Here is a 57,267-nt window from a genome sequence, read left to right as displayed (position 1 = left end):
GGTTTGATCGGCGTGGACGTACACCCGCCAACCGCCGCCAGCACCAGCACGATTCCCGTGACAAATCGCATCGCAGCCCCATCGTCGGCATTCACGTCCGCCAATGCGGCAAACTACTGGTTCGCGCGGGCCGGCCCGTTCGGCGTCCGCCCCGAATCGACGCCGGAACCCGCCGCACCGGGGGACGACACCGAGCACCCGCCAGGTGAAGGTGCTGCTGCACTCGAGCGAGCCGCTGGTGTTCGCTGACCGGAAGCTCATCGCTCGGCACGAGCGACTGATCGCCAAGGACTCCTGTCAAGGGGCGTCCTGCGACGGATGGGACCATGCAGTCCGCAGCTGAGCCACCGAGGCCAGGGGCGGGGCCCCTATCCGAAAAGCGCGATCTTCGGGACGCGGCCCGGATAGTTGCAGGCCATGTTCCTTGGTTCAATCTAAGGCGCACCCAGGAGCCCGATGAGCGGGATGGCCGTTCCTGGTTACGACTGATGACGTTTCCGCGACGGGCCATGCGATCTGGGTGCGGAACGCGGTAACTCCACGATCCCGAAGTACGAGTAAGGAAAATATGAAGCCTGTCAAAAAGGCGATGATCAGCACGACAATGCTTGGCACGGTCCTCTGTCTCACGTCCGTCCTGGGGGTCCCAGCTGCTCAGGCTGAAGTATGGCGTTGCGAGCCATACGTCGATACCACCCGCAACGTGGGACAAACCACCTGCTACGAAGGCTACGGCAACTATCGCGTAGTGGTCGAATGCAACTCGGCTCACTGGCCGTACACAAGAAACATCGACGGCCCGGTGGTGTACAAAAGCACAGAACAGCAGTTCGGGCCGACTTCCTCGGTCTATGGGCAGCCAAATGGCTGCCATGTCGTTGACGCGTGGACCGTCGCCCTTTGACCTCAGCCCTCCGTGGGCCCAGCAGGAGCTGGTCCGCAGAGTCGCGAATCGGGCGCTCCGTCAGCGTGATCTGAGCGGCGACAAGGGAGCGCAGCTGCTCCGGACATAGGGCCAGGCGGTCGGCAAGGGGTCCTCAGGCAGGACGAAGGGCGGGGACCGTACGGTTCCCGCCCTTCGTTTCCGGAGGTCAGGCCACGGCCGCTTCCGGTGTCGCAGCGTCCCGGCCGGCTCGCGGTCGAGCGGCTGGGGCGGGGCGTTGAAGACGGTCTCGCCCAGGCGGCCCTCCGAGCGGGCCACCAGGACCGGGACGACGAGCCGGCCTCCAGGACTGGCAGGAGTCGTTGATCGAGTGATCGGTATTCGTCGGGCTGCTCGTTCAGTTGATCACTGGGGGGAGCTTGCAGGACGAGTTGGCGGAGCGCTGAGGCTCTGGCCGTTCCGGTGGCGAAGCCGGCGAGTCGGAGGTGCTCGCGGATGGTGCCGGCATGGGCGGGCTGGTCGGCCCGTCGCCGGAGAATAGCCAGCGCGTCCGGGTCGGTCGCGGTGTTGAGGTGAGGCCGGTCGTCGGCCAGCTCTCGAAGCAGGCTGGCGAAGGGTTCGGGCACGGGAGCGGGCGGGTCTCCGAGCTTAAGGAGTAGTGCGTCCTGGTCCTGGATGAGGTCATCGACGGTGAGCCGGACGAGGCGGGTGACGGCAGGCCGGGTTCGCTCGCGAACGGCACGTGCGAGTGCCGATGCCAGGTGGGGCGATCGCTGGCGATCCTATATTCCAGCGCGCGGCCGAACTCGCCGGGGGATGTCGACTGCGGTCGTCGCGGGCATTCGGCTGTACGTAGAGAGGAGTGAACGCAAGGTGGATGGGTTCAAGCAGGTCGAGGTGGAGGTCGACGACGGCCCTCTCGTCGCGACAAAGCGGTTTCAAGGGCGGCGCCTGTTCAGGCTTGAGCACAAAGACGGCTTGCGGGTCGTCACGTACGAGGTTTACGAGACCGCACGGCATCAGTTCGCTGTGTACTCCCGCGACGATCCAGACTGGTCGAAGCTGTCCGCACCGGGGGAAGACCCGATCTGGACGGATCCGGCCACCTGGGCGCCCGAGCAGTACAGCACCCGGAACCGCACACTGCAGGTGTTCCCAGATATCGAGTCAATGGAGAACGAGCTTCCATCGGATGTCATCGATCTGGTTCGGCGCGCCGTCACACAGCCGCTCGTCGAGGATCTGGATATCTAGCATTTTGCGCGCCTGAGGGTGCCCACTTCCGCGCGAGCAGTCGATCTCTTGCCGCTGCCGACACAGACCGGAAGCGATAGGGAGAAGATGCTGTGAATGGCGGTGGAGTCCGTCGTGGAACGACCCGATGGCGAACGATGTCTTCGGCCTTAAGAGCGGGGACTTCAGAAAACGATGGCCAGCAGACTAATTACGGCTCCAGGCGCTGTCGGTGAAGGCTGCGAGGGCGCGGGGCCTCGACCTCGGCGAAGAGTTCCAGACCACGCGGGCTGAACCACTGGCGCAGCCGGTCCGTCGTCGACTGCCCCGGGGACCGGGCGCCCAGCAACGCCATCGCGGCCTCTCGTTCCACCGGTTGCGAGACCGGCAACGGTGAGTCGCCGTCATCGTGGCGCGGGTCGTGGTCGGCAGTGATGCGGGCGGAGGTCTCCTTGCCCAAGGGGGACGTAGCGGCCGAGGCCGGCCAGGTGCTGGTGACGGGACCTGGCCCGCGACTCGGGCGCGGTGCGCCCAGCGGCGGCCAGGTAGGGTCAGCGCCGAGTGGCGCGGTTGGTGCGGCGTCCAGCCGTCGCCGGGTGTGCCGCCGCGGGTCGCCCGCACGGCGACCATGCCCGTACCCAGCCGGTCAACATGATGGTCAGCGCATGTCGCTACCGGCTGCTCGGCTGTTCCTCCAGGCCGGAAGCACAAGAGATGATCAACGTGATGAGGTCGCGCATCGGGGTCAGGAGGTCCGGGTAGGCCTTGGCGTTGAGGCCGTACAGGCGCAGGGCGCCGTTGCGCCGTACCGTCAGCAGATCCGCATCGCGCAAGATCTTGAGATGGTGGGAGGTGGCGGGCTGGGACAGCTCCAGGTGCGCGGCGATGTCACCGACGCTGCGTGGGGCCGCGGACTCCAAGAGGAAGACGACGATCTCCTGCCTGCGCTCATCCCCCAGGGCGGTGAACAGCGGCCGGGCCCGCGCGAACAGCGCGAGGACGTCCTGGGCCTCGATCGAGCCGCTCATGCGGGCAATGAGTCACGCAGAGCGGACAGATGGCCGACCGGCAGCGTCCTGGCGGCGCCTTCGGCGATCCAGCCGTCCAGCATCAGCCGCGTCTGCGCGCTCACCTTCGTGAAATGGGTCTCCAGGTAGCTGCGCAGGTTGAAGGGGAGCAGCCATGGCAGCACGCGCAACGCCAAGCCCACGGCCCAGGACGGGACGGAGACGGGAGCGCGCAGCCCGTGCTGAGCGGAGACCACGGCGACGGCCTCCCGGACGGACGCGGTGGCGCCCCGCAACCGTGCGCTCGACGCGGGCAGTCTCCAGCCGGAGGACTCCAACTCGGCGATGTAGGGGATCATGCGGGCGGCGGCGAGCTCTCCCGCACCGGCCCGCGTCACCCGCTTGGCCCGCACGCCACCGGCCTGAAGTGCGGCGACGACCTGCGGGGCGCGCGCTCCGGTGACGCCCGCCGCCGCACCGGGTGGCACCCAGTACGCCACCCCCGGCGCGGGGACCTCTCGCTCCAGCGGCGCCTGGTAGGCGAGCAGCGTCGGGGCCACCTGGACGATCTGCTCCTGTGGCCAGACCCGGGCGAGGGTGCTCAGATCGCCCGGGTCCTGGCCGATGGTGACCACCGTCGCCGCTCCGGCCGCGGCGCGCAGCGCACGCGTCCACTCGCCCCGCAACGCGGGCGAATCCACGCAGAGCCACACCATGTCCCACTGTTCGCGGCGCGGCTCACTGATCACCTCGTACGGCACAATCCGCTCGCTCACTGGCGCTCGCCCCCGCCTGAGCCGGTACAGCGAAGCCCCTTCCCAGCTCTCCCGGCCCGGCCTCACCAGATAGCTGACCCGGGCCCCGGCCGCGGCCAGCCACAACCCGAAGACCTGCCCCAGCGCCCCGGCCCCGACAATCAGCACCTTTGACATCGCTGCTCCATATATCTAAATATTTGGATATGTAGAACATTATCATCGCAGAAGTCCCCAGCTTCCGCAGCGACCAGCGTGCCACCGTGCTCCCGGCCTGCGTGAGCGCGGCCGCATCGGCTCGTCCACCAGCTACCGCATCATCGCCATCAGCTGCGGCAGGCTCGGGGCCGACGTCGTCATCGCCGTGACCACCGGCGCCGACAGTCTGGCCGCCTGCGAGGAGTCACGCCCCGACCGCAGGTCCGGCGCGCTCTACGCCGACCTGTCCACGAGCGCGCCTGCGACAAGCTGCGCATCGCCGAGCTGGTGGCGTCGGCGGGCGCGGGGCGATGGTGGCTCGTCAGTCGGTGGCCTCCAGCGCCTTGGCGACGCTGCGCAGGTGCTGCTGCATGGCCGTCTGCGCCGCCTCGGGGTCGCGGGCGACGATGGCGGCCACGATCAGCTCATGCTGCGGCAACGACAGCGCCGCCCGCCCCGGCTGCCGGGCCAGACGGAACTTGTGCCGGATCACCTGCGCCCCCAGCCGTTCGATGATCGACGCCGAGGTCTGGTGGGCAGCGATCTCGCGGACCTTGGCGTGCAGCGCCGCGTTGAGCTCGGAATATCGGTCGAGGTCGTTGCGCTCCACGGCGGCCCGCATCTCGGCGACGATCTCCCGCAGCCGCCCGGCCTGCTCCGGGGTGACGTGCTCGGCGGCCTTGGCGGCGGACAGGCCCTCCAGCACCATCCGGACCTCCGTGATCTCGATGGCCTCCGCCTTGGAGATCGCCCGTACGCGGGCGCCCTTGTTGCGTAGGATCTCGACCAGCCCCTCCGAGGCCAGCTCCCTGAAGGTCTCGCGCACGGCCGCGCGGGTGGCCCCGAACTGCTCGCACACGTCGGCCTCGACCAGCCGCTGGTTGGGCACGAAGTCCCCGCCGAGCACGGCCGCTCTGAGCCGGTCGGTCAGCGTCTCCTCCAGCGGGGACTCAGGGGTCACGGAATCCTCCCGTAGTTGAGCTTCGTTGACAATATTATCGACAATTATCTCAGGAGCCCTGAACCGCGCAGACCTTGGGCTTTGATCGTTTAGACCCGATCTGTCGGTGAGCTCCGGTAAGTTCCCGGATCATTGATCAGCCGGTCGCGAAGGCGCGGGCATTCCCGCCTGCGCCCGTGAGCCGGCCGGGCCGGGAGGGATCGAGGTCGTGGACGCGGACAGAGCCGCGTGGGAGCAGCACAGCGTGGTACGGGTGGTGCCGCCTGTCGAGCCGAGGAAACTGGCGAAGGTTCCCTTCGTCGAGCTGGCCGACGGGCGGTTGCAGGGGGTCGTGTCGAGCGGATCCGACATCGAACGGGTCTACGTCTCGTCCATTACCGCCGGCACCCACGCTTTGAGCTGCAGCACCAACAACAACCGGCCGTGCGGCGCGCTGCACGGCTACGCCTGCAAGCACATCCACCAGCTGGCCGACGAGGCGGTCCTGCAGTACGGGCTGGACCGGGTCGCCCGTTACCTGGGGGTGGAGGTGCCGGAGGGTCAGTCCCTGATGTCCTTCATCAAGGGGCCGGTCGAGCGCACCCCGGCCGCCGTGGTGTTCAGCAGGTTCCTGCGCCACCTGGCCTACCTGGAGGTGCCCGACAGCACGGAGCCGCTGGCCGAGCTGCACTGGTTCCCCGCGACGAAGGCGGTGCGCTGATGCTCGACGTACAGCTCGGAGAGCTGCAGGGCGACGCCCCGGCCGGGGCCGGCGAGGCGCTCGACCTGGTGACGGGGTTCGACGACGCGCTCACCCACGGGTTCGCCCGGCTCGGCGAGGAGGCGTCCGGGGCGCTGGCCGCCCTGGCGGGCGCGCTGGCCGGCAGCCCGCTCGGCGACCGGCTGGCCGAGGCGGCGGAGAAGGTGAGCGCCGGGTCGGTCGGCGACGAGCACCTGGCGGCGCTGGCCGGCGGGCGGGCCGCGCTGCTCGGCGCGGTGCACGACGCGCTGCTCGCCCGGTTCGACACGGCGCTGGGCCGCACTCGCGCGGCCTGGGAGCCCGCCGGAGACGCGGGCGACCCGGCGGGCGTGCTGGCCGCGTGCCGGGGCTGGCTGCGCGAGCTGGCGATCACCGGCTGGCGCGGCGTCGACCACGACGTGGTCTCCTCCGCCGATCCGGCGATCGAGGCGCTGCTGGCCACGCCCGGATTGCGCGGGTTGGCGGTGCTGCTCGACGGTCTGGCGGCGGAGCTGCGGGCGTCCTGCCCGGTGGGCACGATGGACCGGCTGCCCGTGCGCAGGTGGGCCGACCTGTGGACGCGCGCCCTGCTGCTGTCCCAGAAGGGCGCGTGGCACGGCGCCGCCGAGCCGGTCTCGGGGCGGCTGCTGATCCTCGGCGCCGACGTTCACGAGCACGCCACCGTGGTGCGGGTGCAGGTCCACGGCATCCTCGAGCCCGCGGGCGGCGCTCCTTCCCGGCTGGTACGCACGAGCGTGGCCGCCGCGAAGGTGGACACGATCTCCGGCCCGTCCGTGTGGCGGCTGATGGGCGACCACCCCGTGCTCATGGGCGCGCTGGCCGGGCACCTCAGCCTGGACCTCACCGACATGCCGCTGCTGCCGGGCGGCGACCTGGTGTGGCACGACGGCAAGGCGAGCGCCGGCGCGGCGGCCGACCCGTTCGCGACCGCGCGGGTCCAGCTCGCCGAGGCCGTGGCCCCGGCGACCCCGCCGCTCGACCGCCATCCCGTACGCATCGCGGAGCCCGTCTTCCTGGAGGGCTACACGATCCGCGACGAGACGCTCGACCTGGGCGGCAGCTCGCTCCCGGTGACCCTCGACCGGCTGCCGGCCTGCGGGCCGCTCACGCCCGAGCTGGTGTCGGCCTCCTCCGCCTGCATCGGCCTGATGCGCTGGGACGGCGGGCAGTGGCTCCTGCAGCCGCTCGCCGTGCAGGCCACGGTCAAGAAGAAGGGCGTCACCGCGCACAACGGCGACTGGGCCATGGGACCCACCGACCCCAAGGTGGTCAAGGCCGAGGCCAAGGCCGGCGACGTGGTCGCCGTGCTGCGCGAGCGAGCAGGGCGGTTGCTGAGGAAATGACCGATTCCCCCACCGCATCGGACGAGACCCGGCGCCAGGTGCTCTACTGGCGCCTGCTGTCCCGGCTGTTCAGCCCCGACGAGCAGCCCACCCTGGAGCGGGCGAGCGTGGCCATCGTCGACGACCTCGGCCTCCCGCCCGCGCTGCTGGACCCCGGCGTCTCGGTCGACAACCTCGTACAGCGCTTCCCCGACCTGGCCGCCGAGTTCGAGGGCCTGATGGTGGAGCGGGACCACGAGGAGGGCGACGAGGTCCGCCGCGCGGCCCTGGTCTCCAAGGTGCTGCTCAACGTGTTCGCCACCGGCTCGGGCAACGTCTCGGCGGCTCAGCTGGAGGCGTGGAAGAAGGACACGGCCTGGTTCGAGCGCGGCATGGGCTGCGAGGCGGGCGGGCTGCGCCACAGCCCGGGCAACGAAGAGCTGGCCGCGTTGCTCGCCGGGCTGGAGGGCGACCTGGTCAAGCGCATGCACCTGCGCGAGGTGCTGGCCGACCCGGTGCTGTCCAAGCAGCTCACGCCCAGCATGTCGCTCATCGAGCAGTTGCTGCGCGACAAGTCCAACCTGTCGGGCGTCTCGCTGGCCAACGCCAAGGCGCTGATCCGCCGGTACGTGGACGAAGTCGCCGAGGTGCTGCGCACCCAGGTGGAGCAGACCAGCGCGGGCGTCATCGACCGTTCGGTGCCGCCGAAGCGGGTCTTCCGCAACCTCGACGTCGAGCGCACCATCTGGAAGAACCTCACGAACTGGAGCCCGGAGGACGAGCGGCTCTACGTCGACCGGCTCTTCTACAAGCAGACAGCCCGCCGCACCACCCCGGCCCGCCTGATCGTGGTCGTCGACCAGTCGGGCTCGATGGTGGACTCGATGGTCAACTGCACCATCCTGGCCTCGATCTTCGCCGGGCTGCCCAAGGTCGACGTGCACCTCATCGCGTACGACACCCGGGCACTCGACCTGACTCCGTGGGTGCACGACCCGTTCGAGGTGCTGCTGCGCACCAAGCTCGGCGGCGGCAACGACGGCCCGGTCGCGATGGCCATGGCCCGTCCGAAGATCGCCGATCCGCGCAACACCGTGATGGTGTGGATCTCCGACTTCTACGAGTTCGACCGTTCGCAGCCGCTCTACGACGGCATCGAGGCGGTCTACCGCTCGGGGGTGAAGTTCATCCCCGTCGGTTCGGTCAACAGCTCGGGCCAGCAGAGCGTGGACCCGTGGTTCCGCAAGAAATTCAAGGATCTGGGCACTCCGGTGATCTCAGGCCACATCCGCAAGCTCGTCTTCGAGCTCAAGAACTTCCTCGCTTAGGAGATTTCACCCATGAGTGACGACATGCTGCGCGCCCCCGCAGAGGTGAAGTACGCGGAGGAGCTCGACTGGCTGGAGTCGATCGACGACGGCCCCAAGCCGTTCTCGTGGCGGCTGAGCCCCCGCATGATCAGGCTGTTCATCCTCGGCTCCGAGCGCTCCGACGGGCTCGACCGGGAGATCTCCCAGAAGTGGTTCGGCGACCGCAGCTTCGTCGAGCGCAGCATCGTGACCCTGGCCTCCGACCGGGGCCTGCTGCTGATCGGCGACCCGGGCACCGGCAAGAGCTGGCTGGCCGAGCTGCTGTCCGCGGCCATCTGCCGCAACTCCACCCTCGTGGTCCAGGGCACGGCGGGCACGACGGAAGACCACATCAAATACTCCTGGAACGTCTCCATGGTCATCGCCAAGGGCCAGTCCCGCGACTCGATGATCCCCTCGCCGATCATGACGGCGATGGAGACGGGCGTGATCGGCCGCTTCGAGGAGCTGACCCGCTCGACCAGCGACGTGCAGGACGCGCTGATCTCGATCCTGTCGGAGAAGTACGTCTCCATCCCCGAGCTCGACGACGACAACATCGTCTTCGCCCAGCCCGGCTTCTCCATCATCGCCACCGCCAACAGCCGTGACCGGGGCGTCAACGACCTGTCCTCGGCCCTCAAGCGCCGCTTCAACTTCGTCCGCATCCCCGTCGTGACGAACAAGAAGAGCGAGGCGGAGATCGTCCGCTTCCGCACCGAGGAGTTGCTGCGCCGGCACAAGATCGAGCTCGACCTGCCGCCGACGCTGCTGGACATCCTGCTGCAGAGCTTCGCCGACCTGCGCTCGGCCGCCGCGTCGGCCACCAGCGACGACGAGAAGCTGGAGTCGGCGCTGTCCACGGCCGAGCAGATCGGCGTGCTGGAGGACGCCATCCTGCACAGCAACTTCTTCGGCGACCGCGTGCTGCGCGCGCAGACCCTCGCCGGCTCGCTGGTCAGCTCGCTGGCCCGGCGCAGCCCCGAGGACCTCGCGATCCTCAACAAGTACTGGCACGGCGTCGTCGAGCCCCGCAGCAAGAAGGACGGCGGGGAGTGGCCGGAGTTCCTCGAGGGCGGCCGCGAGGCCATCGCCACCCTCTCATGACCGGCCAGACGAGCCCGTTCGGCGCGCTCCGCGAGCAGCTCCTCGACGCCGCCGGCGCGTTCGCCGGCAGTCCCGTGGCCGTGTCGGACATCCTGTCCGGCCTGGTGGACGACGTGGACCGGGCGCTGCGCGAGGAGCTGGAGATCTTCCCGGTCTGCCACCACTCGCCGGCCTCGGCGCTGGCGATGGTGCGCAGGCTGCGCGAGAAGCAGCCGAAGGTCATCTACCTGGAGCTCTGCGAGGACCTGCGGCCGCTGCTGACCGAGCTGCGCAACTGCCGGCTGCCGGTGGCGGTGCAGGCGTTCGCGACCGACATCGACGGCTTCCCGCCGTCGTGGGCGCCGCTCAGCGTGGTGGCGCCCATCACGGAGGCGTCCGCCGAGTACCAGGCCATCTCGTACGCGCTGGAGACCCCGGGCGTCGAGCTGGTGCTGGTCGACCGCTCGACGGACCACGTCTTCCAGTGGGCGCCGAAGGAGGAGCCCGGCAAGAAGGAGCACGCCGAAGAGGCCGGCCTGCACGGCGACGCGGTGGGCGTCGAGCTCGGCGACCTGCGCCCGCGCTTCGCCGAGCTGGAGGAGCACCTGCTGCACCACGGCAAGGTGCGCCACTGGTCCGAGTGGTGGGACCAGTACGTCGAGCAGCCGCTGTCGGGTGCCGACTACGACACCTACCGCCAGGTCATGGTGCTGATCGGCAGCCTGTTCCGCCGCCTCGACCGCGACGGCGGCCGGCGGACCGTGGACGAGGACCGCGAGCGCTACATGTGGACCAGGATGCGCGAGCACCTGGCCACCTCGGGCGCCGACCCGGCCGACTGCCTGTACGTGTGCGGCGCCTTCCACGCCGCCAGCCACGTCGAGCAGTTCGGGCTGAAGTCCACGGCGACGTTCGAGATCACCCCGCGAACCAGCACGAAATGGGTGTACGGCCTCATCCCGTCCAGCCACTCGGCCATCGAGGCGCAGTTCGGGCTGGCCTCCGGCTCCGTGTCGATCGCGGCGGCGACCTGGGACAAGGCGCTGACCCGCGGCAAGCTGACCCCGTTCCAGCTGGCCGGGCAGAAGGGCGCGCGCAAACGCGCGGCCAAGCTGCCCGCGCCCGTCCCCCAGGGCGAGGTGGCCGACCAGCTGACCGGGTTCCTGTCGAAGCCGCCCGCGCTGGACGAGCTGGACGAGGCCGAGCTGCTCGGCTGGAGCGTGGAGATCGTCCGGCTGGCCCGCCGCAACGGCTACCTGGCCAGCACCGCCGACGCCATCGCCGTGTTCGAGACCTCGATCCTGCTCGCCGGCATGCGCAACCGGGCCAGGCCCACCCCGTACGACTTCCAGGACGCGGCCGTCACCTGCATCGAGAAGGACGTCGTGCCGGGCCGCCGCGACGTGCGGCGGCTGTGCGAGATCATGCTCGGGGGCGACCGCGTCGGCGAGGTCGGCTACGACGCCCTGCCGCCGCTGGCCCGCGACGTGTACGACCGGCTCGCGCCGCTCAAGCTCGACCTGGAGAAGCGCACGATCCAGCGGGCGCTGCTCGACCTCAACGCCAACCCCGAGCTGGTGCCCTGCTCCGACCTGCTGTGGATGCTGCGGTACCTGCTGCCGTCGGACGCCGTCCGCCCCATCATGGGCGAGCGCGGGCTGGGGGAGCGCTCGATCCAGGAGAGCTGGGACCTGGCGTTCGGCAAGCACCAGCGCTCGATCATCGAGCTGGGCTACGAGGGCGTCACCATCGAGCAGGTGATGGAGCAGCGGCTGCGCCGTTCGGTGTGGGACCCCAAGGCCACGGCGGCCGTCGCGCTGGCGGCCGTCGAGGACGCGGTGCTCTTCCTCGGCAGCCGCCGCTTCGCCGACGAGCTGGGGCAGCGGGCCGTGGAGCTGCTGGCGTCCGAGCGCAGCGTGGACGACGCGCCCGAGGTGCTGCGCAGGATCCGGCGGCTGATGTCCTACTACCGCGCCCACGAGCCGGAGCTGCCGGCCTGGTGCGAGGAGTTCGCGACCTCCGGCTACGCGCATTACTGCACCCTCCTGCCGACGGCCTTCGTGTCCGACGACACGGGGGCGCGGCAGGTGGCGGCCATGCTGGGGTTCCTGTTCTCGATGGAGAGCCTCGCGCTCTCGCTGGGCTGCGACCGGGCCCAGCTGGAGCTGGCCGTGCAGCAGTCGCATCCGGAGGCGCCGGACAAGGTGGCGCTGCTGTGGGCGGCGCGGACCCAGCTCGGGCTGCTGCCGCTGGCCGAGCTGCGGGCGCGGTGCGACGAACTGCTGGCCAACCCGCTGGTCGTCCCGTCGTTCCCGCTCTACATCCTGGGGTTCGTCCAGGCCATGGAGCCCGTCCCGACCCTGTCGGGCTTCGTGGTGGAGGTGATCTCGAAGGCGTTCGGTCAGCTGCCCGACCGGGTGCTGCTGCCGTGGCTGCCGAAGCTGATCACGACGCTGCGGGACCAGGCGGGCGAGCTGATGCCGGTGCTCGTACGCGAGGCCGGGCGCACGTTCCCCGGCACGCTGGGCGCCGTGGACGGCTGGGTGCCGCCGTGGACGGCGCGTCCCGCCGCCGTGGCGACCGCAGTGCCGGTCGCGTCGGGGCCGGTGGCCGAGCTGCTCCTGGGGCATCCGGCCGCGTGTGACGCGGTGGCGGGGCTGCTCGGCTGCGAGGGCTCGTGGCAGGCCCCGGCACCGGGCCGCGGGGAGGTCGCCGCGCTCCTGGCCGGCCACCCGGAGCCCGCTCTGGCGCTGGCGGGCCTGCTCGCCTGACGTCGCGGGCGGCTCCGTCCGGTACGGGGCCGCCCGCGCTCTCCGGGAGATGAATCACCGGGAAACAGCGCATGACGTTTCTCTGACCGGGGCAAATATGTCCATTTATGTCGCCCTCCGGGGTCATCCACGAGGGCCTTCCGAATCGTAGTATCCGGTGCTGAAGCTCCTGCGCGATTCGAAGAGGGAAGCAGTGTCGCGTCCGCAATCGGGGGATCACCTCGGTCAGATCGCCGCCTACCGCCTCGTCCGGTTCCTCGGCGAGGGCGGGCAGGGCGTGGTCTACGTGGGCCTGAGCCCGTCGGGCGACGAGGTCGCGATCAAGGTGCTGCACGCCCGGCTCTCGGACGATCCCGAGGCGCGGCGGCGCTTCTTCCGGCAGGTGGACCTCGCCCGCCGGGTCGCCCCCTTCTGCACCGCGCGGGTGCTGGACATGGGCATGCAGGCCGACCGGCCGTACATCGTGAGCGAGTACGTACGCGGCGAGTCCCTCGAACGCGCCGTCAGGCAGGACGGCCCCCGCACCGGCGGCGGGCTGGAACGGCTCGCGGTCGCGACGGCGACGGCGCTGGCCGCCATCCACCGCGCCGGAGTCGTCCACCGCGACCTGAAGCCGGGCAACGTCATCCTCGGGCCCGAGGGCCCCGTGGTCATCGACTTCGGCATCTCGCGGGCCCTCGACCACGCTGTCACGCAGACCGGGGTGTTCGGCACGCCCGGGTACATGGCGCCCGAGCAGGTGAGCGGCGGGGAGGTGGGGCCGGCGGCCGACGTGTTCAGCTGGGCGGCCACGATGGTGTTCGCCGCGACGGGGCGGCGGGCGTTCGCCGGGGAGTCGGTGGCGGCGGTGCTGCACGCGCTCCTGTACGACCCGCCCAACCTGTCCGGAGTGCCCGCGTCGCTCCGGTCGCTGGTGACCACGTGCCTGGACAAGAACCCCGCGCGGCGGCTCACGGCGGACGACCTGGTCCGCGCCCTGACCGGCGACGACACCCTGACCATGCCCGACGCCTCGCCGCCTGACTTCGAGGACGCGCCGCCCCGCCGGGTGCCCCGCCGCGCGGTGCTGGCCGTCGGAGTGGCCGCCGCGGCGGCGGCCGTGGCCGTGGCGATGTGGCCGCGCGAGCGGGATCCGGTACGCCCGGCCGCGCCCGCCCTCCGGTTCGGCGCGGAGCTCGGCAAGCCCCTGACCGGCCACACCAACGACGTACGGGCGGTGTCCCTGGGCACCCTCGACGGCGTCCCCGTCACCCTGACCGGCTCGGACGACGAGACCGCCCGCCTGTGGAACCTCCGCACCTCCCAGCAGATCGGGCGGCCGCTCGCCGGTCACACCGAATGGGTCAGATCGGTCGTCCTCGACCAGCTCGACGGCGCGCCGATCGCCGTCACCGCGAGCGACGACGACACCGCCCGCGTCTGGGACCTCCCCGCCGGCGCGTCCCGCGTCCTGGCCGGTCACAAGGGCGACGTCAAGTGCGTGGCGACCGGCCGGATCGGCGGCCGGCACGTCGCCGTCACCGCCTCCACCGACGGCACCGCCCGCGTCTGGGACCTGCGTACGGCCAAGGAGTACGGCGACCCGCTGACCGGCCACGAGAGCGGGGTGTGGGCGGTCACCGTCGGCCAGGCCGCCGGCACGACCGTGGCCGTCACCACCGGCGACGACGGGACCGTGCGCGTCTGGGACCTGGCCTCCAGGAAGCAGCTCGGCCGGTCGCTGACCGGCCACTCCGGCTGGGTGCGGTCGGTGGCGCTGGGCTTCCTGAACGGCACGCCCGTGGTGGTCACCGGCGGCGAGGACATGACCGCCCGGGTCTGGGACCTGATCGCCTGGAAGCAGCTCGGCACCCCGCTCACCGGCCACACCGGCGTCGTCTGGTCGGTGGCGATGGGCAACCTCGACGGCACGCCCGTGGCGGTCACGGGCAGCGAGGACAGAACGGTACGCGTGTGGGACCTGAACACCAGGAGACCGCTCGGCAGCCCGTTCACCGGGCACTCCGACTGCGTCTGGTCGGTGGCGGTGGGCCTGCTCGACGGCCGTCCGGTCGCCGTCAGCGGCAGCCGCGACCAGACCGCCCGCACCTGGAACCTCGCCCCGGTCCGCTGACCGGCCGGACCCCCGCAGCCCGCGCGGGCCGGCAGCCCGGCCGGCCCACGCGGTGTCCCTGCTGCCGGTGACGCATCCCTTCTGGTCGGCGCCTAAGCGCGATCACCGCTCACACCCGGAGATACGCGGAGGATGCGAGAAGAGTTCACGCTTGGCCGGAGGAATCGATCAGTGCAGGTCAGGCGGGGCGGCGTTGAAGACGAGGCGCGGCGGGTGGCCGCCGAACAGCTGGCTGACGGTGACGAACCGGTAGCCGCGCCGGGCCAGCTTCCGCAGCACGCGCGGGATGGCCCGCACGGTCGTCGGGTGGATGTCGTGGAACAGGATGACGCTGCCGGGCCGCACCGACCTGAGCGCCCGGCGGGCCACCGTGGCGCTGCTGCGGTAGCGCCAGTCCAGGGTGTCCACGCTCCACAGCACCATCGGGCGGCCGGTCTGGCGGCGCACGGTGGCGTTGATCGCTCCGTACGGCGGGCGGACGAGGCCGGGCACGATGCCCGTGATCGCCCTGATCGCCTGGTCGGTGCGGCCCAGCTGGGAGCGCACCCGGGCGGGCGACAGTCTCGTCAGGTCGGGGTGCGACCAGGTGTGGTTGCCGATCTCGTGCCCGGCCGCGACGGTGCGGCGCAGGACTCTGGGGTACGTCACGACGTTGCTGCCCACGACGAAGAACGTGGCCTGGGCGTGGTAGGCGGCCAGGTAGGCCAGCAGCGTGTCGGTGTAGGGGCCGGGGCCGTCGTCGAACGTGAGCGCCACGCACTTGACGCGGCGGCAGTCCACGCGGGGCCGCGGCCGCGGCCGGACCTCGGCCCTGTCGTCGGGAGCGGCCAGCGCCACCACGCCCTGAGCTCCGGCCGCCGCCGCGCCCCACGCCCCGGATACCGCCGCGCTCGACGCGGCGTTCGACACCGCGCTCGTCGCCGCGGCCGGTCGTGGAGCCGCGTGGGCGGCCTGGGACGGCGCCGCCAGTGTGCTCGCGCCGCAGGTCATCGCCACCAGCACCGCCGTGGCGACCGTCCTGGCCGTCCCACGCCTGGCCCCGCCCAGGAAGGGCGGGCGTGACCTCGCACCGATGTCCATCGATCCCCCTCGCGCACCGCCCCCGGCGCGTCTCCCCATAGTGACGACCCCGGCGGGGATCGTTCCACTGAGTACGACAACCGCCGCCCACTCCTGGTTCGCCGGAGACCGCTTTCCAGATGACAGATGACGAAACCCGGCGGTGACCGACCCTATGGGCTTGACAGGGGGGTGGGGCTGGTCTTGTCTCTACCCATCGGGGGTCTGGAGGGAGTCCGGCATGCCTGCGATCCGACGGTCCGTCCTTGCCCTGCTCGTCTCCGCCGCGCTGGTCGCCGTACCGCTCGATCCCGTTCTGGCCGCCGCCCCCGCGCCGGGCGCGCCCGGCACGCCGTCGCACTTCGGCCTGGCCCGCAAGGACTGCGTGGGCACGGCCACCGGCAGGACGTCCAAGGTCTGGTACACCGTCGCGGGCGGCGTCCTGTCCGACGTGTACGAGCCCACGATCGACAACACGAACGTCGAGACCATGCAGTTCGTCGTGACCGACGGCAAGTCGTTCACCGAACTGCAGGCCCGCGACACCACGTACCAGGTGAGCACCGACCGCTCCGGCATGACCTGCACCGTCACCTCGGCGAGCAGGAGCGGCCGCTACCGCCTGACCACCACCTACGTCACCGACCCCGACCGCGACGCCGTGGTGGTGCGCACCCGGCTCCAGCCCGCCGGCCTGCGGCTGTACGTCCGGCTGGACGCGAGCGTCAACGGCAACGGCGGCGGCGGGCAGCCCAACGGCGGCCCCGACACCGGCGTGGTCGACGGCCCCACCGGCGCCCCCGTGATCTCCGACGAGAACATCGAGACCTCCGCCCCCGCCCGCGACTACGCCGTGCCCACCCACCTGGCGCTGCGGGCCGAGCGGCGGCTGCCGCAGGCGAGCGTCGGCTACACGGGCACGCCCGGCGACGGCGCCGCCCAGCTCGACGCCGCCCGCGAGCTCACCCCCTTCACCGAGGCCCCCGCCGGCAACGTGGTCGCCACCGCCAGGCTGCCGATCGACGGGAGGGGCGAGGTGACGTTCGCGCTCGGGTTCGGGCGGACCAGGGCCGCGGCGCTGCGGACCGCGGGCGAGGCCGCCGCCCGGCCGTTCGAGAGCACCCGAGCCCGGTACGAGTCCGGCTGGGCCGCCTACGACGCGCGCCTGCGCAGGCCGCCGAGCGAGCACGCCGACCTCTACCGGCTGTCCGCGAACGTGCTCAAGGCCAGTGAGGACAAGACGTTCCCCGGCGCGGTCGTGGCGTCACCGGCCAGCCCATGGGGGCAGGCGGTGGGCGCGGGCGAGCTGGTCGGCGGCAAGGCGGTCTACTTCGGCTCCTACCGCGAGGTGTTCGCCCGCGACCTGTACGAGGCGTTCACCGGCTTCCTCGCCGCCGGCGACGTGGCCACGGCCCGCGACACCGCCCGCTTCCTGCTGGAACGCCAGCAACTGCCCGACGGCCGGATGCCGCGCAACTCGCTGCTGAACGGCAAACCGGCGCCCGACTCCGGCGGCGACCAGCTCGACGAGACCGCTTACCCGATCCTGATGGCCTACCAGTCGGGGCTCAGCGGGATGTGGGAGCGCGTGCGGGCGGCGGCGGACTTCCTGGTGGCGCACGGGCCCGCGTTCGGCGTGGAGCGGTGGGAGGAGCAGTCGGGCCACTCGCCGTCCACGATCGCGGCCGAGATCGCCGGGCTCGTCGCGGCGGGGGAGCTGGCCGCCCTGGCCGGCGACCAGGCCAGGGCCCGGATCTATCGGGGCACGGCCGACCACTTCGCCCGCTCGGTCAAGTCGTGGACGGTCACGACCACCGGCCCGTACGCGCCGCGCTACTTCCTGCGACTGTCACGCGGCGGAGACCCGAACGCGGCCGCGTCGTACAACCTGGGCAACGGCGGCCCCACCGAGGATCAGCGGAGGGTGGTGGACGCGGGCTTCCTCGAGCTCACCCGGCTCGGCATCCTGCCCGCCGACGACCCCGACGTGCTGGCCGGCCTGCCGGTGGTGGACCGCGTGCTCAGGCGTACGACGGCGAACGGCTCCGGCTGGTACCGCTACGGCTCCGACACCGCGGGCACCGAGGACGGCTACGGCGACTGCCATGAGCCCGACCCCACCTCGTGCGCGCCGTCGGGCCGCCCCTGGCCCACCGGCAACACGGGCTCCGGCCACCTCTGGCCGGTGCTCGCGGGCGAGCGGGCCGAGCAGGCGTTGCAGACCCACGACTCCGGGACGGCGGCCACGCTGCTGGCGGCCATGCGGGCCATGTCGTCGGGCACCGGGCTGATCCCCGAGCAGGCGTGGGAGAACCCGGACCTGGCCGCCTCGCCGTACGGCACCGACCCGGCCACCGCCTCGATCGGGTTCCGCGACGGCGGCCCGGCGGGCTCGGCGTCCCCTTTGACCTGGGCCCAGGCCCAGGTCGTCCGGCTCGTCCTGTCGCTCGGCTCCACCCGCCCCGTCGAGCAGCCGGACGTCGTACGGCTCCGCTACGCCGCCCGCGGCCTGCCCCAGGCGGCCCCGCTGACCGTCACCGCCCCCGCGGACGGCACGGCGGTCGCGGGTACGTCGGCGACCGTGGAGGGCAGCACATCACCGGGGGCGCGGGTGGAGGTCGCGGCCACGCCCGTCGACACCGGCGCGCCCACCCGGGTCGTCTCCGTACGCGCCGGGCCGGACGGCGGCTTCACCGCCCAGGCGCCGGTGTCGTTCGGCGAGGTCGTGCTCACCGTGACGGCCACCGCTCCCGATGGCCGCACCGCTTACGCCCGGCGCACGGTCGTCGGGGACATCGTGGGCGCCACGACCGTGCTCGACGTGGCCGACCCGGAGGGCGACGACAACGGGCCCGGCACGTACGCGTACCCGACCGCCGGGGACTTCCACGCCGGGGCGTTCGACCTGCGCAGGTTCCAGGTGATCACGGACGCGACGACCGTCTACCTGCGGGCCGAGCTGCGCGACCTCACCCCGACGTTCGGCAACCAGCTGGGCGCCCAGCTGCTCGACGTCTACGCGCAGGACCCGGCCGTGGCCACGCGGTCGGGCGACGCGGCGTTCCCGCAGCGCAACTACCGCCTGGGGGACGCCTGGTCGCAGCGGGTGGAGGTGCAGGGCTTCGCCGCCCCGGTCTGGGTGACGGCCGCGGGCACGGCTCAGGCGGGCGCGGCCGTGCGCTCGTCCGGGACGACGCGGACCGTCACGGTCGCCCTGCCCAAGGCCGCCTTCGGGACGCCCGGCCCCGGGTGGCGCTTCGCCGTGGTGCTCACCGGGCAGGACGGCTTCAGCGCCGACCAGGCCAGGGGGTTCGCGGGGACGCCGCAGTCGTACCAGTTCGGGGTCTGCGCCGAGGGTGGCGCCGGGCCGCTGTGCTCGGTGGACCCCGGCACGGTGCCCAAGGCCCTCGACGTGCTCGTCCCGCCGGGGCGGTCCCAGACGGACGTGCTCAACCCGCTCCCCGGCCCGGTCACGATCCCCGCCGTCGCCGTCCCGTGACGAACCCGCGGCGCCACCGCCCTCACGAACGGCGCCTGCGGCTGTCCCGAGGGCGAGCGAGCCTCGTCAGCGGGACCAGGAGCGCTGGACCGCGTCGTGGACGCGGCGGCGGGCCGGGGGAGGCACGTCGCCGTCGGCCGCCACCGGGAGCGCGGGCCGCGCGGGCGGCACGAGCACCGCGGACTCCTCGTCCGTGACCGGCCGTTCGATCTCGGTGAACGCGCCGTCCGCGCCGCGCACGATCACGCCGGTCTCCACCCCGTGCGCCACCGTGTGCCGGTCGCGCGCCAGCAGCCCGAGGCAGATCCGGCGGGCGATCACGAACCCCAGCACCGGCCCCGCGACCACCAGGACCCGGAAGATCCACGTCGTCGCGTACAGCGAGATGTGGAAGGTCGAGGAGAGCACGTCGTTGCCGCCGGCCAGCCAGAGCACGCCGTAGTAGACGATCCCCGCGACCCCGAGGCCCACCCGGGCCGGCGCCTCGCGCGGCCGGTCCAGCAGGTGGTGGATCGCGTGGTCCCGGGTGATCCACCGCTCCACGAACGGGTACACCGCCAGCGCGGTGAACAGCAGGCCGGGCGCCCCCAGGGCCGGGATCAGCACGCTCATGGTCACCGTGTGCCCGAAGACCGTGAACTCCCATGGCGGCATGACCCGCAGCGCGCCTTCGAGGAAGCCCATGTACCAGTCGGGCTGCGAGCCCGCGCTGACCGTGCTGGGCGCGTACGGGCCGTACAGCCAGATGGGGTTGATCTGGAACACCGTGGCCAGCGCCGCCACCACCGCGAGCACCCACAGGAAGAACACCGTCGTCTTGGCCAGGAACGCCGGGAAGAACGGCGCGCCCCGCACCACCCCGTCGTTCAGCCCCTTGGCCCTGAACTGGGTGTGCGTCTGCCGCCACGTGAGCACCACCGCGTGCAGCGGCAGGAGCACGAGCAGCAGCCCGGGGATCAGCAGCACGTGCAGGCTGAACAGCCGGGAGATGATGTCCGCGCCGGGGAACTCGCCGCCGAACAGGAACATCGCCAGGTACGTGCCCACCAGCGGCACCGAGATCGTGACCCCGTGCAGGATGCGCAGCCCCGCGCCGGACAGCAGGTCGTCGGGGAGCGAATATCCGAACAGCCCGTTGAGCATCACCAGCCCGAACAGGGCCACGCCGATCAGCCAGTTCAGGTCGCGCGGCTTGCGGAAGGCGCCGGTGAAGAAGTTGCGCAGCAGGTGGATGACGATGGCGCCCAGGAAGACGAGCGTGGCCCAGTGGTGCATCTGCCGCATCAGCAGGCCGCCGCGCACCTCGAAGCTGATGTCCAGCGTGGAGGCGTACGCCTGGCTCATCTGGACCCCGCGCAGCGGCACGTAGGCGCCGTCGTAGACGACCTCCTCCATGGTCGGCTTGAAGAAGAACGTGAGGAAGACGCCCGTGAGCAGGACGATCACGAACGCGTACAGCGCGATCTCGCCCAGCAGGAACGTCCAGTGATCGGGAAAGACCTTCCGCATCGCCTTCTTCAGGAACCCGGCCCCGCCGATCCGATCGTCGAGCGCCTGGGCCAGTGAGCTGGCCTTCATAGTCACCCCGCCTATGACTGGATGGGTACGTCACAGACAAGACGGAATAGGACTGGAAAATGTGACAGTCAGGCGAAACGTTCTACGGTGACCGGAATCAGGCCCTGCTCGCGGATCGCCTGCCGGTGGTGGTCCAGCAGCGCCCCGAGCACGCCCGCCGGGCCGCTCCCGAGGCGTACGGTCACGTCCACGCACCACGCGATGCCCGCGCCGATCCTGCGCAGCTCCCACGCGAAGCCGTCGCCCGACGCCCGGCCCGCCACGCGCGGGTCGTCGGCGGGCTCCAGGCGCAGGGCCGCGCGGGCGTTCGCCAGCCCGTCCGCGTCGAAGTCGCCCGCGAACAGGATGCGGTAGCGGTGCGCGTCCGGCGACGAGCCCAGGTCGAGCGGGGCGGTCGTGGGCAGGGGCTGGCGCTGCCGGAAGAGCCCGCGCAGCCGCTCCTCCCCGGGCAGCTCACCCCCGCCGAGCCGCGCGTACGCCTGCGCCGCCGCGCGCCGGCCCATCGGGGTCACCAGCGCGCGGAGCCGGGCGTCGGAGCGCAGCTCGCGGCTCAGGTCGGGGGAGGCGGACCACCTGCCGGCCTCCGGGCTCCACACGGCGCTGTCGATGCCGGCGGCGGTGTAGTCCTGGTGGAGGGCGAACTCCTCCACGAGGATCCCGTCGGGGCCGGAGATCAGGTAGTAGTCCATCCGCCCCATGATTCTCCGGGGCGGAAGGCACGGCAATCTCACACGCGGCGGCCCTCCCCTTCACGACGAAGCCCCTGGGCCGGGGTGCCGCATGTCCGCAGTCGTTCGGGGCAGAACTGGACCGGGCTATAGAAATACCGTCTAGTGTGAAATGTCCCTATTTGTCAGGTTGTGGGAGGCATTAGCGATGCGGAACGCCCGGACCGTACTCGTCGGCACCTTCGCCACGGCCCTGCTCCTGGCCGCCGGCTGCACCTCGGGCGGAGGCTCGGGCGGCGGCCCCGGCGAGCCCGGCAAGTCGCAGGAGCAAGGACCGGTGGCCAAGCTGTCGATCACCCCCGCGAACGGCACGGAGAAGGTGGCCCCGGACGCCGGGGTCAGCGTCAAGGCCACCGACGGCAAGGTCACCAAGCTGACCGTCGCCGACGCCAAGGGGCGTGAGGTCCGCGGGACCCTCGGCGCGGACGGGATGTGGCACCCCAGGTGGCCGTTGCGGCCCTCGACCGCGTACACGGTGAGCGCGCAGGCGACCGGCACGGACGGCAAGCCCGTAACGGCGCAGGCCACGTTCACCACGCTCAAGCCGAAGCGGGTGCTGGAGAGCGGCATGTCCCCGCTGGACGGCGAGAAGGTCGGCGTCGGCATGCCCGTCCAGCTCCTGCTGTCGCAGCCCGTGACCGCCGAGAAGGACCGGGTCGCGGTCGAGAAGTCGCTGGTGGTGCGGATGTCGAAGCCGGTCGAGGGCGCGTGGAGCTGGGTGAGCGACCGCGAGGTCCAGTTCAGGCCGCGCGAGTACTGGCCGGTCGGCGAGAAGGTCACGGTGGTCGCGCACCTGGCCGGGCTGCGGGCGGGCCGGGACCTGTGGGGCACCAGGGATCGCAGCCTGACGTTCACCGTCGGCGACGAGCACATCACCGAGGTCAGCAACGCCACCCACCAGGCGGTCGTGCGGGAGAACGGCGAGGTCGTCAAGACCATCCCGGTCAGCCTGGGCAAGCCCGGGGACGACAGCTGGTCGGGCGTCATGATCGCCCAGGAGAAGGCCGCGTCGACCGTCATGGACTCGGCCACCATCGGCAAGCCGGGCGAATATCGCATCACCACCAAGTGGAACGTCCGGATGACCTACAGCGGCACGTTCTTCCACGCCGCCCCCTGGTCGACCGGCGCGCAGGGCAACAGCAACGTCAGCCACGGCTGCGTGAACGCCAGCCCGGCCAACGCCCGCTGGTTCTACGAGTTCACGCAGCGCGGGGACATCATCGAGGTCAAGGGGACGTCGCGGAAACTGCGCTTTGGCAACGGCCCGACGCCGTGGGCGAAGTCGTGGGACGACTGGCTGGCGGGCAGCGCCCTGGGCAAGCCGGTCAACGGCTAGTCGTCCTGGATCACCCGGTTACGTCACCATCCGGGCCGGGCATGGTCTGGGAGGCACACCGGAATTGTCCTCGCCGTCGAGAGAAAGGCGTTGTGAAGCTGCGTGCTGAATGACGGAATCGGACGGGGGATGGCCCGGCTGCCCGCCGTGGCCCTCTGGCTGCTGGTCTGGCTCTTGAACGCCTACGAGTTCCTGCTGACGATCTAGGCGCTCGTTCCCGGGACCACCAGGCCGGACTCGTACGCGACGACGACCAACTGCGCCCTGTCGCGCACGCCGAGCTTGGTCATCGACCTGCTCACGTGGGTCTTGGCGGTGGCGCCGCTGATCACCAGGTGCTCGGCGATCTCCTCGTTGGACATGCCCCGGGCCACCAGGGTCACGATCTCGCGTTCGCGGTCGGTCAGGCGTTCGAGGCCGGGCGCGGGAATGGGGCGGGGAGGGGTGCTGACGTACTCCTCGATGAGGCGGCGGGTCACCGAGGGCGACAGGAGCGCGTCGCCGCGGGCGGCCACCCGCACCGACTGGAGCAGGTCGCCGGGCTCGATGTCCTTGAGCAGGAAGCCGCTGGCCCCGGCCCGGAGCGCGGCGAAGACGTACTCGTCGAGCGCGTAGTTCGTGAGGATCACCACGCGGACGCCGTCGAGGTCGGGGGCGGCGCCTATCCTGCGGGTGGTCTGGATGCCGTCGAGCAGCGGCATGCGCACGTCGAGCAGGGCCACGTCCGGGAGCAGGCGTCTGGCCAGCTCCACGGCCTCCACGCCGTTGGCCGCCTCGCCGACCACGGTGATGTCGTCGGTGAGCTCCAGCAGCGCCCGGAACCCCGCGCGGATCAGCGGCTGGTCGTCCGCCAGCAGAACCCTGATCACCGCGGGACCTGCACCGTCGGCCTCGTTGGACGCCGTCATGCCGGGATCCGGACGGGCAGTTCGGCGCGGACCGCAAAGCCGCCGTTCTCGTGGGGGCCCGCGGTGAGCGAGCCGCCGATGGCGACCGCGCGCTCGCGCATCCCGATCAACCCCATCCCCGGCCCGGCGGTGCCCGCCTCGCCGTCGTTCTCCACCCGCAGCACGATCCTCGACGGATCGTATTCGACCGCGACCGTGACCGTGGCGGCGCCCGCGTGGCGCAGCACGTTGGTCAGCGCCTCCTGCGCGATGCGGTACGCGGCCCGGTCCACCTCGGGCGGCAGCGCGTACGGCGTCCCGGCCACGGTGTGCGCCACCCGCAGCCCCGCACCCTCGGCCCTGGAGACCAGGCGCGGCAACTTGGACAGCCCCGCCTCCTCCGGCTCGCTCTGGCGCAGCACGCCCAGCGTGGCCCGCAGCTCGCGCATCGCCTCGTGCCCCGACTCCTTGATCGCGACCAGCGACTCCCTGACCCGCGCCGGGTCGCGCTCCAGTAACTGCATGGCCACCGCCACCTGCACGTTGACCACGGAGATGCTGTGGGTGAGCGAGTCGTGCAGCTCCTGCGCGATCCACAGCCGCTCCTCGCCGGCCCGGCGCAGCGCCGCCTCCTCGCGGGTGCGCTCGGCCTCCTCGGCGCGCTGCTCCACCGCCCGCAGGTACGCGCGGCCCTGCCCGGTCAGCCGGCCGATCACCACCATGGCCACCAGCCACCCGCTCAGCAGCCCCATCCAGCTGCCCGGGGGCGGATCGTCCGCGCCGATCGCCATGAGCCCGTACATCCCCGCGGCCAGCGCCAGCGACAGCCAGATAGCCGCCTTGCGGCGGCCGAGCGAGGCCAGCGTGTAGATCGAGGCCAGCGCGGGCGCGGAGGCGAAGACGCCCGGATAGTGCAGCGCGTAGTAGATCACCCCGGCGGCCGCCGCGACCACGCCCGCCGCCAGCGGCGCCGCGCGCCGGAAGGCCAGCGTCAGCGACGCGACCACGATCAGCGTCAGGCCCATCGGGTCGAGGGGACGCTCCAGCGGGCCGGTCCACGAGAGGTTCGCGTACGTCCCTGCCGTGATCGCCGCCAGGGCGCCCGCCGCGACGAGGGCGTCCGTTCTCCGGCTGTCCATGCTCACAAGGTAGGCGACCGGGCCCGGGCCGGTCGTCGCCCCACGGTTGTATGTTCGCGGCCCTGGTGCAGGCCCGGTGTCATCCCACGGTCGTACGTTCGAGGCCCCGGACGGGCGGCGTACCCCACGGGGCGTATGCCCGGAAGCCCTCCTGCGTGGGACGCGGCTCCGGGGGGCCTGCCTGGAGCATTCCGTGCATGACCGCATCACCCTCCCCTCCGCCCGGCTGGATCGTCTGGTCGCTGCGGGTGCTCGCCACCGGGCACCTGGCCGGAGTGCTCGGGCAGGCCGCGCTGGCCGGGCTCTTCGTCACCGGCGACGTCGATCTGCTGACCTGGCACCAGAACAACGCCGGGTTCACGCACGGCCTGCTCTACCTGCAACTGGTGGCCGCCGTCCTGCTGTGGCGGCCGGGAAGGGGGCCGGGATGGCCCGCGCCGGCCAGCCTGGGGCTCGTGGCGCTGGAGACGGCGCAGGTGGCGCTGGGGCAGTGGCGGGCGCTGGGGCTGCACTTCCCGATCGGCATGGCGATCTTCGGGCTGTCCGCCGTCTTCACCGTCTGGACCTGGCGGTCCTACCGCCGCGGCGCCGGCGCGGACCGCCCGAGCGCCGCATGAGCGCCCTGACCAGGCGGGGGTTCCTCGGGGTGCTGGGCGGGGCCGCGCTGGCCGCCGCCGGATGCGCCGAGATCTCCGGAGAGCTGCTGCGCAGCCGGCTGACCCTGCCCCGGCCGTTCACCGTGCCGCTCCCGATCCCCGAGGTCGCCCGCCCGGTACGCCCCGGCCGCTACGAGGTGACGCAGCGGGCCGCCAGGATCGAGATCATCCCCGGCACCACCACCGAGGTCCTGGGCTACGGCGGGACCTTCCCAGGCCCCACGTTCGACCTGCGGCGCGGCAGCCGCGTCACGGTCGCCGTGCGCAACGAGCTGAGCGTGCCCACCTCCACCCACCTGCACGGCGGCGTCACCCCGCCCGGCTCCGACGGCTACCCGACCGACCTCGTGGCGCCCGGAGGCGGGGCGAAGGACTACGACTACCCGCTGGAGCAGCGGGCCGCCACGCTCTGGTACCACGACCACCGGATGGACTTCACCGGGCCGCAGGTGTGGCGGGGGCTGGCCGGGATGGCGCTGGTGCGCGACGAGGAGGAGGACGCGCTGCCGCTGCCGAGAGGGGAGCGGGAGCTGCCGTTGATGATCTGCGATCGGGCGTTCGACGAGGACGGTTCCTTCCGGTACCCGAGCCCGCCCGAGAGCGGTCACCCCGGTCACATGGGCGGCCACATGGCCGCGGTCGACGGCGACTACATGGAAGGCGTCGAGGGGGACGTGATCCTCGTCAACGGGGCGCCCTGGCCGGTGGCCGAGGTGACGGCCACCCGCTACCGGCTGCGGCTGCTCAACGCCTCGAACGCCCGCCGCCACCGGCTCCGGCTCACGCCGGGCGGCCGGTTCACGCAGATCGGGAGCGACTCCGGCCTGCTGGCCGCGCCCGTCGCGCACGACGAGCTCCCGATCTCGCCGGGCGAGCGGTACGACGTGGTGGTCGACTTCTCCGCCTACCCCGTCGGCACCGCGGTCACCCTCGTCAACACCCTCGCCGACGGCCCCGCCCGGAACGTCATGCGCTTCGTCGTCGCCCGCCGGGCCGCCGACGACACCGCCGTACCGGCCGTGCTGTCCCGCCCGCCCGGTCGCGTGGCGCCCGTGACCACCCGCAGGTTCGACTTCCGCAGGTCGGCGGAGGGAGTCTGGACGATCAACGGTCACCCCTACCGGCCCGGCGTCCCGCTGGCCCGCCCCCGGCTGGGCACCGCCGAGGTCTGGCGCCTGTCCAGCGACTTCCACCACCCCGTGCACGTCCACCTGGCCCACTTCCTGGTGCTGGCCAGGAACGGCCGGGCCCCCGCCGCCTCGGACGCGGGGTGGAAGGACACCGTGGACGTGCGCCCGTACGAGGTGGTGGACGTGCTCGCCCGCTTCGACGGCCACCGCGGCCGGTACATGCTCCACTGCCACAACCTGGAGCACGAGGACATGGCGATGATGGCCGACTTCGAGGTGATCTGACCCACCAGAAGCCGGCCCGGCCGGGTAGGGAAGACTCTCATCTGACTCGTCTGATGAGAATGAGGAGCAGGCATGCACATCGTACGGTTCGTCAGCCCTTTGACCGACGCTCCCGCGGTCGGCGTCGACGACGGCGAGCAGGTGGTGGAGCTGGCCGGCGTCACGACCGTGGCCGAGCTGCTGCGGCTCCCGGTCGAAGGGCTGCGCGAGCGGCTGGCGGGGGCCGACGGGCAGGGGCACCCGTCCGCCTCCGTGCGGCGGCTCGCGCCGGTGGACGGGCTGATGGAGGTCTGGGCGGCCGGCGTGACGTACCGGCGCTCGCGCGAGGCGCGGGTGCTGGAGAGCGAGCGCGCCGCCGACGTGTACGAGCTGGTCTACGACGCCGAGCGCCCGGAGCTGTTCTTCAAGTCGGTGGCCTGGAAGGTCTCGGGTGACGGCGGGCGCATCGCGGTGCGGTCGGACTCCGAGATCGACGTGCCGGAGCCGGAGCTCGGCCTGGTGCTGAACACGGCGGGGGAGATCGTGGGCTACACGGTCGTCGACGACGTGAGCTCGCGCACCATCGAGGGCGTCAACCCGCTCTACCTGCCGCAGGCCAAGATCTACCTGGGCGCGTGCGCGGTCGGCCCGGCGATCCGTCCCGTGTGGGAGGTCTCCGACCCGTACGCGCTGGACATCACGCTCACGATCGCCAGGGGCGGCGAGACGGTGTGGGACGGCAAGGCGTCCACGTCGGGCCTGCACCGGCGCCTCGACGAGCTGGCGGGCTACCTGTTCCGCGCCGACTCCTTCCCCGACGGCGCCGTGCTGGCCACCGGCACCAGCCTGGTGCCCGACCTGCCGTTCACGCTGCAGGACGGCGACACGGTGACGATCGGCATCGCCGAGATCGGCACCCTGACGACCACCGTCGTCAGGGGTCTGGAGGCCATGCGCCGGCAGGTGTGAGCCCCCGGCAGGGCCGGCGCGGCGAGCGCGCCGGCCCGGTCACCAGGGGGACGGAGGCGGGGGCGCCACGACCGGCGGACGGTCGTCGCAGGTGATGGTGTTCGGCAGGAGCCACGGCGCCAGCCAGGCCCCCGCCGCGCCGCCACCGTCGTTCCCGCCGAGATCGGTCAGGGCGAACTCCGAGCCCGTGGGCGGGAAGCCGAACGAGCCGCAGTTGTTCACCCCGACCGCGCCGACGTTCCGCGCGTCCACGTTCTCGAACGTCGCCGACCCCTTCACCCGCGCGCTCACCACCGACGTCCCGGTCCCGTCGACCCGGATGTCCTTGAAGTGCACGTTGGTGATCGAGTACAGGTCCTTCACCGACCACTCGCTCACCAGCATGATCGCGTTGTACGTGTTGTCCAGGAAGTGGTTGCCGACCACCTGGACGTCCGCGGAGATGTCCCTCTCCAGCGCGTAGAACCAGATGGCCCCGAGCCCGATGTTCCAGTTCAGCTCGTACGTCCCGGACCTGACCGTGGTGTTGCCGGTGATCAGCAGCCGCCCGGTGAACGGCTCGGCGCCGAAGCGGGAGCCGACCTGGATGGCGCTGCCCTCCCTGACCGGGTCGGCCACGAGGTTGTTCGAGATCGTGTTGTCCCTGCCGCCGTAGACGGCGATGCCGTTGGCGAGCACGGGCGTCTGGACGGTGTTGTGGTCGAACGTGTTGCCGCTGTCGGCGCTCTTCTCCGACCACATGGCCAGCGCGTCGTCGCCGCTGTTGCGGATGAAGTTGTTCGACACGACGGAGCCGGTGACGCCGGTGTGGAAGTTCACGGCGTCGGCGATCTGGTCGACGATCACGTTGTTCGTGATCCGCATGTTCGTCATCGGCCCGTCGAACCACATGCCGACCTTGGTGTGCCGGATGTGCAGGCCGTCGATGGTGGAATCGCTCATCGCGCCGCCGATCGCGTTCACCTGGTCGGTGTCGACGCGCTCCCGCACGTCCCCCTCGATGGCGAACCCCGACAGGTGCACGTTCGTGCTGCCGCCGGGCTTGCCGTAGAAGCCGACGCCCGTGTGCACCGAGCCGTCCGGCGCCGGGCTCCCGAGCGGGACCTCATGGCCCTTGATGATCGTGTACCAGCTCCCCGCGCCCGTGATGGTCACGTCGTCCACGATGATGTGCCGGTTCACCTGGTACGTGCCCGGCGGGACGTACACCTCCAGCCGCTTGCGCTGGGCGAAGGCGATGGCCCGGTCGAACGCGTCCGACGACTCGCGCCGTCCGGACGGGTCGGCCCCGAACGCCAGCACATCGGCCGCCGTGAGCCTGACCTTCGGCGGTCCCACGAGCTGGGAGTCCAGCAGGTCGATGACCGTCCACGCGGCGGCGCTCCCCGTGGGGGCCGTGAGGCGTACCCGGTCGCCCGCGCGGTACGTGCGGCCGAGCAGCAGGCGCTGCTCGTCGTAGAAGTGGTTCGGGCGGAACGGCTTCGCGATCACGGGCGGCGGCGTCGTGGCGCTCGGCACGCACGAGCACTCGGTGATCCACCAGTCGGGGTGCAGCAGGCCGGCGCCGGGGTCGTTGGAGAACGGGTACTGGTTGTACAGCCACGCGTACTGGGACGTCAGCGTCATGGTCCGGCGGCCCTTGCCGTTGACCGTGACGTCGAGCGGCGCGGTGATGCCGCCCCCGCCGGGCGCGTCGGGGATGCTGTAGCGGACGGTGATCGCGTCGGCCGCGCGCGGCAGCGTGAACTCCACGTGCTGCCCCGGCGCCAGCCGCACCGCCTTCCGGCCCGACGCCTCCGCGGGCAGCGTGTACGCGCCGCGGTCGGGGCCGATGACCGTGCCGTTCGTGACGGCGTTCTCCGCCTCCTGCTCCAGGAAGTCCACGGCGGCGCCCCGCCCCGCGACGAGCATCGGATCGAGGGCCGCCCGCGTCACGACGGGGGCGGGGCCGGAAGAGGCGTGGGCCGGGGAGGCGGCGAGGGCCGTCGCGGCCGCGCATAAGACAGCCAGGACCGTGCGTGGCATCCGGTGCTCGTTTCTCTCGGGGGGTGAGGCGACAGTAGGCGTCCGCACACCGATGCACAAGGTGTTGTGAAGTAGTTTCGCGAATCTGCTTATTTCTTGCGTTGACTTGCGTTCTGTTGCGGACCATGGCTTTGTCCGGGATGCGCATTTATGTTCATGAATATGAGCGAGACGGCCGTCGGGCTGCGTAAGGAGTTCGGACCCGTCACGGCCGTCGACGGCATCGACCTGGGCGTACGCGACGGAGAGTTCTTCGCCATGCTCGGGCCCGGCCCGCTGGGGACATCTGGGGGCGCGCCGCACCGCCGGGGATTGGGCCGGCGTGGTGAGCCGAGTCATGGTTGCCTCTGCTTGGTGTCCTCGAGGAGGTCGGGCGCGAGATCGGGGCCCGCGGGGTAGCGGGACAGCAGCGGGGACTCGTGCAGCACCAGGGCGATGCCGCCGAGGGCGCCCGCGGCCTCGCCGAGCGTGGCCCGGCGCAGGCTGACGCGGTGTCTGGAGACCGGCATGACCCGGGCGCGCAGCGCCTGCTCGACCGGCTCGATCAGCGCGGGGCCGGTCTCCGCCAGCTCGCCGCCGACCACGATCGCGGAGGGGCCGATCGCGTTGCACACGGCCGCGAGCACGCCGCCGATCGCGCCGCCGACGTCCTTCAGGAGGGTCAGGGCCGTGCCGTCGCCCGCCCTGATCGCCTTCACCGGCTCAGGCACGTCGTCGGCCCGCCCGCCCGCGGCGCGGTAGGCGTCCAGCACGGCTCTTGTCGAGGCCACGGTTTCCAGGCAGCCGGCGCCGCCGCAGTCGCAGGGCGCGCCGTCCGGGTCGACCGTGATGTGGCCGAACTCGCCGGACAGACCGTACGCGCCCCGGTGCAGCACGCCGCCGACCACCAGGCCGCCGCCGACTCCGTGGGACAGGCGCAGGTAGAGCACGTCCCGGTCGCCGGCGGTGGCGCCCCAGATCGCCTCGCCGAGGGCGGCCAGCCCGGCGAGGATGTCGTACAGGGTGGTGCGGGAGAGCTGGCAGAGCTTGCCGAGCTCGCCCCGGCTGAGCGGGCCGTGCTTGCGCAGCAGCCCGAGTACGAGCTCTTCGTGCCCGCGCACCGGCTGGCATCTGCCGGCTTATCTCGACAAATCGTGGAAAACCGCCAGCGCTGAGCTGGCCCCCGGCGTCACTGCTTATGGGCGTTCGGGACCGATTGGGGCATCCAATCTTGGTCGAATGATTACTTATCGGGCATTTCCTCGCATTCGCCACCGCTCTCCGCAAACCCATCGTGACCACGGCTTTCGGGACGGAAAAGCCTCAACGGCTCAAATCCCCATCAGGAACTAATTTTTATGGACGTATGGCCATTTGACGGTAGCTGTGAGTTTCTCTATGCGATCATCGTCAACGCGCTTTCGTACAGAGAAAGGTGAACCGTGACAGACCACCAGGCGTTTTCCGAGGATGAGCTGGACCAGCTACTGCAGGCGCCGAGGCAGGTGACGTGGGCGGCGACGCAGGCCGAAGCTGATGGCATCATCGGGATGGCCAAGGAGCTCTACGCGGGCGGCAAGGTGTTCGTGGCAGCCGAGCAGCACGGCAACGAGCTCATCAGGAAGCTCGCGACTCGCACTCCGGTGGGTGAAACAGACGGCTCGACGCCGGAGGAGGCCATCGCGGAGGCGCTCGTCAAGGTTCCGGCGGCCATCGCCCTGCTTCGTTCCAAGGGAACCGAAGAAGACGTGCACGCCTACGGGCAGTGGCTGATCGAGATCGCCGTCGCGATATCCGACGGCGCCAAGGGGATCTCCGGAGCCGAGCAGGGGTTCATCGACCAGCTCACCGCGGCGATCAAGGGCTGACCACCGCCCTAAGGTGTGTCCTGTGGCTCATTTGGGGTGCTGAGCCAGATTCTGATCGAGGCGACATCGAGGACGCCTTCGTAGCTGCCCCGGCGCGCGCCGGTCCGTAATGCCACCGCAAGTTGCGGTGGCATTCGGCGTCCAGGCCGGGAGGTCGGTCGCCCTTGCGACCGCGCTTGAGGCGGTTGGCCTCCTGGCCCTTCTTGATGCCGCCCCTGCGCAGGTGGGCGCGATTGCCACGCGAAGCGGGCGATGGACGGCAGCGCCGGCGGCACCGAAGGGCGCCCGTTGACCGGCCGACCCATACCCCAGGCCCGGCCGGAACCAGCCGACGGCCCATCATGGCCCGAGCCTGAAAAGGTCGCCAAGATCTTCAGGGCATTCCTAATCGCGGTCCGGGACGGCCAGTTCGCCGAGCAGGGACCAGTCGTCCTGCGGGACGGTGGCGTTCACGATGCGCGGCGTCTCGGCGAGGTGGGGCGGCAGCGTCTGCTGGGCCTGCTTGAAGTGGGCCGACTGGACGTGCGCCGCCCCGGCGTCGCCGTCGCGGAACGCCTCCACCAGGACGTACTCCACCGGATCCTCGACACTGCGCGACCAGTCGAACCACAGGCAGCCCGGCTCGGCCCTGGTCGCCTCGGTGAAGTCGGCGACGATCTCCGGCCAGCGGTCGGCGTGCTCGGGCAGGATGCGGAACTTGGCGGTGATGAAGATCATCGGGCTGGCTCCTTCGAGTCCGTGGGGATCAAGCCTATCGAGAGGGCGTTGACAGGCATTCATGCATTACCTACCGTTTAGCTAGGTAATGCCTCGGCCCCAAGGAATGCGTGTGAAGAGACTCAAGGGCATCGCCCCCTTCGTCCTCGTCGTCTCCCTGACCGCCTGCGGCTCTCAGCAGCCCGCCCAGCAAACCCAGGACACCTCCCTGACCTGGGCCATCGAGACCCAGCCGCTCACCCTGAACCCCCAGCAATGGGGCCAGAACAAGGTCCGGCTGCTCGTGTTCAACCAGTTCGACGCGCTGCTCTCGCGCCAGAAGGACGGCACGTTCCAGCCCTGGCTGGCCAAGTCGTGGAAGGTGTCGGACGACGGTCTGACGTACACGCTGCAACTACGCGACGACGTGACCTTCCACGACGGCACGAAGTTCGACGCGGCGGCGGTCAAGGCGAACCTGGAGCAGTTCCTGGTGCCCGGCTACAACCCCGGCATCGCCTCCATCCAGCTCAAGTCCTTCGCCAAGGCCGAGGTGAAGTCGCCGACCACCGTCGAGATCACGCTGAAGGAGCCGGACGCGCTCTTCCTCGACTTCCTCGCCTCGCCCCTCGCGGGACAGGTCTCGCCGAAGTCGCTGAAGGCGGCCAAGGACCTCAAGTCCGGCGGGCCCGACCTGGTCGGCACCGGGCCGTTCATCCTGGAGTCGTACGTGCGGGGCCAGGAGATCCGCTACCGGCGCAACCTGGACTACAAGTGGCCGCCCGCCGGGTCCGGGCATCAGGGGCCGGCCTACCTGTCGCGGATCACGTACCGGTTCCTGCCGGAGGCGGCGGTGCGCGTCGGCGCGCTCACCTCGGGGCAGGTGCAGGTCATCGAGGGCGTCCCGGCCACCGACGCCGCCATGATCAAGCAGGATCCGGGTCTGACGTACCAGACCTCGCTCAACTCGGGCACCTCCTTCTCCTACTACTTCAACACCGCCCACGCCCCCTTCGACGACCAGCGCGTACGGGAGGCGTTCCGCGAGGCCGTGGACGTGGACGCGGTGCTGAAGGCCGTCTACCAGGGCACCGCCACCAGGGCGTGGAGCGTCGTCACCAAGGGCGGGCCGTTCTACGACGCCTCGCTGGAGGGCGCCTTCGGCGGCGACACCGCCAAGGCCAACGCCCTGCTCGACGCGGCCGGCTGGAAGCAGCGCGACGCCCAGGGCTACCGGATCAAGGACGGCAGGCGGCTCACCGTGCGCTCCGTCGCCTCCGCACCGTTCGTCCGCGACCGCCGCGACATCCTCGCCCAGGCCATCCAGGCGCAGGTCAAGCAGAGCGCCGGGATCGACTTCCAGGTCAAGATCGTGGACCAGGGGACGGCGCAGAAGGCCTACACCGAGGGGGAGTACGAGATCTTCGAGAACTCCCGCGGCGACGCCGACGCGGGCGCCGCGCTCAACCTGATCCTGCCGCGCAAGGGGCCGATCAACCGCACCGGCTTCTCCGACCCCGACGTGGAGAAGTGGCTGGCCGCGGCCGCGGCCTCCGCCTCCCTGGACGAGCGCAGGGAGCTGTACGCCAAGGTGCAGCGGGCCGTGGTGAAGGACAAGGCGATCGTGTTCCCGGTCTACGTGCCCGCCGACCAGATCGCGGCGCAGAAGAGCGTCCAGGGCCTGGGCTTCGAGGCCGGCTCCGGCACGCCGCGCAGTGCGTACGACGTCCGGATCGGCACATGACCGGACAGCCGGTGACGGCCCGCGGCAGGGACGCCGCCAAAGCCCGCGGCGGGGACGCAGTCAAAGCCCGCGACAGGGACGCCGTCAAAGCCCGGGTCAGGGGTGTCGTCAAGCGTGTGCTCGCCGGGCTCGCCGTGCTCTGGGCGGCGGCCAGCGCCTCGTACGTCGCGCTGCTGCTCGCGCCGGGCGACACCATCGACATCCTGGTAGGCGACGGCCCCGACACCCCCGGGATCCGGGCGCGGATCGTCGCCGAATGGGGGCTCGACCGGCCGGAGGTCGTCCAGTACGTGTCCTACCTGTGGCGGCTGCTCCACGGCGACCTCGGCCGCTCGTACCAGCTCCAGCTCGGCGTCGGCGAGATCCTGTCGACCCAGCTGGGCCCGACCCTGCAGCTCACGCTGGCGGCGGCCGGGGTCGGGGTGTCGCTCGCCGGGGTGATCGCCGTCGTGACCGCCGGGCGGGGCCGGTGGCTGCGCGGCGCGGCCTCGGCGGCCGAGCTGGTCTCGGTGTCGGTGCCGCCGTTCCTGATCGGGCTGGTGCTGCTGGCGGTGTTCTCGTTCACGCTCGGCTGGTTCCCCGTGTCGGGCGCGTCCGGGCCGCAGGCGCTCGTGCTGCCCGCGCTCGCGCTGGGCCTGCCGATCGCGGGCGTGCTCGGCCAGGTGCTGCGCGGCGGCCTGGAGCTGGCGCTGGAGCAGCCGTTCGCGGTCACGGCCAGGGCCCGCGGGCTGAGCGAGCCGCGGCTGGTGGCCAGGCACGCGCTCCGGCACGCGCTGATCCCCGCCGTGACGCTGGCCGGGTGGTTCACCGGCACGCTGCTCGGCGGGGCCGTCATCACCGAGGTGCTCTTCGGCCGGCCGGGGCTCGGGCAGGTGGCGATGCAGGCCGTCACCGGCCGGGATATGCCGGTGGTGATGGCCGTCGTCCTGCTGTCGGCCATCGTGTACGTGACCATCAGCACCCTCCTCGACCTGGCCTACCGCGCCATCGACCCCCGGATCGGAGGCCGGCCGTGACCTCGTCGCGCTCGCTGCTCGCGCCCGCGGCGTTCCTCGTCCTGCTGGCGGTGGCGGTGGCCGCACCCGGGCTGCTGACCGGCGTGGACCCGCTGGCGGCCGACCCGGTGAGCGCGCTCGCGCCGCCCGGCGGCGCGCACTGGTTCGGCAGCGACCACCTCGGCCGCGACGTGCTGTCCAGGGTCGTCCACGGCGCCCGCCACTCGCTCAGCATCGGCGTCACCGCGACGGCCCTGGCGGTGGCCGCCGGGGTGCTGCTCGGCCTGGCCGCCGGGCTGTCGCCGAAGTGGCTGGACGAGGCGCTGGCCAGGTCGTTCGACGTCCTGTCCACCCTGCCGGAGCTGCTGCTCGCCCTGCTCGTCATCGCCGTCACCGGCCCCGGCACGGGCAACGTCATCTTCGCCATCGCGGTCGCCCAGATCCCCAACTACGCCCGCGTCATCCGCGCCCAGACCTTCGTGGTGCGCCACGCCGGATATGTCGAGCAGGCCGTCACGTTCGGCCGGTCCAGAGCCGCGATCACCGCCGGGCACGTGCTGCCGAACGTGCTCGGGCCGATCCCCGTCCTGGCCACCATCGGGCTCGGCCAGGCCGTCATCGCCGCCTCCGGGCTCAGCTTCCTCGGCATGGGCCCGCAGCCCCCGGCCGCCGAATGGGGCGCGATGCTCTCCGAGGCCCGCAACTACCTGCGGGTCGCCTGGTGGGAGGCGCTGTTCCCGGGCGTCGCGATCATGCTGACCGTGGTCAGCCTCACCGTTGTCGGCCGCCGGCTCCAACGCCGCTTCGAGGGGAGAACCCCATGACGACCTTTGCCTCCCCTCCAACCGTCGCCACCCTGGTCGCCGTGGAGGACCTGCGCGTGAGCTTCGGCGGGACCGAGGTCGTGCGCGGCCTCTCCTTGTCGCTCGCTCCCGGCGAGTGCGTGGCCGTCGTCGGCGAGTCCGGGTCCGGCAAGAGCGTCACGGCCCGCACGCTGCTCGGCCTGGCCGGGCCGGGCGCCACCGTGCGGGCGGCCGCGTTCAGCGTCGGCGGCCGGGACGCGCTCGGCTTCGGACCGGCGCAGTGGCGCGGGTTGCGCGGCGGGTTCGCCGGGCTGGTGCTGCAGGACGCGCTGGTCTCCCTCGACCCGCTGCGGACCGTGGGGGCCGAGATCGGCGAGGTGCTGGCCGTCCACGACGTCGTCCCGAGAGCACGGCGCCGCGACAGGACGCTCGAACTGCTCGACGCGGTCGGCGTGCCCGATCCGCCGCTGCGTGCCGGGCAGCACCCGCACCAGCTCTCCGGCGGGCTGCGGCAGCGGGTGCTGATCGCCTCGGCCATCGCGGCCGGACTCGAGCTGATCATCGCCGACGAGCCGACCACCGCGCTCGACGTCACCGTGCAGGCCCAGATCCTGCGGCTGCTGGCCGAGCGCCGGGCCGCCGGCTGCGCGCTGCTGCTGATCAGCCACGACCTGGCCGTCGTGGCCTCGATCGCCGACCGCATCCTCGTCATGAAGGACGGCCGCGTCGTCGAGGAGGGCCCTGCCGGGAGCGTGCTGTCGGCGCCCGCGCACGACTACACCCGCTCGCTGCTGGCCGCCGTCCCGTCGGCCGCCTCACGGGGCACCCGCCTGTCCACCGCCCTGTCCACCGCGCCGCTGCCGCGCCGCACGCCGGACCCGTCGGCGCCGGTGCTCGCCGGCACCGGCCTGTCCAGGTCGTACGGGCCGCGCCGGGTGGTCGACGACATCTCGTTCACCCTGTGCGAGGGCGAGACGCTCGGCGTCGTCGGCGAGTCGGGCTCGGGCAAGACCACCCTGGCCCGCCTGGCCCTCGGCCTGCTCGAACCCGACGCGGGCCGGGTCACCCTGCACGGCCGCCCGTGGAGCCACGTGCCCGAACGCCGGCGCCGCCCCCTCCGCCGCCGGATCCAGCTCATCTCCCAGAACCCGCTCGACTCCTTCGACCCCCGCCACACCGTCGGCCGCCTGGTCGCCGAGCCGCTCGACCTGCCCGCGGCCGAGCGCCGGGCGCGGGTGCTCGACCTGCTCGAACGCGTCGGCCTGCCGCCCGGCGTCGCCGGCCGCCACCCGCGCGAGCTGTCGGGCGGCCAGCGGCAGCGCGTCGCCATCGCCAGGGCCCTCGGCCCCCGCCCCGACGTGCTGGTCTGCGACGAGCCGGTCTCCGCCCTCGACGTCTCGATCCAGGCCCAGGTGCTGGACCTGCTCGCCGAGATCCAGGCCGAGTACGGTACTGCCATGCTGTTCATCAGCCACGACCTCGGCGTGGTGCACCACGTCAGCGATCGGGTCCTGGTCATGAAGGACGGCCGGGTGGTCGAGGAGGGCGACGTGACGGAGGTGTTCACCCGCCCCAGGCACGCGTACACGCGGGAACTGGTCGCGGCTGTTCCCCGGCTTTCCTGAATTTCCTACCAAATGTGTGGGATACTGGACGGGTGAGTCTGGACAGGATCCGCGCGTCGAGCGCCCGAGCCGATTCCCCGCTGACCGCCGCCATCCTGGCGGGGCGATGGATCAGATCCGCCGCGGCCGACGACGAGCACGGAAGGCGCTGGCTGGCCAATCCCGATCCGCACGGCGGGTCGGCGGTCACCTCCGAGCCCTCGTCCCTCTACTCGGGGGCGGCGGGCGTCGTGCTGTTCTTCCTCGAACTGGCCGCGGCCACCGGCCACGAGGCGTACCTGGAGGACGCCGGGCAGGGGGCCCGCAGGCTCGCCGCCACCTGGCGCGAGCAGGACGACGTCTCCCTCTACCACGGGCTGACCGGCACGATGGTCGCGCTCATGGAGGCGGGCTGGGTGCTCGGCGACGGCGCGTTCGAGGCCGAGGCCGCCGCCATCGCGGACGTGATCGTCCGCCGGGGCCGGGAGTCCGAGGGCGGTGTCGGGTGGTCGCGGGATCCCGCGCAGCGCGGCGAGGGCGGCGTCATCCTCGGGCTGCTGCGGGCCGCCGCCCACCTCGGCGTGCCCGCGTACGAGGAGGCGGCCGTCGAGGCGGGCCTGCGGATCGCCCGGCTGCCCGTCCCCGGGCACCGGTTCGGCGACTGCGCCGACCTGCCCGTGGACGCCGTCACGCCCGGCTTCCTCGCCGGCACGGCCGGGACCGCGTTCCTGCTGGCCCGCCTGTACGGGGTGACCGGCGACGAGCGCTTCCTGTTCGCCGCGCGCAGCGGCGCGGCCTTCGTCCGCGAGGTCAGCGTCGTGGCCGGCGGCTGCGCGGTCGTGCCGCACCACGTGCCGCACGCCAGGGAGCTGCACTACCTGGGCTTCTGCTCCGGCTCCGCGGGCGTGGCCAGGATGTTCTACGAGCTGTACCGGGTGGGGGGCGACCCCGGCGACCTGGAGTGGGTGGAGCGGCTGGCCAGCGGCATCGTCAAGAGCGGCGTGCCGCGCCGCCGTACCGAGGGCTACTGGAACGTGGCCTGCCAGTGCTGCGGGACGGCCGGGCTCATCGAGTTCTTCGTGGGGCTGTGGGCGGCGACGGGGGAGGAGTCCCATCTGGAGTACGCCCGCGGGCTCGCCACCGACCTGATCGGCCGGGCCACCGACCACGACGGGCGCGGCTACCGCTGGTACCAGGCGTACCGGCGGCTGCGGCCGGGCGAGGTGACGGCCGACACCGGCTACATGGTGGGCGCGGCCGGCATCGGCGCCGCTCTCCTTCACCTCGACGCCGCAGGTCAGGCCGACCATCCGCGCCGCGTCATCCTGCTGCCCGACAATCCGTTCCCCGCGATCCCACTGCCTGCTTCCGCGCTCCGTTGACAGCGATACCCAGTTTTCCTACTGTTTAACTGGGTATTGAGCCAAGGAGCACATCATGACCGAGCAGGTCGCATGAAGCGGGTCCACCTGGCCGCGCACTTCCCCGGCGTCAACAACACCACCGTCTGGACCGACCCCCGCTCCCGCAGCCAGATCGACTTCGAGTCGTTCGCCGACCTGGCCCGCACCGCGGAGCGGGGCAAGTTCGACTTCTTCTTCCTGGCCGAGGGCCTGCGGCTGCGCGAGCTGAAGGGCCGCATCCACGACCTGGACGTGGTCGGCCGCCCCGAGTCGCTCACCGTGCTGGCCGCGCTCGCCGCCGTCACCGAGCGCCTCGGGCTGGCCGCCACCGTCAACGCCACCTTCAACGAGCCGTACGAGCTGGCCAGGCGGCTGGCCACGCTCGACCACCTCAGCGCGGGCCGGGCCGCCTGGAACGTGGTCACCACCTCCGACGCCTTCACCGGCGAGAACTTCCGCCGCGGCGGCTACCTGGATCGTTCCGAGCGCTACACGCGGGCCGAGGAGTTCGTCCGGCTGTCGCGCGAACTGTGGGACTCCTGGCGGCCCGACGCCGTGCTCGCCGACCAGGAGAGCGGGCGGTTCCTGCGGTCCGGGTCCGTCGCGGCGGTCAGCCACCGGGGCCGCCACTTCACCGTCGAGGGGCGCTTCAACGTCCCGCGCGGCCCGCAGGGCCACCCCGTGGTCATCCAGGCGGGGGACTCCGACGAGGGCAGGGAGTTCGCCGCGGCCAACGCCGACGTCATCTTCAGCCGCCACGGCACGCTGGAGGAGGGCCGGGCCTTCTACGCCGACGTCAAACGCCGGCTGGCCACGTACGGGCGGCAGCCCCACCAGCTCAAGATCATGCCGGCGGCCACGTTCGCGCTCGGCGACACCGACGCCGAGGCGGCCGAGCGCGCCGCCGAGATCCGCCGCCAGCAGGTGGGGCCGCAGACCGCGATCGCCTTCCTGGAGCAGATCTGGGGCCGGGACATGTCCGCCTACGACCCCGAAGGACCGCTGCCCGACGTGGAGCCCGCCGTCGAGCAGGGCGTCTCCCAGGGCCGGGTGCAGGTGGCCGACCGGGTCGCCGTGGCGGCGCGATGGCGGGCCGTGGCCGAGGAGAAGGAGCTGAGCATCCGCGAACTGGTGATCCACATGACCGGGCGGCAGTCGTTCGTGGGCTCGCCCGCGACCGTGGCCGCGCAGATCGAGGAGTTCGTGCGCACGGACGCCGCCGACGGGTTCATCCTGGTCCCGCACCTCACGCCGGGCGGGCTGGACGACTTCGTGGCCGAGGTGGTGCCGCTGCTGCAGGAACGCGGCGTGTTCCGTACCGACTACGAGGGCGCCACGCTCCGCGACCACCTCGGGCTGGGAGGCGCGGCATGACGCGGCCACCCCTGCACCTGGCCGTCGCGCTCGACGGCGCCGGCTGGCATCCCGCCGCCTGGCGGGACCCCGCCGTCAACGCGCGGGAGCTGTTCACCGCCCGCCACTGGGCCGGGCTGGTCGCCGAGGCCGAGCGCGGGCTGCTCGACTTCGTCACCATCGAGGACGCCCTGGGCCTGCAGTCCTCGGGCCTCGACGGGCCCGACGACCGCACCGACCAGGTGCGCGGCCGGTTCGACGCGGTGCTGCTCGCGGCGGCGCTCGCGCCGCTGACCACGCGCATCGGGCTGGTGCCCACGGCCACGACGACGCACACGGAGCCGTTCCACGTGGCCGTCGGCATCGCGAGCCTGGACCATGTCAGCAAGGGGCGCGCAGGCTGGCGGGTCCAGGTCTCGGCCCGCGCCTGGGAGGCGGCCCACTTCGGCCGCAGGGAGATCCCGGCGCTCATCCCCAAACGGGACACGGCGGGCCGGTGGGAGCCCGACGAGCGGGCCCGGGGGCTCATCGCGGACCTCTTCGAGGAGGCGGCCGACGCCGTGGAGGTGGCCAGGCGGCTGTGGGACAGCTGGGAGGACGACGCCGAGATCCGCGACGTGGCCACCGGCCGGTTCGTCGACCGGGACAAGCTCCACTACATCGACTTCGCCGGATCCCGGTTCTCCGTCAAGGGGCCGTCGATCACGCCCAGGCCGCCGCAGGGGCAGCCGGTCGTGACCGTGCTCGACCACGGCGGGTCGCCGGTGCCGTACGAGCTGCCCACCCGCGCCGCCGACGTCGTTTTCGTCACCCCGCACAGCCGTGACCACGCGCGGGACATCGTCGAGCAGGTCAGGAGCCGTCCCAGGGACGGGCACCCGCTCAGGATCCTGGCCGACCTGCTCGTCCACGTCGGCGACGACGCGGCCGACCGGAAGGACCGGCTCGACGGGCTCGCCGAGCCGCCCGAATCGGACGCGTACACCTTCATCGGGACCGCCGCCGAGCTGGCCGACCTGCTGCTGGACTGGCAGGAGGCCGGGATCGAGGGGTACCGGCTGCGGCCCGGCGCCGTGCCGCACGACCTGGCGGCGATCACCCGCGAGCTGGTCCCCGAGCTGCGGCGGCGCGGCGCCTTCAGGAACCGGTACGAGGCCGCCACCCTGCGCGGGCACCTCGGCCTGCCGCGCGCGATCAACCGTTACGCCTCCCAGAAAGCTGACATTGCGTGAAATTTCTGGCCATCACCTTGATCGTTCATGACGGCCGCACGTCCACCAACGAGCGATTCCGCGAGGTCGTCTCCAACGCGGTCCTGGCCGAGGAGCTCGGGTTCGACGGGTTCGGGGTGGGGGAGCGGCACGAGCGGCCGTTCATCTCCTCCTCGCCGCCCGTGGTGCTCAGCCACATCGCCGCCCGGACCTCCCGCATCCGGCTGTTCACCGCGGTCACCACGCTCAGCCTGCTGGACCCGGTCCGGGCGTACGAGGACTACGCCACCCTCGACCACCTGTCCGGGGGGCGGCTCGAACTGATCATCGGCAAGGGGAACGGCGCCGCCCAGGCCCAGCTCTTCCACGTCACCGCCGAGGACCAGTGGGAGCGCAACCGCGAGTCGTACGAGCTGTTCCGCAGGCTGTGGCGGGAGGACAAGGTCACCTGGGAAGGGCAATTCAGGCCGTCGCTGACCGAGGCCGAGACCTGGCCGCGCCCGCTCCAGCGGCCGGTGCGCGTCTGGCACGGCAGCGCCACCAGCAAGGAGTCGGTGGACCTGGCCGCGCGCTTCGGCGACCCGCTCTTCTCCGCGAACGTCACCAACCCCATCGAGCCCTACGCCGAGCTGATCGACCACTACCGGGAGCGGTGGGCGCACTACGGGCACGACCCGGCCGAAGCCCTGGTCGGAGCGGGCACCGCGGGCTACTACGCCGCGAGGACCTCGCAGGAGGCCGTCGAGACGTACCGGCCGATCTTCGAGGCCCGCCAGGAGACCTTCAAGCGGTACGGCGCGCCGCTCGTCTTCCACTCGCTGGAGGACGCCATCGAGCGCGGCTCCATCCTGGTCGGGAGCCCGCAGCAGATCATCGACAAGGTGCACCGCTACCACGACCGGTTCGGGCACGAGGTGATGCACCTGCACGCGGACGCCGACGGGCTGACGGACGCGCAGCACCGCTCGGCGCTGGAGCTGTTCCAGTCGGACATCGCTCCGGTGCTGCGCAAGGAGATACCCAGCAGGCCGTTCCCGTTCCCTGGAGGCTCCTCATGACGGTCCCCCTGTCCATCCTCGACCTGGCGCCGATCCCCTCCGGCGGGACCGCCCGGGACGCGATCCGCAACACCATCGACCTGGCGCGGCGGGCCGAGTCCTTCGGCTACCACCGGTACTGGCTGGCCGAGCACCACTTCGCGCCCGGCGTGGCCGGCTCGGCTCCCGCCGTCCTCATCGGGCTGGTGGCCGCGGCGACCGGCCGGATCCGGGTCGGCTCGGGGGCGGTGCAGCTCGGCCACCAGACGCCGCTGGCGGTGGTGGAGCAGTTCGGCCTCCTGGACGCGGCCCATCCGGGGCGCATCGACCTGGGCCTCGGCCGTTCCGGCCAGCGCCGCGCCGAGCTCGCCCGTCCCTCGGAACGTCCCCCGGAGCCTCCCCCTTCCGAGGCGAGGGTGGTGGACGGGCTGCTCATCCCGCCCCCGTTCGACTTCTCCGCGCTGATCAGGGCGGCGCCGCACCTCGCCGTCCAGGCCTCCCTCCTCCAGCAGCCCGGCGCCGAGACGCCGGACTTCGCCGACCAGCTCGACGACGTCCAGGCGTTCCTGGCCGGCACCCACACCTCCGCCGACGGGCGGAGCGCCCATGCGATCCCGGGCGAGGGCGCGGACGTCGAGGTGTGGATCCTGGGCAGCAGCGGCGGCCAGAGCGCTCAGGTGGCGGGGGAGCGGGGCCTGCCGTTCGCGGCCAACTACCACGTCAGCCCGGCGAGTGTCCTGGAGGCGGTGGAGGCGTACCGGGAGGCGTTCAAGCCGTCCGACGTCCTGGAGGAGCCGTACGTGATCGTGTCCGCCGACGTCGTCGTGGCGCGGGACGCGGCCACGGCGCGGGAGCTGGCCAAGCCCTACGGCCTGTGGGTACGCAGCATCCGCACCGGGCAGGGTGCGATGCCGTACCCCACTCCGGAGGAGGCCGACGCCCACGCGTGGAGCGAGGAGGACAGGAAGCTGGTGGCCGACCGCCTCGACACCCAGTTCGTGGGAGACCCGGAGGCGGTGGCGGACGGGCTGCGGGTGCTCCAGCGGGTCACCGGGGCCGACGAGCTGCTGATCACCACCATCACGCACGGCCACGCCGACCGCGTCCGCTCGTATGAGCTGCTCGCGGACGCCTGGCGGTAATTCATGTATGTCCAGTAGGAAAAGTTGACTTTAGGGACCGGGGAACGTAGTTTCGTAGCCATGGGCCTTTACCTGACCCGGCGCCCGCACGTGGACTTCGGCCACGTCGCCAGCGCGCAGTGTCGCTGATCACGTACCGCTGAACCCCCCTCTCTCCCCTCAGAGGAAACAACGTGATCAAGACCAGACATGCCCTCCTGGCCGCCTTGATGTCCGCCGTCCTGGCGGCCTGCGGCACGGCCCAGGCGAACCCCCAACAAGAGGTGAAGGTGCTGCGCTACCAGGGCAGCGCCGGCAACGTCACCTTCCCCGAGCTGGCCGAGGAGCTCGGCTATCTCGGCGACGTCAAGCTCAAGTGGGTCGGCAACACCACCTCCGGCCCCCAGGACATCCAGTCGGCCGCGACCGGGCAGACCGACTTCGGCGGCGCCTTCAACGGCGCCATCGTCAAGCTCAAGGCCGCCAAGGCGCCGATCAAGGCCGTGATCGGCTACTACGGCTCCGACCAGGCCACCTACAACGGCTACTACGTCAAACAGGACAGCCCGATCAGGTCCGCCCGGGACCTGATCGGCAGGAAGATCGGCGTCAACACCCTCGGCGCCCACCACGAGGCCGTCATCAAGGAGTACCTCAAGCGCGAAGGGCTGACGCCCGAGGAGGTCAAGCAGGTCCAGCTCGTGGTGATCCCGCCGGTCAACACCGAGCAGGCCCTGCGCCAGGGGCAGCTCGACGTCGGCACCCTCGGCGGCGTGCTCAGGGACAAGGCGCTGGAGCGCGGCGGCCTGCGCCCCCTGTTCAAGGACGTGGACCTGTTCGGCCCGTTCACCGCCGGGTCCGTCGTGCTCCGCGAGGACTTCATCGCCGCCAACCCCCACACCGTCAAGACGTTCGTGACCGGCTTCGCGAAGGCCATCGAGTGGGCGCAAACCCACTCGCGCGAGGAGGTCGTCGCCAAGTTCCAGCAGATCATCGCCGAGCGCGGCCGCAACGAGAGCGCCGACGCCGTGCGCTTCTGGAAGAGCACCGGCATCGCCGCCAAGGGCGGTGTCATCGCCGACCAGGAGTTCAAGACCTGGACCGGCTGGCTGGAGCGCGAGGGCGAGATCAAGCCCGGCCAGGTCAAGGTCTCCGACCTCTACACCAACGAGTTCAACCCCTATGCCGGCGGGAGCGGGTCATGACCAAGATCAGCATCCGGAACGTGGCCAAGACGTTCCAGGTCAGGGACGCCGACCAGCCGTTCACCGCGCTGTCCGGCATCGACCTCGACGTGCGCGAGGGCGAGTTCCTCACGCTCGTCGGCCCCAGCGGCTGCGGCAAGTCCACCCTGCTCGACCTCATCGCCGGGCTGACCACGCCGACGTCCGGGGAGATCCTCATCGACGGCGCGCGGGTGACCGGGCCCGGGCTCGACCGGGGCATCGTCTTCCAGCAGTACGCGCTGTTCCCCTGGCGCACGGCCCAGTCCAACGTCGAGTTCGGGCTGGAGGCCAAGGGCGTGCCCAGGAAGGAGCGGGCGCGGCAGGCCCGCGAGCACCTCGCGCTCGTGGGGCTGACCGGGTTCGAGGAGCGCTATCCGCACGAGCTGTCCGGTGGCATGCGCCAGCGGGTGGCCATCGCGCGCAGCCTCGCGTTCGACCCCGACGTGCTGCTGATGGACGAGCCGTTCGCCGCCCTGGACGCGCAGACCCGCGAGTCCCTGCAGGAGGAGCTCGTGCACGTGTGGGAGCAGACCGGCAAGACCGTCGTGTTCATCACGCACGGCATCGACGAGGCCGTCTACCTCGGGCAGCGGGTCGCCGTCATGACCTCCCGGCCGGGGCGGATCAAGGAGGTCATCGACGTGCGCTTCGCCTCGCGCGAGGGAGATCTGCGGGCGGATCCGGCGTTCGGGGAATACCGGCACCGGGTGTGGGGGCTGCTGCGGGAAGAGGTCGCGGCGGCGCAGGTGCTGGAGCGGAAGGTGGCGACCAGTCGTGGCTGACCAGAAACTGCTCCCCGGCGACGTCCACCAGTACGACGAGGCCGCCCCAGCCCCGACCCTGGCTCCGACCCCGGCTCCGACCTCGGCTTTGGCCTTGACGGAGCCGTCGCGTCGGCGGTTTTCCGGCGGGCGGTGGCTCAGGCGGGCGGTCACGAACTCCACCGCCATCCTGCTCCTCCTCGCCGCCTGGGAGGTGCTGCCCAGGCTCGGCGTCGTCGACCCCGTCTTCGTCCCGCCGCTCTCGGAGAACCTCGTCGCCTGGTACGACCTCCTCGTCGGCGGTCGGCTCCCCGAGCACCTCGAGGCGTCCCTCGCCCGCTCGCTGTCCGGCTTCGGCCTGGCCATCGTGCTGGCGATCCCGCTCGGCCTGCTGATCGGCTGGTACAAGCCCGTCGCCGACTTCCTCACCCCGCTGCTGGAGCTGTTCCGCAACACCTCGGCGGTGGCGCTGCTGCCGGTGTTCACGCTGATCCTGGGCATCGGGGAGACGACGAAGGTCACCTTCGTGCTGTACGCGTGCGCGTGGCCGATCCTGCTCAACACGATCAGCGGCGTGAAGACCGTCGAGCCGCTGCTCATCAAGTCGGCCAGGTCGATGGGCCTCGGGCCGGTCCGCCTGTTCCAGAAGGTGATCCTGCCCGCCGCCGTGCCCACCATCTTCACCGGGGTGCGGCTGGCGGGCGCGTACTCGATCCTCGTCCTGCTCTTCGCCGAGATGGTGGGCGCCAAGGCCGGACTCGGGTATCTCATCCTCGACACCCAGTCCAGCTTCCGCATCCCCGACATGTACGCGGGAATCATCACGATCTCCGTACTCGGCCTGCTGTTCAACCTGCTCCTGGTCGGCGTCGAGCGCCGCTTCTCCACCTGGAGGACCACTTGACGAGAAAGCTCCACCTGAACGCCTTCCTCATGGGCGTCGGCCACCACGAGGCGGCCTGGAGACACCCCCGAACCGAACCCGCCCGCCTCACCGACGTCCGCCACTACCAGGAGCTCGCCAGGATCGCCGAACGCGGCAAGCTCGACTCCGTCTTCCTCGCCGACGGCGTGGCCCTGCACGGTAACGTCCGGCACAACGCGCTCGGCGGCCTAGAACCCCTGACCCTGCTGTCGGCCCTGGCCGCCGTCACCGATCACATCGGGCTCATCGCCACCGTGTCGACGACATACAACGAGCCCTTCCACGTGGCCCGCAAGTTCGCCTCGCTCGACCACATCAGCGGCGGCCGGGCCGGCTGGAACATCGTCACCTCCGCCGGCGAGGCCGAGGCCCGCAACTTCGGCATCGTCCGACCCTCGCACGCCGACCGCTACGCCAGGGCCGGCGAGTTCCTGGAGGTCACGCGGAAGCTGTGGGACAGCTGGGAGGACGACGCGATCCTGGGCGACCGCGTCGCCGGCGACTACGCCGACACCGGCAAGATCCACCCGATCGAGCACGCGGGGGAGCACTTCTCGGTCAGCGGCCCCCTGAACACCTCCCGCCCGCCCCAGGGCCACCCGCTCCTGGTCCAGGCCGGGTCCTCGGAGGACGGCAAGGACTTCGCCGCCCGCTACGCCGAGGCCGTCTTCACCGCCCAGCAGACCCTGCGGGAAGGGCAGGGGTTCTACACCGACCTGAAGCGGCGGCTGGCCGCCTACGGGCGGCGGCACGAGGACGTGCTCATCCTGCCGGGCATCTCGCCGATCATCGGCTCGACCGAGCGCGAGGCGCTGCGGCTGGAGAAGGAGCTGGAGGACCTGATCATCCCCGCGTACGGGCTGGCGCAGCTCTCCCACATGACCGGCATCGACCTCACCGAGGACGCGCTGGACGGGCCCCTGCCCGACGTACCCGTGGAGACGGAGGGCGCGCAGAGCCGCCGCAAGCTCGTCGTGGACCTGGCCAGGCGCGAGAACCTCACGGTCAGGCAGCTCCTCAACCGCCTGGCGGGCGGCCGGGGTCACCGGGTGGTCGCGGGAACGCCGGAGCAGATCGCCGACCAGCTCCAGGAATGGTTCCTGGCCGGCGCGGCCGACGGGTTCAACGTCATGCCGCCGATCCTGCCCGGCGGCCTGAGCGACTTCGTCGACCACGTGGTGCCGGAGCTGCAGATCAGGGGCCTGTTCCGGTACGAGTACGAGGGGCGCACGCTCCGCGAGAACTACGGCCTGCCCAGACCCCCGTCCCGCTACGCCGCCGGGCGGGCTGCTCGGGGCGAAGTGGCGGTGGCGCGATGAGCGTCGTGACCCTCGTGGGCAACCCCCGGCCCGGCTCCCGCACCCTCTCGGTGGCCACCTCCGCCGCCCAGGCCGTCGGCGACCGCCTGGGTGCCGTCTCGGAGGCGTACGAGGTCGTGGACCTGTCGGGCCTCGCGCCCCACCTGCTCTCGCCCGTCGCACACCCCGACGTGCGCGCGGCCCTGGAACTGGTGACCGGCGCGAGCATCGTCGTCGTGGCGAGCCCCACCTACAAGGGCACGTACACGGGGCTGCTGAAGTCGTTCCTCGACCGCCTGCCACCGGACGCGCTGGCGGGCACGGCGGCGCTGCCGCTCCTGGTCATGGGGGATCCCAAGCATGCGCTGGCGGTGGAGGTGCACCTGCGCCCGCTGCTGGTGGAACTGGGCGCCTTCGTGCCGACACCGGGACTGGCGGTGCTGGAGTCGCAGATTCCGGAGCTGGGAGAGGTGGTGGCGGGGTGGGCCGATCGTGTGGCGCCGCAGGTGACCGCTGTACTCAAGGAAGGGGCGCTTTCGTGACGGAGACGGTGGCCGCCCGGGAGGCCCGCCGAGCCAGAGAGGCCCGCCAGGCCCGGGACGCCCGCCGCACCTCAGACCCCCGCCCGGGAAGGGACCCTCGCCCGACCCAGGACCCTCGCCCGGGTTCGGACCCGTCGCTTGCATCGGGGAGCCGGGCCGCCCCCGACCTCCGCAATGGGCACGCGTTCGAGGCGCCGACGGTGCCTGCGACGCGCCCGGCCCCGGAAGAGCCGGAGAGGAGTGCGGTCGACGCCGACGGGTTCCGCCGGGCGCTCGCCGTACACGCCGCCGGGGTCGTCATCATCACCGCTCAGAACGACGGCATCCCCGTCGGGCTGACGGCGACATCCTTCTCCTCCGTCAGCCTTGACCCGCCCCTGGTCTCGTTCTACGTCGACCAGTCCTCCACCACCTGGCCCTGGCTGCGCGACGCGGACCACTTCGCGGTCAACGTCCTGGCCAGCGACCAGGCCGAGCTGGCCGCCAGGTTCGCGCGCAAGGACATCGACCGGTTCGCCGAGCCCACCCGCTGGCGTCCGGGCCCCCTGGGCGCGCCCCTGCTCCAGGACGTCTCCGCCCACCTCATCTGCCTTCCGCACGAGACCGTGGACGTCGGCGACCACACCCTGGTGGTCGGTCTGGTCGCCGAGGCCAGGGTGCACAGCCCGGGCCGTCCCCTCATCTACCACCAGGGCCGCTTCGGCCGCTTCATCGCCCACCCGTAGAGAAACGACCGACGGCCGCCCGGCACATCGCCGGGCGGCCGTTCCCTTTCCCCAGGGCCCGGACATGTTCCCCAGGGCCCGGACATGTTCCCCAGGGCCCGGACATGCGAATGGCCCTGGCCACGTCATCGAGGCCAGGGCCATGCACAAGGAGCAGAGATCAGGCGGCGATCGGGGAGTAGGCGGCCGCGTCGCCCTTCAGCACGACACTGGGCCGGCCGTCCACGCCCACCGGCACGTCACCGGCGATCGTGACCCGGTGCAGCCGCCTCGGACGGTCGCCGAAGTCGTGCACCACCCGGTGCTGCGTCGCCCGGTTGTCCCAGATGGCGACGTCGCCGGGTGCCCAGCGCCAGCGCACGGTGTTCTCGACCTCGGTGACGTGCTCCTGGATCAGCCGGATGAGCGAGGCGGACGTGTGCGCCGACAGCCCCACCAGTCGCTTGGCGAAATCGCCGAGCAGGATCGAGCGTTCGCCGGTCTCCGGGTGCACCCGCACCACGGGGTGCTCGGTCTCGAACACCGTGGAGGCGAACGCCTCGGCGCGTTCCCGCGCCCGTTCTGGATCGTCGGAGGTGGCGATGCGGACGTAGTCGTGCTGGTTGGTGTGTACGGCCCGCAGCCGGTCGAGCAGGTCCCGCAGCTCGGCGGGCAGGTGGTCGTACGCGGCCACGGTGTTGGTCCACAGCGTGTCGCCGCCGGCCGCCGGAACGGCGACGGCCCGCAGCACCGACGCCAGCGGCGGCCGGTCCACGAACGTCACGTCCGTGTGCCAGCGATCCACCTTCTGGCCGTCGCGGTAGTCGAGGTCGAGGACGTGGTCGTTCCCGTCGAGCGAGGGGACGGTCGGGTGCGCGGCGGTCGGTTCGCCGAGCAGCCGGGCGAAGGCCACCTGGCTCTGGTCGTCGAGATGGTCTTGTCCCCGGAAGAAGACCACCTTGTGGCCGAGCAGCGCCAGGCGGATCTCCGCGACGACGTCGGCAGGCAGATCGCCGCCGAGCCGTACGCCGGAGATCTCCGCGCCTATCCGGCCGGCGACGGGGATGATGGACAGGGATGACATGGGATTTTTCCTTCCGTCAGAGGGATTGCCTGTGTTCGGAAGGAAGGACAGAGCGCGCTGGCCACGCGGCAGAAGTCCACGTGACCCCGGATGGTCAGAGCCGTCGTCGTCACGCCATCAAACGTAGATCGTCCCACCCCTAAAGTCAATTGAATTGGTAGGGAATTAGGGTTTTCTGTTTCGGTCGGCGATGGCCGGTCAGGAGAACGTCCGGCGGGAGCTGACCGCCGTGCTCCGCGCGGTGAGCCACAGCCGCTCGACCGGCTCGGCACCGCCGTCGCCGTTCATGCTCCACGCACCTCGATCTCCTCAATCTCCGCAAGATCGGACTGATCCCGGGAGTTCGGCGGGAGAAGGTCGTGCGGGACCTGGGCGAAACTTGTGGCCCGAGTCAGGCGGGCTACTCGCGCAGCCGATCGAGCATCGACTCTGCGGGCCTGCCCAGCACGTGAACCAGATCCGGGCTCTGGAACTCCAGCGCCCCCGCCCGTACCTGCGCATTGAGCCAGCTCATCGGCCCCGGCCCGGCATCGGGCACCTCCCGGTAGGGCACCCCCAGCACCTCGGCCGCCTCCCGGTAGGTCCACAACGGCCCGGTGAAGTCGTACGCCCGCCCCAGATGCCCGTCCCCGGTCAGCACCTGAACGGCGGCCTCGGCCAAGTCGGACCTGAAAGCGGTGTTCAGCCCGCGCCCGCCGGTGCTGCCGGCGAGCTCGCCGCCGGAGACCTGCGGCACGAAGGCGTCGCCGTAGTAGGGGTGGCGCAGCAGCGTGTACGGCAGGCCGCTGTCGAGGATGGCCCGTTCGGTGGCGTGATGGGCCTCGGTGGCGCCGGTGGCGCCGGTGCCCGCTCCCAGCAAGCTCGTGTAGGCGATGGCGCCGACCCCGGCGTCGGCCGCCGCCGCGACCGCGTCCAGGTGCTGCTTGATCCTGCGCGCCGGGTCGAGTTCCGGCGACGAGATGAGCAGGAGCCGCGTGGCCCCCTCGAACGCCTCGCGCAGGCTGTCCGGCTCGTCGTAGTCGCCCCGCCGTACCCGGACACCCTGCGGGGCCCGTACGGGATCGCGCACGACGGCCACCACATCGGGCCGAGCGGACAACCGGTCGATGACCAGACGACCGAGCGCCCCGGACGCCCCGGTGACCACGATCATGGAACTCCCTCCGACGAAGATCGGCTAAGTCAACCGCCCACGACCCGCCGCCTGCCACCCATTTCTCACCCACCCCGGCCCCCGGCCTGCACCCCACCCTCGGTCGCCCGGCTTGCGGGTCCGACCGGCCACCCCCGGCCACCGACCCGCGGGCGGGCCTCTGGGATACTCCCGCGCATGACAACAGACGGGGGGCGGCCGGGGTTCGCGACGCACGGGATCGGGTCGGACCACCCGATGACGTGGACGCTGCGTCGCGCGGAGCCGGGAGACGTTGAGGCGATCGCGGACCTGCGCGCGTCGGTCATGCGCCCGGACCTGCAGCGGCTGGGCCGCTTCGACGAGCACCGGGTCCGGCAGCGGTTCCGGGACGCCTTCTCCCCGGACTACACGTCGGTCATCGAGACGGACGGCGACTTCGCGGGTTGCGTGACATTCCGCCCGGACCAGGACACGTGGTGGTTCGAGCACTTCTACCTCGCCCAGGAACTCCAGGGCCGCGGCCTCGGCTCGGCCGTGCTGCGCGAACTGCTGGAGCGATCCGACGCCGAAGGCCTGACCGTCCGGCTGAACGTCCTGCAGGGGAGCGCCGCACAACGGCTGTACGAACGCCACGGTTTCACGGTGGAGACCGAGGACCCGGTCGACGTCTTCATGGTGCGGCAACCGGCGGCGAGCACGTCAGGAAGCTGAAGGCCATCTTGGAACGCCTGGGGATGGGCATGGTCGTTCGGCGGAAATGCCTGGCGGGCATGTCGGCCACTGAAGTCGGTGGCTCAGGACAACAGAGCAAGGCCGGGACGACAGAGCATCCGCAGGGGCGACCACGGGGTCGGGCCCGGGGCTTGGACGGCTTTGCTCGCATAGCCTGACCTGCTGTCTGTGAAGCGAGACGAGACACATAAGCTGGCCTCGCCCGTCAGGACCAACGCCCACATGCGTTCAGCCACCTTGCGGCGCCACGGGCCTACGTAGGCCTCCCGCGGGGGTGTGGTCTGGACCGTGCGCCGGATCCAGTAGTTGCCGCCGGATGCCAGGAACTCGTAAACGACCGTGCGGCATGAGCATGTGTATTCAAGAGTCCGGCTATGGGTCGGCTTATCCGCCGTCCACTTGAGAAACGACGTCCGGCCGTCAGGCCGGCGCGGCACGTGAGGGGCCAGACCGGGACACGGCCACATGTCCATCTCTCCGCTGGGGGAGTCAGCCATGCCCTTCTCGCCGGCCACGGCCTCAATGTCCGTCATCCACCGCTCCAGTTCGTTCTCCGACCTCCAGCACGGCCCAGACGACCTTTCCGCCCGTTTTCAGCCAGCGGTAACCCCAATCTGCAGCTGTCATCTCGACGACCTGTAGGCCACGGCCGGCCTACTTCCGACGTGCCGGGGTGACCCACCCTCGGTGGTTCACGACTGGGATCCCACACCTCCACGACCACGCCGTTGAGCCTGCGGTGAAGGCCGACCCGCACGTGCCGATCCCATCCAGCGAACATCCCGAGCGTCTCGACTTCTTCTTCCCGCACGATTTTGTTCGGTTGGATCGCTTTTATACCATTGGTGACAAGCTCACTGGTGACGAGCCGGGCATCGTCGCTCAGCTCTTCGCACCCCCACTCCGCCAGCACTCGCATCACGTGTTTGCGCGCGATCGAGACGGATATCGGAAAGGCCGGTAGCTCTATCCATTTATGCCGATTCGCCGTTGTCTCTGCCGCGCTGCTCATGTCGTGACCTTGAAGGCGGCCCCGTGGACACGCGCCGACATGGGTCGATTGCTGGCATATCTACCGGCCACAGCCGCACTCTTTTTCATTATGTGATCAGGGTCTGGAGGCGCCGGTCGCAAGGTGTCTCCATGGACCGAGCCGTACGCGCCCATGTCACTGACCACCCCCGCATCGGACTCAGGCATCCGCTCACTGCACACGACGGAAGTCGTGTCTTGCACGGTTGTGTGGAACCTAAGCATGGGCAATATTTGCGACCAGCGGGGCCCTCGCCTCGCGAAACCGGACGACAAAAGAAGACACGAACGCTGTATTGTCTGTCATAAATCTGTCGCTCTATCGCTGAGTGCCGCGATACACCTGCTCGTAGCATGGGTCGCGCGATGATTGGATAATGGGAGTGGACGCCAACGATCAGATGTCCCCGCGGGCACGCTTCGCCTCCGACCTTGAGCATTATCGAAAGAAGGCGAAACTATCTCAAATATCGCTAAGCACCCGAATGCGATGTCATACTTCTCTCATCAGCCACATCGAAAGGGGGCGACGAGCGCCAACGCTCGAGTTCGCAGGGGCGGCGGATCGAGCCCTCGACCTTGACGGCCACTTCGTGCACCTATACAAGCAAATCTCCCAGTCACCCACCCTGGGCTGGTTTGCGCGATGGGTGGAGGAGATAGAGCCTCAGGCGGTCATCCTTCAATCGTGGGATCCGCTACTGGTCCCAGGGTTGCTTCAAACCCCCGAATATGCGCGAGCCATCTTTTCCACGACATCTCCTCCCGACCGGGTGGAGGAGCGAGTTCAGGCACGAACGCGACGCATGCAGATCTTCGACGGGCCGAATCCTCCGGCGTTCCTGGCCATGATCGACGAGAGCGTGCTCGATCGTCCCATCGGAGGGCCGACAGTCCTCGTGAATCAGCTTCTCTACCTGCAAGAACTGTCGCAGCACCCGCGCATCACCATCCAGTTGGTGCCCGTCGCGGCCGGATGCGTGGTCGGCATGATCAGCGCATTCGCGCTCGCCCGTCTACGCGACGGCGCCGAGGTGGTGTCGGCAGACTCGATCCTGTCGGGCAACGTCACCGGCGATCATGATGCAGTAGCGCAACTCAAGGTGAGATATGACAGCATCAGAGCGGACGCACACCCACAAACAGTCTCGCAACGGGCAATAGGGGATGCGATAAGGAAATGGTCGAAGTGAACCTGGATCAAGCGGAGTGGCGTAAGGCGACTGCCAGCGGCGATACCGGCCAGTGTGTCGAAGTGGCAACCAACCTGCCGAATGTCGTAGCCGTACGTGACAGCAAGAACCCGACTGGCCCTGCGCTGCTCTTCACCCACGATGAGTGGCAGGCGTTCCTCCACGGCGCCACCCACGGCGAGTTCAACGTCTGATCGTCGAGAAGTCTTCGCAGGGCTTCATCGCTTGTTACGCGGGGCGGTACGAGTGCAACCGGCGGTCTGCCCGCCGGTTGCGGCCAGTGGTTCAGCGCCGCTCAGGGCTTGTCACCCGTCACTTGGCGTACCCGTACGGGCCGCTGCCCTTCGACTCCCGCACCACCTGTCCGCCAATCTTGATGCGGGCGGCACTCCACTACGCCGTCGATGCCGGCCAAGTGACACAGTGAGTCGTTCCCAGCAGGTTGATCGTCGCTGCCGGTGGTGGTCGTGCCCTCGGTCGTGGTTGGGCGGGATCGGTGAGGGCTTTGAGGGGCTGTCTTCGTCCTTGAGCAGGCCCGGAGCGACGCTTTGCAGTTACAGGCAGGCGAGTCGGCCGCAGACTGGCGCTGATAGAGGGCATCGATTGCAGGACTCGACGGGAAGGTTCTGGCGCGGCCGGGCTCAGGCGATTTTCCGAACGTGTGACGCCTCGGCGGAGAGCGGTGCGCCGTCTCGGCTGAGCGGGTGAAGTTCGGGAAGCTCCCGCCCTTGGTCGTCGACGAGAACGGAGTGCGACTCGTCCGGGGCGAAGGCGTGGCGCTCACCCCATTGGCGGAGGGCGACGACGGCCGTGAAGAGGTCCAGCCCGGCTTCGGTGAGCCGGTACGTGTGCCGCCTGCCGTCAGCGGCGGCGCTCTTGTCAAGGATGCCGTGCTCGACGAGTTTGCGGAGCCGGTCGGTGAGGATGTTGCGGGCGATCCCCAGCCGTTGAAGGAACTCGGTGAAGGTCGTCGCCCCGTCCATCGCGTCGCGGATGATCAGCAGGCTCCACCGGTCGCCTATCAGGTCGACCGTCCGCGCGACCGGGCAGGCCGGGTCGGTCCAAGCGCTTCCCGCGGCGAGTGCGACGTCCACCGGCCCCCTCCAAGATGAGTTGCAATATGAAACCAGTATGCCCTACCTTCAGATAGGTTGCATTTTGCAACCTAATGGAGGGTGATATGTCGTCAGGATTGACCGGGAGGCAGCGGGCCGTGCTCGCGCTGGTGTGCGCGGTGGCGGTGTCGACCATCTACGGCATCCAGCCGGTCATCGAGGCCGCGGGTGAGGACCTCGGGCTGGGGGAAGGAGCGCTGGGGTGGTTGGTCGCCGCCGGCCAGATCGGCTATCTCGCGGGGCTGGTGCTGCTGGTGCCGCTCGGTGACCTGTTCGACCGCCGCAGGCTCATCACGGTGCACCTGCTGCTCACAGCGGTAGGCGCGGGGGTGGCCGCCGTCGCACCCAGCGGTGGCGTCGCGATCGCGGGCCTGGCCCTGGCCGGACTGTTCGCCGTGGTCGTCCAGATCACGGTGGCCTACGTCGCCGCCGTCTCACCGATCGGCGAGCGCGGCCGCAACATCGGAGCGGTCACCTCGGGCGTGGTCATCGGGATCCTCGCGGTACGGGTGGTCGCGGGCACACTGGGCGAGCTGGCCGACTGGCGCACGGTCTACCTCGTGATCGCCGGACTTTGCGGGATGCTCGCGCTCGCCGCCCGATTCACCCTCGAGGCCGACATCCGCCGCCCCCGAGCCCGGTACGGGCAGCTGCTGGCATCGCTGGGTCGTCTGGTTGCCGGCGACCGGCTCTTCCTCAGCCGGGGACTGGTCGCGTTCTTCCTGTTCGCCTCCTTCGGCACGCTGTGGAGCGGGCTGGCGCTCCCGCTCGGCGCCGCGCCGTGGCACTTGGGCACCACCGAGATCGGACTGTTCGGACTCGCCGGTCTCACCGGGGCGTTGGGCGCGGCCCGGGCCGGCCGATGGGCCGACCGGGGCCTGGCGCCCTCGGTCACCGGCTGGTCGCTGGCCCTGCTCACAGCCTCGTGGCTGCTGATCGCCCAAGCGGGGTCGTCGCTGTGGCCGTTGATCGCCGGCGTCATCGTCCTGGACTTCGCCGTGCAGGCCGTTCACGTCAGCAGCCAGCACCTGCTCACCAACGCCCGCGCCGACCAGAGCAGCAGCGTCATCGGCGCCTACATGGCCTTCTACTCCCTCGGCTCCGCGCTCGGTGCGATCACCACCACCTGGGCCTACAGCGCCGCCGGATGGCCGGCCGCCAGCCTGCTCGGCGCGGCCTACGCCGCACTCGGACTCCTCGTCGCCACCTCGACCCGACGCTTCACCGCCCTACCGCGGGCGCAACAACCACGTGCGTCCGTATCGGATACGTCCCGCTGACACTCGATGGCGCGTTCGCGTCTCGGGTCCTCCCGCGCCCGCCGGCGTCACCTGAGGGAAGTGTCACATGACAGTTGTCACAGGGGTTCGTGTTAGTTGTTCCTACCGGCGAAGGGGCCCGGCGGGCGAGGCTTGACCTGCAACAAGGGGCAGCGAGCAGTCCAGATGCCCGCTGCCACTCCCATCGGATCTCGGCTGCGAGCCGAGGCGGAAGGAGAGTGGGCCCGATGGCCGAAAGCCTCTACATTCTCGGTGACGAGGACCGCAAGAAGTTCGCCAGGCTGATCGCCGCCGCGTGGTCGGAGGACGACGTGAAGACCCGTTACGGTCGCGAGCCTCGCCTGATGCTGGTCGAGTACGGCATCGCGTACCCGGAAGGTGTGGCCACGCCGCCGCTCCCCCCGAAGCCCGCCGGTCAGTTCAGCATCGAGGAGCTCGAGGTCGCGGCCGGCACCGAGGCCCCGGCCGACGGCTGCTTCGGCTCCGCCAGCTCGGTCAGCTGCTTCACCGGCTGCGTCGCCACCGCCTCCACCTTCGGCTGCGCGGGCGTGGCGGAGACCTGACAGTGCCGCGGGGGGCGCGGTCCGGCCCGCGGCGCGCTCCCACGCCCTTGCCGTGGCACCCGGCGGCCCGCCGCCGCCTCCACCTGCTCGGGGGTGGTCACGATGCTGGTGCCGAAGCGCAGCAGCGGCGGGTCGTACGGCGTCACGCTCGCGATCACCTTGCCCGCGTGCAG

At 71.2% G+C, this 57,267-nt stretch carries 50 protein-coding genes (1 of these 50 only partly in view); 35 read left to right on the top strand and 15 right to left on the bottom strand.

What is annotated here, in order from left to right:
• Positions 1-71 carry the beginning of a hypothetical protein gene (locus AB0L65_RS45095; RefSeq protein WP_364259413.1) on the bottom strand. It extends 946 nt beyond the left edge of the window, so 71 of the gene's 1,017 nt are visible here — the first part of the coding sequence; the start codon lies at positions 69-71; its stop codon lies beyond the left edge, outside the window.
• Positions 72-568: 497 nt separating this feature from the next.
• Between AB0L65_RS45095 and AB0L65_RS45090 the strand changes: the two genes are divergently transcribed.
• Positions 569-904, top strand: coding sequence for a hypothetical protein (locus AB0L65_RS45090; RefSeq protein ID WP_364259410.1), 336 nt, complete (start codon positions 569-571; stop codon positions 902-904).
• A gap of 852 nt (positions 905-1,756) precedes the next feature.
• Complete coding sequence (locus AB0L65_RS45085; RefSeq protein WP_364259407.1) at positions 1,757-2,137, top strand: EXLDI protein; 381 nt, start codon at positions 1,757-1,759, stop codon at positions 2,135-2,137.
• Positions 2,138-2,787: 650 nt separating this feature from the next.
• Here the strand turns inward: AB0L65_RS45085 and AB0L65_RS45080 are convergent.
• From AB0L65_RS45080 to AB0L65_RS45070, 3 genes are all read right to left on the bottom strand, one after another.
• Positions 2,788-3,144 carry a metalloregulator ArsR/SmtB family transcription factor gene (locus AB0L65_RS45080; protein WP_364259404.1) on the bottom strand — a complete coding sequence of 119 codons (357 nt, stop codon included), beginning with the start codon at positions 3,142-3,144 and terminating at the stop codon, positions 2,788-2,790.
• Positions 3,141-4,055: a 2-dehydropantoate 2-reductase N-terminal domain-containing protein gene (locus AB0L65_RS45075; protein ID WP_364259401.1), complete on the bottom strand. Its 915-nt coding sequence runs from the start codon at positions 4,053-4,055 to the stop codon at positions 3,141-3,143. The genes AB0L65_RS45080 and AB0L65_RS45075 overlap by 4 nt, the downstream gene beginning before the upstream one ends.
• Positions 4,056-4,398: 343 nt before the next feature.
• A complete protein-coding gene (locus AB0L65_RS45070) occupies positions 4,399-5,037 on the bottom strand; it encodes a GntR family transcriptional regulator (RefSeq protein ID WP_364259398.1) in 639 nt (212 codons plus the stop codon).
• A gap of 208 nt (positions 5,038-5,245) precedes the next feature.
• Between AB0L65_RS45070 and AB0L65_RS45065 the strand changes: the two genes are divergently transcribed.
• The 6 genes from AB0L65_RS45065 to AB0L65_RS45040 all read left to right on the top strand — a co-directional run bounded on the left by AB0L65_RS45065 (position 5,246) and on the right by AB0L65_RS45040 (position 14,417).
• Positions 5,246-5,737: a hypothetical protein gene (locus AB0L65_RS45065; protein WP_364259395.1), complete on the top strand. Its 492-nt coding sequence runs from the start codon at positions 5,246-5,248 to the stop codon at positions 5,735-5,737.
• On the top strand, positions 5,737-7,119 hold the full coding sequence (locus AB0L65_RS45060) for a hypothetical protein (RefSeq protein ID WP_364259392.1): 1,383 nt from the start codon (positions 5,737-5,739) through the stop codon (positions 7,117-7,119). Before AB0L65_RS45065 ends, AB0L65_RS45060 begins: the two co-directional genes overlap by 1 nt.
• Positions 7,116-8,426, top strand: a complete 1,311-nt coding sequence (locus AB0L65_RS45055; RefSeq protein ID WP_364259389.1) for a VWA domain-containing protein — start codon at positions 7,116-7,118, stop codon at positions 8,424-8,426. Before AB0L65_RS45060 ends, AB0L65_RS45055 begins: the two co-directional genes overlap by 4 nt.
• Positions 8,427-8,438: 12 nt before the next feature.
• Complete coding sequence (locus tag AB0L65_RS45050; protein WP_350736798.1) at positions 8,439-9,554, top strand: AAA family ATPase; 1,116 nt, start codon at positions 8,439-8,441, stop codon at positions 9,552-9,554.
• Positions 9,551-12,304, top strand: a complete 2,754-nt coding sequence (locus tag AB0L65_RS45045; RefSeq protein WP_364259386.1) for a DUF5682 family protein — start codon at positions 9,551-9,553, stop codon at positions 12,302-12,304. Before AB0L65_RS45050 ends, AB0L65_RS45045 begins: the two co-directional genes overlap by 4 nt.
• 193 nt (positions 12,305-12,497) lie before the next feature.
• Positions 12,498-14,417, top strand: coding sequence for a serine/threonine-protein kinase (locus tag AB0L65_RS45040; protein ID WP_364259383.1), 1,920 nt, complete (start codon positions 12,498-12,500; stop codon positions 14,415-14,417).
• 168 nt (positions 14,418-14,585) lie between these two features.
• On the opposite strand, the gene AB0L65_RS45035 is transcribed toward AB0L65_RS45040, so the two are convergent.
• The gene (locus tag AB0L65_RS45035; RefSeq protein ID WP_364259380.1) at positions 14,586-15,497 is read right to left on the bottom strand and encodes a polysaccharide deacetylase family protein; all 912 of its coding nucleotides are present in this window, start codon (positions 15,495-15,497) and stop codon (positions 14,586-14,588) included.
• Positions 15,498-15,717: 220 nt separating this feature from the next.
• Here AB0L65_RS45035 and AB0L65_RS45030 point away from each other — a divergent pair, with 220 nt between their 5' ends.
• Positions 15,718-18,975: a glucodextranase DOMON-like domain-containing protein gene (locus AB0L65_RS45030; RefSeq protein ID WP_364259377.1), complete on the top strand. Its 3,258-nt coding sequence runs from the start codon at positions 15,718-15,720 to the stop codon at positions 18,973-18,975.
• A 66-nt stretch (positions 18,976-19,041) separates the two neighbouring features.
• On the opposite strand, the gene AB0L65_RS45025 is transcribed toward AB0L65_RS45030, so the two are convergent.
• Together AB0L65_RS45025 and AB0L65_RS45020 are read right to left on the bottom strand one after the other, a co-directional pair.
• The gene (locus AB0L65_RS45025) at positions 19,042-20,553 is read right to left on the bottom strand and encodes a cytochrome b N-terminal domain-containing protein (protein WP_364259375.1); all 1,512 of its coding nucleotides are present in this window, start codon (positions 20,551-20,553) and stop codon (positions 19,042-19,044) included.
• Between the two features lie 68 nt (positions 20,554-20,621).
• Positions 20,622-21,242 (bottom strand): hypothetical protein, encoded by a 621-nt coding sequence (locus AB0L65_RS45020; protein ID WP_364259372.1) that lies wholly within the window; start codon positions 21,240-21,242, stop codon positions 20,622-20,624.
• Between the two features lie 187 nt (positions 21,243-21,429).
• On the opposite strand from AB0L65_RS45020, the gene AB0L65_RS45015 reads away from it, so the two are divergent.
• Positions 21,430-22,620 carry an Ig-like domain-containing protein gene (locus AB0L65_RS45015; protein ID WP_364259370.1) on the top strand — a complete coding sequence of 397 codons (1,191 nt, stop codon included), beginning with the start codon at positions 21,430-21,432 and terminating at the stop codon, positions 22,618-22,620.
• Positions 22,621-22,823: 203 nt separating this feature from the next.
• Here the strand turns inward: AB0L65_RS45015 and AB0L65_RS45010 are convergent, their stop codons facing one another.
• A complete protein-coding gene (locus AB0L65_RS45010; protein WP_364259679.1) occupies positions 22,824-23,489 on the bottom strand; it encodes a response regulator transcription factor in 666 nt (221 codons plus the stop codon).
• Positions 23,490-23,524: 35 nt separating this feature from the next.
• Positions 23,525-24,646, bottom strand: coding sequence for a sensor histidine kinase (locus tag AB0L65_RS45005; protein WP_364259367.1), 1,122 nt, complete (start codon positions 24,644-24,646; stop codon positions 23,525-23,527).
• 197 nt (positions 24,647-24,843) lie between these two features.
• On the opposite strand from AB0L65_RS45005, the gene AB0L65_RS45000 reads away from it, so the two are divergent.
• The 3 genes from AB0L65_RS45000 (at position 24,844) to AB0L65_RS44990 (ending at position 27,665) form a co-directional block, all read left to right on the top strand.
• On the top strand, positions 24,844-25,263 hold the full coding sequence (locus AB0L65_RS45000) for a hypothetical protein (RefSeq protein ID WP_364259364.1): 420 nt from the start codon (positions 24,844-24,846) through the stop codon (positions 25,261-25,263).
• Entirely contained in the window at positions 25,260-26,717 is a 1,458-nt protein-coding gene (locus tag AB0L65_RS44995; protein WP_364259361.1) for a multicopper oxidase domain-containing protein, read from the top strand. The genes AB0L65_RS45000 and AB0L65_RS44995 overlap by 4 nt, the downstream gene beginning before the upstream one ends.
• Positions 26,718-26,789: 72 nt before the next feature.
• Positions 26,790-27,665: a fumarylacetoacetate hydrolase family protein gene (locus tag AB0L65_RS44990; protein ID WP_364259358.1), complete on the top strand. Its 876-nt coding sequence runs from the start codon at positions 26,790-26,792 to the stop codon at positions 27,663-27,665.
• Between the two features lie 39 nt (positions 27,666-27,704).
• Here AB0L65_RS44990 and AB0L65_RS44985 read toward each other — a convergent pair whose 3' ends face one another.
• Positions 27,705-29,690: a glycosyl hydrolase family 28-related protein gene (locus AB0L65_RS44985; protein WP_364259355.1), complete on the bottom strand. Its 1,986-nt coding sequence runs from the start codon at positions 29,688-29,690 to the stop codon at positions 27,705-27,707.
• Positions 29,691-30,025: 335 nt separating this feature from the next.
• Positions 30,026-30,790: an ROK family protein gene (locus tag AB0L65_RS44980; RefSeq protein WP_364259352.1), complete on the bottom strand. Its 765-nt coding sequence runs from the start codon at positions 30,788-30,790 to the stop codon at positions 30,026-30,028.
• A 321-nt stretch (positions 30,791-31,111) separates the two neighbouring features.
• On the opposite strand from AB0L65_RS44980, the gene AB0L65_RS44975 reads away from it, so the two are divergent.
• Entirely contained in the window at positions 31,112-31,537 is a 426-nt protein-coding gene (locus AB0L65_RS44975; RefSeq protein WP_364259349.1) for a hypothetical protein, read from the top strand.
• A 384-nt stretch (positions 31,538-31,921) separates the two neighbouring features.
• On the opposite strand, the gene AB0L65_RS44970 is transcribed toward AB0L65_RS44975, so the two are convergent.
• Positions 31,922-32,254: a putative quinol monooxygenase gene (locus AB0L65_RS44970; protein WP_357745995.1), complete on the bottom strand. Its 333-nt coding sequence runs from the start codon at positions 32,252-32,254 to the stop codon at positions 31,922-31,924.
• Between the two features lie 106 nt (positions 32,255-32,360).
• On the opposite strand from AB0L65_RS44970, the gene AB0L65_RS44965 reads away from it, so the two are divergent.
• The 15 genes from AB0L65_RS44965 (at position 32,361) to AB0L65_RS44895 (ending at position 48,981) form a co-directional block, all read left to right on the top strand.
• The gene (locus tag AB0L65_RS44965; RefSeq protein WP_364259346.1) at positions 32,361-33,977 is read left to right on the top strand and encodes an ABC transporter substrate-binding protein; all 1,617 of its coding nucleotides are present in this window, start codon (positions 32,361-32,363) and stop codon (positions 33,975-33,977) included.
• Positions 33,974-34,993 carry an ABC transporter permease gene (locus tag AB0L65_RS44960; RefSeq protein ID WP_364259344.1) on the top strand — a complete coding sequence of 340 codons (1,020 nt, stop codon included), beginning with the start codon at positions 33,974-33,976 and terminating at the stop codon, positions 34,991-34,993. The genes AB0L65_RS44965 and AB0L65_RS44960 overlap by 4 nt, the downstream gene beginning before the upstream one ends.
• The gene (locus AB0L65_RS44955) at positions 34,990-35,796 is read left to right on the top strand and encodes an ABC transporter permease (RefSeq protein WP_364259341.1); all 807 of its coding nucleotides are present in this window, start codon (positions 34,990-34,992) and stop codon (positions 35,794-35,796) included. Before AB0L65_RS44960 ends, AB0L65_RS44955 begins: the two co-directional genes overlap by 4 nt.
• A complete protein-coding gene (locus AB0L65_RS44950) occupies positions 35,793-37,400 on the top strand; it encodes an ABC transporter ATP-binding protein (protein WP_364259338.1) in 1,608 nt (535 codons plus the stop codon). Before AB0L65_RS44955 ends, AB0L65_RS44950 begins: the two co-directional genes overlap by 4 nt.
• A 32-nt stretch (positions 37,401-37,432) precedes the next feature.
• Positions 37,433-38,761, top strand: a complete 1,329-nt coding sequence (locus AB0L65_RS44945) for a lanthionine synthetase LanC family protein (RefSeq protein WP_364259335.1) — start codon at positions 37,433-37,435, stop codon at positions 38,759-38,761.
• 72 nt (positions 38,762-38,833) lie between these two features.
• Positions 38,834-40,156 carry an NtaA/DmoA family FMN-dependent monooxygenase gene (locus AB0L65_RS44940; RefSeq protein ID WP_364259332.1) on the top strand — a complete coding sequence of 441 codons (1,323 nt, stop codon included), beginning with the start codon at positions 38,834-38,836 and terminating at the stop codon, positions 40,154-40,156.
• Complete coding sequence (locus AB0L65_RS44935; protein WP_364259329.1) at positions 40,153-41,367, top strand: LLM class flavin-dependent oxidoreductase; 1,215 nt, start codon at positions 40,153-40,155, stop codon at positions 41,365-41,367. The genes AB0L65_RS44940 and AB0L65_RS44935 overlap by 4 nt, the downstream gene beginning before the upstream one ends.
• A gap of 5 nt (positions 41,368-41,372) precedes the next feature.
• Positions 41,373-42,404 (top strand): LLM class flavin-dependent oxidoreductase, encoded by a 1,032-nt coding sequence (locus AB0L65_RS44930; protein ID WP_364259676.1) that lies wholly within the window; start codon positions 41,373-41,375, stop codon positions 42,402-42,404.
• On the top strand, positions 42,401-43,525 hold the full coding sequence (locus AB0L65_RS44925; RefSeq protein WP_364259326.1) for an LLM class flavin-dependent oxidoreductase: 1,125 nt from the start codon (positions 42,401-42,403) through the stop codon (positions 43,523-43,525). The genes AB0L65_RS44930 and AB0L65_RS44925 overlap by 4 nt, the downstream gene beginning before the upstream one ends.
• A gap of 173 nt (positions 43,526-43,698) precedes the next feature.
• Positions 43,699-44,709, top strand: a complete 1,011-nt coding sequence (locus AB0L65_RS44920; protein ID WP_364259323.1) for an ABC transporter substrate-binding protein — start codon at positions 43,699-43,701, stop codon at positions 44,707-44,709.
• Positions 44,706-45,512, top strand: a complete 807-nt coding sequence (locus tag AB0L65_RS44915) for an ABC transporter ATP-binding protein (RefSeq protein WP_364259320.1) — start codon at positions 44,706-44,708, stop codon at positions 45,510-45,512. The genes AB0L65_RS44920 and AB0L65_RS44915 overlap by 4 nt, the downstream gene beginning before the upstream one ends.
• A complete protein-coding gene (locus AB0L65_RS44910) occupies positions 45,505-46,395 on the top strand; it encodes an ABC transporter permease (RefSeq protein ID WP_364259317.1) in 891 nt (296 codons plus the stop codon). The genes AB0L65_RS44915 and AB0L65_RS44910 overlap by 8 nt, the downstream gene beginning before the upstream one ends.
• Positions 46,392-47,735 (top strand): LLM class flavin-dependent oxidoreductase, encoded by a 1,344-nt coding sequence (locus AB0L65_RS44905; RefSeq protein ID WP_364259314.1) that lies wholly within the window; start codon positions 46,392-46,394, stop codon positions 47,733-47,735. Before AB0L65_RS44910 ends, AB0L65_RS44905 begins: the two co-directional genes overlap by 4 nt.
• Complete coding sequence (locus tag AB0L65_RS44900; RefSeq protein ID WP_364259311.1) at positions 47,732-48,256, top strand: NAD(P)H-dependent oxidoreductase; 525 nt, start codon at positions 47,732-47,734, stop codon at positions 48,254-48,256. Before AB0L65_RS44905 ends, AB0L65_RS44900 begins: the two co-directional genes overlap by 4 nt.
• A gap of 200 nt (positions 48,257-48,456) precedes the next feature.
• Positions 48,457-48,981, top strand: coding sequence for a flavin reductase family protein (locus AB0L65_RS44895; RefSeq protein ID WP_350736894.1), 525 nt, complete (start codon positions 48,457-48,459; stop codon positions 48,979-48,981).
• A gap of 160 nt (positions 48,982-49,141) precedes the next feature.
• Here AB0L65_RS44895 and AB0L65_RS44890 read toward each other — a convergent pair whose 3' ends face one another.
• Positions 49,142-50,044 (bottom strand): TauD/TfdA family dioxygenase, encoded by a 903-nt coding sequence (locus AB0L65_RS44890; protein WP_364259308.1) that lies wholly within the window; start codon positions 50,042-50,044, stop codon positions 49,142-49,144.
• Between the two features lie 400 nt (positions 50,045-50,444).
• Positions 50,445-51,197 carry an NAD(P)H-binding protein gene (locus AB0L65_RS44885; protein ID WP_364259305.1) on the bottom strand — a complete coding sequence of 251 codons (753 nt, stop codon included), beginning with the start codon at positions 51,195-51,197 and terminating at the stop codon, positions 50,445-50,447.
• Between the two features lie 177 nt (positions 51,198-51,374).
• Between AB0L65_RS44885 and AB0L65_RS44880 the strand changes: the two genes are divergently transcribed.
• The 4 genes from AB0L65_RS44880 (at position 51,375) to AB0L65_RS44865 (ending at position 54,330) form a co-directional block, all read left to right on the top strand.
• Positions 51,375-51,890 carry a GNAT family N-acetyltransferase gene (locus AB0L65_RS44880; RefSeq protein WP_364259302.1) on the top strand — a complete coding sequence of 172 codons (516 nt, stop codon included), beginning with the start codon at positions 51,375-51,377 and terminating at the stop codon, positions 51,888-51,890.
• 760 nt (positions 51,891-52,650) lie between these two features.
• Positions 52,651-52,875 (top strand): hypothetical protein, encoded by a 225-nt coding sequence (locus tag AB0L65_RS44875; protein ID WP_364259299.1) that lies wholly within the window; start codon positions 52,651-52,653, stop codon positions 52,873-52,875.
• A gap of 445 nt (positions 52,876-53,320) precedes the next feature.
• Complete coding sequence (locus AB0L65_RS44870; protein WP_364259296.1) at positions 53,321-54,136, top strand: helix-turn-helix transcriptional regulator; 816 nt, start codon at positions 53,321-53,323, stop codon at positions 54,134-54,136.
• Positions 54,124-54,330: a DUF397 domain-containing protein gene (locus AB0L65_RS44865; protein ID WP_364259293.1), complete on the top strand. Its 207-nt coding sequence runs from the start codon at positions 54,124-54,126 to the stop codon at positions 54,328-54,330. Before AB0L65_RS44870 ends, AB0L65_RS44865 begins: the two co-directional genes overlap by 13 nt.
• 447 nt (positions 54,331-54,777) lie before the next feature.
• On the opposite strand, the gene AB0L65_RS44860 is transcribed toward AB0L65_RS44865, so the two are convergent.
• Positions 54,778-55,230, bottom strand: a complete 453-nt coding sequence (locus tag AB0L65_RS44860) for a helix-turn-helix domain-containing protein (protein WP_364259290.1) — start codon at positions 55,228-55,230, stop codon at positions 54,778-54,780.
• A gap of 86 nt (positions 55,231-55,316) precedes the next feature.
• Here AB0L65_RS44860 and AB0L65_RS44855 point away from each other — a divergent pair, with 86 nt between their 5' ends.
• On the top strand, positions 55,317-56,531 hold the full coding sequence (locus AB0L65_RS44855; protein WP_364259287.1) for an MFS transporter: 1,215 nt from the start codon (positions 55,317-55,319) through the stop codon (positions 56,529-56,531).
• A gap of 227 nt (positions 56,532-56,758) precedes the next feature.
• Complete coding sequence (locus AB0L65_RS44850) at positions 56,759-57,094, top strand: thiocillin family RiPP (RefSeq protein ID WP_364259284.1); 336 nt, start codon at positions 56,759-56,761, stop codon at positions 57,092-57,094.
• Positions 57,095-57,267 lie beyond the last annotated feature (173 nt).

This window comes from Nonomuraea sp. NPDC052116 (assembly GCF_040680035.1).
GTDB lineage: Bacteria > Actinomycetota > Actinomycetes > Streptosporangiales > Streptosporangiaceae > Nonomuraea > Nonomuraea angiospora_A.
Note: the sequence above shows the minus strand (reverse complement) of the source record. Positions and strands in the feature narration are given on the sequence as shown.

What these genes read in the sequence shown, in the direction of transcription:
- AB0L65_RS45050 (WP_350736798.1), top strand. Translation starts at nt 8,439, where the DNA reads ATGAGTGACGACATGCTGCGCGCCCCCGCAGAGGTGAAGTACGCGGAG.
- AB0L65_RS44995 (WP_364259361.1), top strand. Translation starts at nt 25,260, where the DNA reads ATGAGCGCCCTGACCAGGCGGGGGTTCCTCGGGGTGCTGGGCGGGGCC.
- AB0L65_RS45015 (WP_364259370.1), top strand. Translation starts at nt 21,430, where the DNA reads ATGCGGAACGCCCGGACCGTACTCGTCGGCACCTTCGCCACGGCCCTG.
- AB0L65_RS45060 (WP_364259392.1), top strand. Translation starts at nt 5,737, where the DNA reads ATGCTCGACGTACAGCTCGGAGAGCTGCAGGGCGACGCCCCGGCCGGG.
- AB0L65_RS44880 (WP_364259302.1), top strand. Translation starts at nt 51,375, where the DNA reads ATGACAACAGACGGGGGGCGGCCGGGGTTCGCGACGCACGGGATCGGG.
- AB0L65_RS44915 (WP_364259320.1), top strand. Translation starts at nt 44,706, where the DNA reads ATGACCAAGATCAGCATCCGGAACGTGGCCAAGACGTTCCAGGTCAGG.
- AB0L65_RS44965 (WP_364259346.1), top strand. Translation starts at nt 32,361, where the DNA reads ATGCGTGTGAAGAGACTCAAGGGCATCGCCCCCTTCGTCCTCGTCGTC.
- AB0L65_RS44935 (WP_364259329.1), top strand. Translation starts at nt 40,153, where the DNA reads ATGACGCGGCCACCCCTGCACCTGGCCGTCGCGCTCGACGGCGCCGGC.
- AB0L65_RS45030 (WP_364259377.1), top strand. Translation starts at nt 15,718, where the DNA reads ATGCCTGCGATCCGACGGTCCGTCCTTGCCCTGCTCGTCTCCGCCGCG.
- AB0L65_RS45020 (WP_364259372.1), bottom strand. Translation starts at nt 21,242, where the DNA reads ATGGACTACTACCTGATCTCCGGCCCCGACGGGATCCTCGTGGAGGAG.
- AB0L65_RS44925 (WP_364259326.1), top strand. Translation starts at nt 42,401, where the DNA reads ATGACGGTCCCCCTGTCCATCCTCGACCTGGCGCCGATCCCCTCCGGC.
- AB0L65_RS45005 (WP_364259367.1), bottom strand. Translation starts at nt 24,646, where the DNA reads ATGGACAGCCGGAGAACGGACGCCCTCGTCGCGGCGGGCGCCCTGGCG.
- AB0L65_RS44985 (WP_364259355.1), bottom strand. Translation starts at nt 29,690, where the DNA reads ATGCCACGCACGGTCCTGGCTGTCTTATGCGCGGCCGCGACGGCCCTC.
- AB0L65_RS44850 (WP_364259284.1), top strand. Translation starts at nt 56,759, where the DNA reads ATGGCCGAAAGCCTCTACATTCTCGGTGACGAGGACCGCAAGAAGTTC.
- AB0L65_RS45080 (WP_364259404.1), bottom strand. Translation starts at nt 3,144, where the DNA reads ATGAGCGGCTCGATCGAGGCCCAGGACGTCCTCGCGCTGTTCGCGCGG.
- AB0L65_RS45075 (WP_364259401.1), bottom strand. Translation starts at nt 4,055, where the DNA reads ATGTCAAAGGTGCTGATTGTCGGGGCCGGGGCGCTGGGGCAGGTCTTC.
- AB0L65_RS45000 (WP_364259364.1), top strand. Translation starts at nt 24,844, where the DNA reads ATGACCGCATCACCCTCCCCTCCGCCCGGCTGGATCGTCTGGTCGCTG.
- AB0L65_RS45035 (WP_364259380.1), bottom strand. Translation starts at nt 15,497, where the DNA reads ATGGACATCGGTGCGAGGTCACGCCCGCCCTTCCTGGGCGGGGCCAGG.
- AB0L65_RS44870 (WP_364259296.1), top strand. Translation starts at nt 53,321, where the DNA reads ATGGGAGTGGACGCCAACGATCAGATGTCCCCGCGGGCACGCTTCGCC.
- AB0L65_RS45045 (WP_364259386.1), top strand. Translation starts at nt 9,551, where the DNA reads ATGACCGGCCAGACGAGCCCGTTCGGCGCGCTCCGCGAGCAGCTCCTC.
- AB0L65_RS44865 (WP_364259293.1), top strand. Translation starts at nt 54,124, where the DNA reads ATGGTCGAAGTGAACCTGGATCAAGCGGAGTGGCGTAAGGCGACTGCC.
- AB0L65_RS45090 (WP_364259410.1), top strand. Translation starts at nt 569, where the DNA reads ATGAAGCCTGTCAAAAAGGCGATGATCAGCACGACAATGCTTGGCACG.
- AB0L65_RS45055 (WP_364259389.1), top strand. Translation starts at nt 7,116, where the DNA reads ATGACCGATTCCCCCACCGCATCGGACGAGACCCGGCGCCAGGTGCTC.
- AB0L65_RS44950 (WP_364259338.1), top strand. Translation starts at nt 35,793, where the DNA reads ATGACGACCTTTGCCTCCCCTCCAACCGTCGCCACCCTGGTCGCCGTG.
- AB0L65_RS44960 (WP_364259344.1), top strand. Translation starts at nt 33,974, where the DNA reads ATGACCGGACAGCCGGTGACGGCCCGCGGCAGGGACGCCGCCAAAGCC.
- AB0L65_RS44855 (WP_364259287.1), top strand. Translation starts at nt 55,317, where the DNA reads ATGTCGTCAGGATTGACCGGGAGGCAGCGGGCCGTGCTCGCGCTGGTG.
- AB0L65_RS44890 (WP_364259308.1), bottom strand. Translation starts at nt 50,044, where the DNA reads ATGTCATCCCTGTCCATCATCCCCGTCGCCGGCCGGATAGGCGCGGAG.
- AB0L65_RS44885 (WP_364259305.1), bottom strand. Translation starts at nt 51,197, where the DNA reads ATGATCGTGGTCACCGGGGCGTCCGGGGCGCTCGGTCGTCTGGTCATC.
- AB0L65_RS44900 (WP_364259311.1), top strand. Translation starts at nt 47,732, where the DNA reads ATGAGCGTCGTGACCCTCGTGGGCAACCCCCGGCCCGGCTCCCGCACC.
- AB0L65_RS44990 (WP_364259358.1), top strand. Translation starts at nt 26,790, where the DNA reads ATGCACATCGTACGGTTCGTCAGCCCTTTGACCGACGCTCCCGCGGTC.
- AB0L65_RS45025 (WP_364259375.1), bottom strand. Translation starts at nt 20,553, where the DNA reads ATGAAGGCCAGCTCACTGGCCCAGGCGCTCGACGATCGGATCGGCGGG.
- AB0L65_RS44970 (WP_357745995.1), bottom strand. Translation starts at nt 32,254, where the DNA reads ATGATCTTCATCACCGCCAAGTTCCGCATCCTGCCCGAGCACGCCGAC.
- AB0L65_RS44940 (WP_364259332.1), top strand. Translation starts at nt 38,834, where the DNA reads ATGAAGCGGGTCCACCTGGCCGCGCACTTCCCCGGCGTCAACAACACC.